The sequence below is a fragment of the Aliihoeflea sp. genome (genome assembly GCF_052435475.1).
GTDB lineage: Bacteria > Pseudomonadota > Alphaproteobacteria > Rhizobiales > Rhizobiaceae > Aliihoeflea.
Genome location: NZ_JBQVMV010000001.1, coordinates 528,384 through 582,679, shown reverse-complemented (window position 1 = coordinate 582,679; position 54,296 = coordinate 528,384). Strand labels below are relative to the sequence as shown.

Below are 54,296 nucleotides of genomic sequence, written 5' to 3'. Positions count from 1 at the left end.
CCACAACGCGCTGATCGCCCCGATCCGCGCCGAGGTCGAGGGCGTCTTCGCCACCTTGAAGCGATGGTTCGGCTGGAACCGCGTGCGCTACCGCGGCCTGGCCAAGAACGAAAGCCACCTTCACCTTGCCGCCACCGCCTACAACATGAAACGCGCCCTCAAGCTCGCCTGAGGCAGCCGGACAACGCTCCCCCCATCGCCAAACCGCGGCCAAATCAATCGCCAGTTCACGCCGCCGCACACCTGCGACCGCATCAACGCAAGCGCGTCGGGAATTTCGCAACGATCCCCCTTGTGGGGAGGGATAAAGGGTGGGGGTCCTCTTCGCCCAAACTATCCCGCCAAAAACGCATCCATATGAAACGCCTGAACCTCTGCCGGATACCGATACGCATCATACGGACAGGCATTGCGAGCCAAGCAGCCTCGCTCGCGGCACGCTACCCCCTCACCCAGAACGTGCCGCCGACACGCCCCAACATCATATCCATCCACATCGAACGCCCCGACCGGACACCCCGTCAAACACGGCTTCTCCCGGCATTCATCGCAAAGATGCCGCGCCTTCGATAACTCCCCCAGCACCAACGCCCGATCAAACAGCAGCGCCCCGCGATAGGCATGCCAAAGCCCGAATTGCGGATGCATGAGAACCCCAAGCGGCGACGGCCGCAGCCCTTCCGCCCGCATTGCCCATTGCTGGAACGGCAAATACGGCCGGTCGCTCGGATAAACCGCCCGCGCGCCGACAGCGTCCGCGACCTCGTCGATGACCACCCGCGACCACGCATCCAGCGGATCGGCGACGCCAACGTTCCGCGCCTGCCACTCTAGGAAATGCGGCCAGTAGTCCGCTCCGCCATGGCCGACGAGCAGAACCGCCTTTGCGGGAGCGTCTTCGCCGCGGTCAAAATCGAATCCGCCACGCAGGATGAGGCCTGAGGACAACAAAAAAGCTGTGATGCGCTCGATCATCGCGCGATCGACGACGGAAAGGTCCGCGCCCTACGCAGGCCCCCTCTGGGCTGCCGGGCATCTCCCCCGCGAGGGAGGAGATTAGTCTCGTCGCCGACAACGCGTGATCTCCCCCCTCGCGGGGGAGATGTCCGGCAGGACAGAGGGGGGCGCTGTCCCGCGACGTGGCCAAATCGGGGCGCAAGAACTACCCCTTCCCGTCCGGCCCTCGTATCGCGGAGCGCCAGACTTCCTTGTGGATGATGTCGGCCACTTTAGCCCGGCCTGAAACGGGCTCCTTTCAAGTGAAGGCGTTGGGCATCGACTCCTTCTTCTTCGCCATGAAGTCGTTCAGCCCGTCCTCGAGGCCCGGGTCGAGATACGGCGCCTCGTAGGTGTCGAGCCAGCGGCGGGCGAGTTCGTTCGCGCGCTGCGGCGCGGTCTTCTCGCCCTCGGCGAGCCATTGTTCGTAGGAATTGTTGTCGGCGATCGACGAGCGGTAAAACGCTGTCTGGAAGTTCGCCTGCGTGTGCGAGCAGCCGAGATAGTGGCTGCCGGGGCCGACTTCGCGGATCGCGTCCATCGCCTGCCCGTTTTCTGACAGGTCGACGCCGGCGGCGAATTTCTGCTGCATGCCAAGCTGGTCGACGTCCATCATGAACTTCTCGTAGCAGGAGGCGAGACCGCCTTCGAGCCAGCCGGCGGCGTGGAGCACGAAGTTGGTGCCGGCCAGCACCGTCGAGTTCAGCGTGTTGGCGCTCTCATAGGCCGCCTGCGCGTCCGGCACCTTGGAGGCGCAGAGCGATCCGCCGGTGCGGAACGGCAGGCCGAGACGGCGCGCGAGCTGCCCCGCGCCGTAGGATACGAGCGTCGGTTCCGGCGTGCCGAAGGTCGGCGCGCCCGACTGCATCGAGATCGACGAGGCGAAGGTGCCGAAGAGCACCGGCGCGCCCGGCCGCACGAGCTGCGTGAAAGACGCGCCCGCCAGCACTTCCGCCAGAACCTGCGTCAGTGTACCGGCCACCGTCACCGGGCTCATCGCGCCCGCCAGGATGAACGGCGTGATGATCGTCGCCTGGTTGGCGCGCGCATAGACCTTCGCCGCGCCCAGCATCGTCTCGTCGAAGACCATCGGCGAGTTGGCGTTGATGAGGTTGATGATGACCGTGTTGTCGTCGACGAACTTCTCACCGAACAGGATTTTCGCCATCGCCACCGTGTCCTCCGCGCGCTCCGGCGCGGTGACCGAGCCCATGAAGGGCTTGTCGGAGAATTTCATATGGCTGAACACCATGTCGAGATGGCGCTTGTTGACCGGCACGTCGACCGGCTCGCACACCGTGCCGCCCGAATGGTGGATCGACGGCGCCATATAGGCGAGCTTCACGAAGTTGCGGAAATCCTCGATCGTGGCATAGCGGCGGTTGCCGTCGAGATCGCGCACGAAGGGCGGGCCGTAGACGGGCGCGAAGACGGTCGCGTCACCGCCGATCTGCACCGAGCGCTCGGGATTGCGCGCGTGCTGGGTGAAGACAGACGGGGCGGTCTTCAAAAGTTCGCGGCAGAGCCCTTTCGGGAAATGCACGCGCTCGCCGCGCACGTCGGCGCCGGCCTGTCTCCAGAGTTCCAGCGCCTCGGCGTCGTCGCGGAACTCGATGCCGACCTCTTCGAGAACCGTGTCGGCGTTCGCCTCGATCAGCGCCAGGCCTTCCTCGTTCAGCACCTCATAGAGCGGGATCTGGCGCTTGATGTAGGTCAGCGTCTTGCCCGGACCGCCGCCCGAGCGGGCCGCGCGCCGTGCTGCCGCACCGCCGCCCGCGCCACGTCCGCGCCGTGCTGCGCCCGCCTCTTCCGCGTGAGCGAGATTTTCGTCCATGTCCAACCCGTCCTTATTGCGTTCGCCGCCGGTCACGGCGTTTTCCCGCCAATCTAGTGGAGGCCGCTTTGCGAACGGGCTTGGCCGCGCCAAACCGTGTCGCAAAATCGACACGGAATCCTGCATGTTTTCGGCCGAGTTGCACGGTCGTTTTCGTTTCCGCCGACGTCGCATTCCGACTATGGGAAATCGCCGCCGTCAGAATATGAATTGGGCACGACAAATCAGCGCGGAATGCGCCTGCCAGAGCCTTTCAGGAGTACCCGATGTCCGACGACGAAATCATCCTGTCCGAACTGTCCGACGACGAACTCGTGCAGCAGATGCACGACGATCTTTATGACGGGCTGAAGGAAGAGATCGAGGAAGGCACGAACATCCTGCTCGAGCGCGGCTGGGAGCCCTACCGGGTCCTGACCGAAGCGCTGGTCGAGGGCATGCGCATCGTGGGCGAGGATTTTCGCGACGGCATCCTGTTCGTGCCCGAAGTGCTCCTGTCCGCAAACGCCATGAAGGCCGGCATGTTCATCCTGCGGCCGCTCCTGGCGGCCACCAACGCGCCGAAGCAGGGCAAGCTGGTCATCGGCACGGTCAAGGGTGACATCCACGACATCGGCAAGAACCTCGTCGGCATGATGATGGAGGGCGCCGGCTTCGACGTGGTCGACCTCGGCATCAACAACCCGGTCGAGAACTATCTGAACGCCATCGAGGAGCATCAGCCGGACATCATCGGCATGTCGGCGCTGCTGACCACCACCATGCCCTACATGAAAGTCGTCATCGACACGATGAAGGAAAAGGGCATCCGCGACGATTTCGTCGTGCTCGTCGGCGGCGCGCCGCTCAACGAGGAGTTCGGCAAGGCCGTCGGAGCCGACGCCTACTGCCGCGACGCGGCGGTCGCGGTCGAGACCGCCAAGGACTTCATGAAGCGCAAGCACAATATCCGCGCTTCGGCCTGACATGAAAAAGGGCGCCGCGAGGCGCCCTTGATCGTTCCGGCTCGCGATCGAGCCCTTATTCTGCCGCGCCGGCGACGTTACGGCCTGCCGACTGCGTCGCATCCACCGTATTCGCCGCGTCCGCACCGACGCCGCGAATGGTGTTAGCACAGCCGCTGGCCATGGCGACGACGGCGAAGACGATGGCGACACGCGAAATTGCCTTGGACATTTGATCTGCTCCCGAGATGATAAGGCATGGAAAATCCAGCTTCCAACCGTGAACGCACCAACAGCCAAAAGGTTCTCGTCATCGCCTGCGGAATGATCGCGCGCGAGATCATCGCGGTTAAGGATGCGTTGCGGCTCGATCATCTGGACCTGACCTGCCTGCCCGCCGAGTTCCACTACCGCCCCGACCGCATCGCCCCCGCGCTCGACATCGCGATCCGAAAGGCCCGCGCCGAAGGCATCGCGAACATCTTCGTCGGCTATGCCGATTGCGGCACCGGCGGAGACATCGACAAGGTCTGTGCGGCGCATGGCGTCACGCGCATCGACGGCCCGCACTGCTTCGCCTTCTACCAGGGCCTGCCCGCCTTCCAAGACGTCGCCGATGGCGACATGACCTCCTTCTACATGACAGATTTCCTCTGCCGGCACTTCGACGCCTTCTTCATGAAGCCGATGGGCCTCGACCGGCATCCCGAACTGATCGAGGATTTCTTCGGCAACTACGAAAAGGTCGTCTATCTGGCGCAAACCGACGATCCGGCGCTCGAAGCCGTCGCGATCCGCGCGGCAAGGCTGCTCGGCCTTGCCTATGAGCGGCGCTTCACCGGCTATGGCGATCTCGTCCCCGCCCTCAAAAAGGCGCATGAGACGGCCAGTCAAGGCGGCTGACAGCCGATTGGACCGCCCATGCTCCGCCGCCCCGCGCTCGCACTTCTCGCGCTCTTCTCCTCCATCACCGCCTCGCTCGCCACTGGCGAGATCGAGAGCCTGATCACCGATGCCGATCGCGAGCGCCTCGGTTCTTTCGAGCGCGCCAAGGAGCAGGCGCTGGGCGAAGCCGAGGGCGCTGACAGTCAGACCGCGCTTGCCGCCCTGCGCAAGGCGGCGAGCGCCGAGGCCCTACCCTTTGCCGATTTCGACCTCACCGGCGACTGGCAGTGCCGCACGCTCAAGGCCGGCGGGCTTGCAAAGCTCGTCGTCTATGGCTGGTTCGACTGCCGCGTGACCGATGACGGGTCGGGCTGGCGCCTTGAAAAGCTGACCGGTTCGCAGCGCACGGTCGGCCGTTTCTTCACCGACAGCGACACGCGCCTCACCTATCTTGGCGGCTTCTTCGTCGCCGGCGACGCGGCTCCCGCATACGGCGCAGGCATCGACAGCGACCAGGTCGGCTACGCCGTGCGAACCGGCCCGGAAAGCTGGCAGATCGAGTTTCCGCTGCCGCGCTATGAATCGACGTTCGACATTCTCGAATTGAGGCGTTAGGGCGCAATCCCCGCGCAACAAATCTGTGGCATTGCTATTGTAGTGCATCCATGGCTGCCCATCTTGGCGGGCGAACGCGAATGATGATCAGGACGACATGACCGACGAACTCGCCCGTCCAGAAATGCTGCCGGTTCCCGTGCCGGCCATGGCTGCCGGCAAGTCGCGCCTGTCGCAGATTTTCCGCCGTCTCGCGGCCGAATCGGAGCATTCGGTGTCGATCGCCGAACTGCGCGATTCGATGGGTGACCGTGGCTTTGCCATGCTGCTCGTCCTTTTCGCCGCGCTCAACCTTCTGCCGCTCCCGCCTGGCTCGACGCTCATCCTCGGCATTCCGCTGATGCTGGTCTCCGCGCAGATGATGCTCGGCTATCCGTCCGCATGGCTGCCGCGCTTCCTCTTGAACAAGTCGATCGGCGCCGATCGTTTCCGCCACGCCGTCACCTACGTCATTCCGCGCCTCGAATGGCTGGAAAGGCTGGTGCGTCCGCGGCATTGGCCGTTCGAGACGGCCGACGCCGACCGCTATCTCGGCCTTGCAACCTTCGTCCTCGCCGTCGCCGTCTTCCTGCCCATTCCGCTGGGCAACTGGCTGCCTGCATTTTCGGTCGCGGTCATCGGTCTGGCGCTGTCGGAGCGCGACGGCGTCTTCCTCGCGATCGGCCTCGGCCTCGGCGCCCTCTCGCTGGCCATCATCGCCGCGGTCGTCGGCGCCGGCGCGTTCCTGGCGAGCGCCATCTTCGGCATCTGAACGGCGTCGCTTTTGAAGGCCCGCGCGTCGTCCGGCAACAAGCAGCGACCATCGCCATGCGGCAATGCTCCAGCAGGTTTACTCACGGAGCCTTCATGGCCGATCTCATCATCGTCTACTGGCGCGACATCCCCGCACAGGTGATCGTGCGCAAGGGGCGGCAGAACGCCAAGCGCGAACTGCCCCTGCGCTTCACCGAGGCGATCGACATGTGCGCCATGCGCACTGGCGCCGGCGAGACGGACGCGTATCTTGCCGAGTGGCGCAAAGCCGACCCGGTGCCGGTGGGAGACGACCTCGAGGCCGAGGCCGACAGGGCGCTGGCTGAATTCGATACCGCCTATGATCGCGAGCGCCTCGTCGCGCTCGTGAAAGCCGGCGGTCACGAGACGAACATGGCGGAGGAGCGCTGAATGACGAAGATTGCCGCATCGATCGAGGTTGCGCCCACGCAAGCCGTCGAATCCCAGGATCTGCCGGGCCTCTTCCCGGAAGGCTCGCGCGTCTACATCACAGATATCGGCAATGATTCGATCGACACGCTGGTCGCCGCTGCAAAGCGCGTGCGCGACCTCGGCTACCGTCCCGTCCCGCATTTCGCCTCGCGCCGCCTGACGACGCGCGCCGCCCTCGAAGAGCGAATCCGCCGCTCGGCGCAGGAAGCCGGCATCACCGACGCGCTGGTCATCGGCGGCGGTCTCGACAAACCGGCCGGAGAGTTCGCCTCGTCGATGGAAGTGCTCGATACCGGCTTCTTCGAAAAGTATGGCATCACCCATCTCGGCGTCGCCGGCCATCCCGAGGGCAGTCCCGATTTCACCGGGGCCCAGGCCATCGAGGCGCTTCGCCAGAAACAGGATTTCGCCAGGCGCTCGGGCATCGACGTTCGCATCGTCACCCAGTTCGGCTTCGATCCGCAGAAATTCATCTCCTGGGCCGAGGGCCTGAAGGCTCAGGGCATCAGCCTGCCCGTCCATCTCGGCGTCGCTGGCCCGGCCAAGATCACGACGCTGATCAAGTTCGCGGCCATGTGCGGCGTCGGCAATTCGATCTCGTTCCTCAAGAAGAACGCGCTGTCGCTCACCGCGCTCGCCACCAGCCATTCGCCGGAAGGCATGGTCGGGCCGATCGAGAAGCACTGGCAGGCAACGCCCGGCAGCGCCATCGCGCAGATCCACGTCTTCCCCTTCGGCGGCCTGAAGAAGAGCGCCGAATGGCTCGTCGAGCGCGGTTCGTGGCCGTCGCACGCTTCGTCGCACGCCGCCCACGCATCCCGCTAATCCTCGCGCCCAAGGACCCGCAAATGACCCGCACGATCGTCGCCTCCGCGACAAGGGAAATCATCATCGGCTTCGATCAGCCCTTCTGCGTGATCGGTGAGCGGATCAATCCGACCGGCCGCAAGAAGCTCGCCGCCGAGATGGTCGCCGGCAATTTCGACACCGTGACGAAGGATGCGCTCGAACAGGTCGCCGCCGGCGCGACGATGCTCGACGTCAATGCCGGCGTCACCGCCGTCGACCCCAACGCCACCGAACCGGCGCTTCTCGTCAAGACGCTGGAGATCGTGCAGAACCTCGTCGACGTGCCGCTGTCGATCGACAGCTCCGTCTCCGCCGCCATCGAGGCCGCGCTCAAGGTCGCCGAGGGCCGCCCGCTCGTCAATTCGGTGACGGGCGAGGAGGAAAAGCTCGAGGCGATCCTGCCGCTGGTCAAGAAATACAACGTCCCCGTCGTCGCCATCTCCAATGACGAGACCGGCATTTCGATGGACCCGGACGTGCGCTTCGCCGTCGCCAAGAAGATCGTCGAGCGCTGCGCCGATTTCGGCATTCCCGCCCACGACGTCGTCGTCGATCCGCTGGTCATGCCGATCGGCGCGCTGGGCGACGCCGGCCGCCAGGTCTTCGCGCTCCTGCGCCGCCTGCGCGAGGAACTGAAGGTCAACACGACCTGCGGCCTTTCCAACATCTCCTTCGGCCTGCCGCACCGCCACGGCATCAATGCCGGCTTCATCCCGATGGTCATCGGCGCAGGCATGACGAGCGCCATCATGAACCCCTGCCGCCCCCAGGAAATGGAAGCCGTCCGCGCCGCCAACGTCCTCAACGGCACCGACCGCGACTGCACCACCTGGATTCGCACCTACAAGGACTACAAGCCGGCCGAAGGCGGCCACGCCGTCGCCGCCCCGGTCCCGGTCAGCGCGCCGGGCGAAGGCAATGGCGGCCGCCGCCGCGGCGGACGCGAAGCGCGGATGGCGCGGGGGTAGGCTTTCGTGCCTGAGAGAGTAGTTCGTTTGAAAGAACTTGATTGAACGCCCCCTCCAACATCAAGGACCCGCTGGTCCTCTTCATGCCCTCCGGCAAGCGCGGGCGGTTTCCCGTTGGGACCACCGTGCTCGACGCCGCGCGCGACCTCGGCGTCTATGTGGAGAGCGTATGCGGCGGGCGCGCCACCTGCGGGCGTTGTCAGGTCGAGGTGCAGGAAGGCCATTTCGCCAAGCACAAGATCTCGTCCTCCGCCGACCACATCTCCCCCTTCGGCGCCAAGGAAGAACGCTACGCCAGGGTCCGCGACCTGAAGGAAGGTCGGCGCCTCTCCTGCTCCGCCACCATCCAGGGCGACCTCGTCATCGACGTGCCGCAGGACGTGCAGATCAACGCGCAGGTCGTCCGCAAGTCGCCGATCGACCGCGTCATCGAGCGCAATCCGGCGGTCCAGCTCTGCTATGTCGAGGTCGACGAGCCCGACATGCACAAGCCGCTCGGCGATCTCGACCGCCTCAAGGTCATGCTCGAAAGGGACTGGGGCTGGCAGGACCTGCTCGTCTCCCAGCACCTCCTGCCGCAGGTCCAGTCGATCCTGCGCAAGGGCAATTGGGGTGTCACCGCCGCCATCCACCGCGATCTCGATTCCTCGCGGCCGACCATCATCGCGCTCTGGCCGGGCCTCAAGAACGAGGCTTATGGCATTGCCTGCGACATCGGCTCGACCACCATCGCCATGCACCTCGTCTCGCTCCTGTCGGGCCGCATCGCCGCGACGTCGGGCACGCAGAACCCACAGATCCGGTTCGGCGAAGACCTGATGAGCCGCGTCTCCTACGTGATGATGAACCCGGACGGGCGCGAGGCGATGACCAAGGCGGTGCGCGGTGCGGTCAACGACCTGATCGACAAGGTCTGCGCGGAAGCCGACGTCCAGCACGACACGCTGCTCGACGCCGTCTTCGTCGGCAATCCGATCATGCACCACCTCTTCCTCGGCATCGACCCGACCGAACTCGGCCAGGCGCCTTTCGCGCTTGCCGTCTCCGGCGCGGTGCACACGTGGTCGAGCGAAATCGGCCTCAAGATCAACCACGGCGCCCGGGTCTACGTCCTGCCCTGCATCGCCGGCCATGTCGGCGCGGACGCCGCGGGAGCGACGCTCTCGGAAGGTCCGCACCGGCAGGACCGGATGATGCTCCTCGTCGATGTCGGCACCAATGCCGAGATCGTGCTCGGCAACCGCCATCGCCTCCTCGCCGCCTCCTCACCCACCGGCCCTGCCTTCGAGGGCGCGGAAATTTCATCCGGCCAGCGCGCCGCACCGGGCGCCATTGAGCGCGTGCGCATCGATCCCGAGACGCTGGAGCCAAAATTCCGCGTCATCGGCGTCGACAAATGGTCGGACGAGCCGGGCTTTTTCGAGGATGCGGAGACCGTCGGCATCACCGGCATCTGCGGCTCGGCGATCATTGAGGTCGTCGCGGAGATGTACCTTGCCGGCATCATCACCGAGGATGGCGTCGTCGACGGATCGCTTGCCGCCAAGTCGCCCCGCATCGAAGCGTCCGGCCGCACCGCGACCTACGTGCTCCACGAAGGCAAGCAGCGCATCACCGTCACGCAGAACGACGTCCGCGCGATCCAGCTCGCGAAATCGGCACTCTATGCCGGCATCAAGCTCCTGATGGAGAAACAGGGCGTCGAGACCGTCGACACGATCTGCTTCGCCGGCGCCTTTGGCTCCTTCATCGACCCGAAATACGCGATGGTCCTGGGCCTGATCCCCGATTGCGACCTGTCCGACGTCAAGGCCGTCGGCAACGCGGCCGGCACCGGCGCGCTGATGGCGCTTCTCAACCGGGACCACCGCCGCGAGATCGAGGACACCGTCCAGCGCATCGACAAGATCGAGACCGCGCTCGAGCCGCATTTCCAGCAGCTCTTCATCGACGCGATGGCGCTGCCGAACAAGGTCGACCCGTTCCCCAAGCTCGCCGCGCAGGTGAAACTGCCCGAACGCAAGGCGACCCCCGCCACCGACGGAGACGCCGCACCTCGCCGCCGCTCACGCGAGGAACGTGCTGCAAGGCGCAACCGCGACTAGAACTTCCCCGTCTCGCGAAAACTCTCGAACGTCGCGCGGATATGGTCCGCCGCCGCCTTCACCGGCGCCGAGGCATCGGGTGCGACGATCATCGCCAGATTGTAGGTCGGCAGCAGTGGCAGTCCCTCTTCCGGCCCGAGCGCGACAATCTCTTCACCGATAAACGATTTCGGCAGCGGCGCGACTGCCAGATCCGACAGGATGGCCGAGCGCTGCCCCGCCGTGTGCGCGCTCATGTAGGCGATGCGGTATTCGCGCCCTGCCCGGCCCAGCGCCTCCAGCGCCGCCGCCCGCCAGACGCACCCCTCCTCCCAGATCGACACCGGCAGCGGCTCGCGCATATGCGCGCAACCGCCCTTGGCGCCGCCCCAGACGATCGGCTCGGTCAAGAGCACCTCCGCCTCGGCCGGGACCGAGCGGCAAACCGTGAACAGCGTGATGTCGAGCCCGCCCTCGTTCATGCGCCGGCGCAGATTGCTCGACTGATCGATGACGACGTCGACGGCGATTGCCGGGTGCGTCTGCGCGAAGCGCTTCAGCACATGCGGCAGCACCCGCTCGCCATAATCGTCGGGCGAACCCAAGCGCACCACACCTGAGATGTCAGGAATGATGAATTTCGACACCGCTTCACGGTTGAGCGCGATCAGGCGGCGCGCATAGCCGATCAGCATTTCGCCATCATTGGTCAGCGTCACGGACCGCGCGTCGCGCGAGAACACCGACCGGCCGAGAATCTCTTCGAGCTTCTTGATCTGCATCGAAACCGCCGAGGGCGTGCGGAACACCGCATTGGCCGCGGCCGTGAAGCTGCCGGTCTCCGCGATGGCCACGAACGTGCGCAGCACGTCCAGATCGAGCAGCGGCATCGGGTGATTGAGCGGGGCGTTCATGATCAACATTCCTGAATGATTGGATCATTTCATTTCGATTGATTGAACAATGGGGCAAGCGCATTGTCAATCCATCGAAGAGCAAGCGAACGAAAGGAGATTGCCATGTTCACGCTCTCCGCCTTCTCGCATCTGGTCGACGGCCTGCGCGCCATCCACCATCGCCAGCGCAGCGACGCGCTGATGAACAACCTGCCGGCGGAGACCCGCCGCGACATCGGCTGGCCCGATCGCTTCGCCTCCGGCACCGATGGCGACCGCTTCTGGGACGGGAGGAATTTCCGATGAGCCGCTCCCTGCTGTCGCGCCTGCGCGACCACATCGCAGCGCGCCGCGCCCGCCGTCGCCGCTTGGATGCCTTCCTGTTCTTCTCGGACCTGCCGCACGAGATGCAGACGGATCTGATGCGCCCGTCGCTGTTCGAGGCGTTCGAGGAAAATGCCCGCGCAGGCTTTCCCGCCTGCCCGCATCTCAGGCTTGGCTAGGCGCGAATGCAACACCTCCGCACGGAACTGAGGGATGTCGTTTTTGCATCGTCGCACTTCGCATTTGCAGCGCAAAAGCCTGTGGCGCATCCCTATATGTGCGGTAACGACGAACGACCCCACTCCATGATGCGAAGGCCGTTGCGCGTGTCATCAAAGATTGGAGACGTGTCATGAAGTTCCTGAACCGGTTTTTCGCCAAGAAGCGCTCGTCGAACATCGCGACAGCGCTCGAGCGCCAGCGGCTTGGCCGCACGATGCCCGGCCAGACCGGCGCGATGAATGCCTCGCGCCTCGGCCATTTCGTCTGATCGCTTTCATCATGTGCCTCACATGATGCCGCGCGGGACTTGAACGTCCCGCGCGGTTTTTTGCGCTGTGCGCCCTTCACGAAACCCTGCCGTCAAATTGCTGTCACCAAGCTGTCGCATTCCATTGACAGCTAAGGGTTTTCCTGTTGAGGCTGGCCGGAAAGCGACATGGAACCCAGCGTCGCGCGGCCTGTGGCGAGGTGTGGAATGAACGCACGAAATACCGTCAAGCGTTCGATCGTCTTCTTCCTGGTTCCCGAATTCACCATGATCGCCTTCGCGACGGCCATCGAGCCGCTGCGCGCCGCAAACCGCATGCTCGGCTACTCAGCCTATCAATGGCGACTGGCCAGCGTCGATGGCAAGCCGGTCAAGGCGTCGAACTCGGTCGAATGCGCGGTCGACACCTCGCTTGAGATTGAACGGCGCAAGATGACCGGCGGTGACCGGCCGTCCATGGTCATCGTCTGCTCGGGCGTCAACGTCGAGACCTATGCCAACAAGACGACTTTCGCCTGGCTTCGGGAGGAGTATAATCGCGGCGTCTCGATCGGCGGGCTGTGCACGGGCGCGCACGTGCTGGCAGCCGCCGGCCTCCTCTCCAACCGCCGCTGCGCGATCCACTGGGAAAACCTCCCCGGTTTTGCCGAAGCCTTCCCGAAGGCCAACGTCTTTGCCGATCTCTTCGAGGTCGACCAGAACATCTACACCTGCGCGGGCGGCACCGCCGCGCTCGACATGATGCTGAAGCTCATCGGCGACGATTTCGACGAGCATCTGGTCAACCGCGTCTGCGAGCAGGTCCTGACCGACCGCGTGCGCAGCCCGACCGACCGCCAGCGCCTGCCGCTGCGCGCCCGCCTCGGCGTCCAGAATTCCAAGGTTCTGACCATCATCGAGTTGATGGAGGCGAACCTCACCGAGCCCCTGTCGCTGATTGAGATCGCCGACCATGTCGGCCTGTCGCGCCGCCAGATCGAGCGCCTGTTCCGTCAGGAAATGGGCCGCTCGCCGGCGCGCTACTACCTAGAAATCCGCCTCGACCGCGCTCGTCATCTCTTGTTGCAATCGGCAATGCCTGTCGTCGAAGTCGCCGTGGCCTGCGGCTTCGTCTCCGCCTCGCATTTCTCCAAATGCTACCGCGAAGTCTACGCACGCTCGCCCCAGCAGGAGCGCGGCGAACGCCGGCAGTTGCTGGTGGCTTGATTGTTGACGCTCGACGCGCGGCATGGCCAGTTTCGGGTTCGGCTGGGTCGAAAGCGATGGATTTCGAGAACCGGAGCGGAGCGTACATTGAGTACGTGAGCACCGGAAGCGCAGGAAGCTGTCGCTTGCAGGCCAGCCGGGCCCGGAAATGGCCGTGCCGCTAAGGGTTCGGCCAGTTCCAGCTTCTATTCATCCACCTCTTCTCGCCGATCAGGCAATCATACGCCTCGTCATTCGCCACCTGCACCACCGGCGCGCGTTCCGCATAGCTCTGCCATGTCGGCGACCACGGTCCCGCAAGCTCCAGCACCAGCTTGCGCCGCACAGCCTCCGGAAACTGGCCCCAATCGTTCACCGGAATGACGAACGAGCCCGGCCCGCCGGTCACGCAGTACGAGTAGTATTCATCGAGATCCGGCACGTCGAAGACCGTGCTCATGCCGCCATTGGTCATCAGCGGCAGGCCGTTGACGATAATGCCCTGCGCCACCAGCCGGTCGCGCGCCTCGGCCACCGGGCTGCCCTGGTTGTTGGGTCCGTCGCCGGAAATGTCGACGACGCGGCGCAGGCCGCGATAGCTGCTCTCGGCGAAGAGGTCGCCGGCAAAGTCCAGCGCGCCTGAAATTGACGTGCGCCGTGCGCTGTTGGTGTTCTGCTGGCCGATCAGGACCGCCACGGCCTCGGCGTCCGCGCGCGATGCGATCACCGTCCAGGGCACGACGAGATAATGCGATTCGTCGCCCGCCCATTCGAACATGGCGAGCGCGATTTTGCCGTAGGCCCCGTCCTCGATCGCCTGGATCACGCTCTCATGCGTCAGCGCCGCGACATAGCCATCGCGCTGGATGCGCAGTTCCTCATAGGACATGGAAAGCGACACGTCGGCGGCCAGAACGAGCTGGACGTCGACGATTTCCTGTTCCGCAAAGGCCCGGTCGGTGGAAGCGATTGCCGTCATCAGCGCGAGTGCGACGCTGCCTGTGATCGAAGGAAGGGATCGAACAGTGACGGTCATGTCACGAGGATACGCACGATCCCACAATCACAAAGTGAAAAGCCCGAACGCGCCGGGCTTCTCCATTCACGATGACGTTACGTCAGAGACGCTTACCCATCCGCGCGCAATGCCGCATTTTCCGCGTCGAACGGGCTTTCGGCAATCACCGTCGCCTTGTGCGGCTTGCCGAGAATCTGGATTTCCAGCTCCGTTCCCTCAGCCGCGAACTCCGGCTTGACCATCGCCAGCGCGATGCTCTTGCCCACGCGCCAGCCATAGCCGCCATGGGTCGCGCGGCCGACGAGCACACCGTCCTTGTGGATCGCCTCGTTGCCGCGCGCGTCGCTGTCCGTCACGCCATGCACTTCGAGTGTCACGAAATTCCAGTTCGCGCCGGTCTCCTTCAGCTTCACCAGCGCGTCGCGGCCGATGAAGTCGCCCTTGTCGGGATGGACGAATCGGTCGAGCCCGCTTTCCCAGGCCGAATATTCGATCGAGAGTTCGCGCGGAATGAGCCGGTAGCTCTTCTCGATCGCCATCGCCGTCATCGCGCGGATGCCGAACGGCTTGATGCCGAATTCGGCGCCCGCTTCCATCAGCGCGTCGAAGATCGCATTCTGCTGCTCGATCGGGTGGTGCAGTTCCCAGCCCAGTTCGCCAACGAAGTTGACCCGCAGCGCATGGGCCGTCGCCGTCCCAACGGCAATCTCCTTGCCCGACAGCCAAGGGAAGTCCGCGTTCTTCAGACTGGTGCGGGTGAGCTTCTTCAGGACATCGCGGCTCTTCGGGCCAGCCAGCACGAGAACGCCGTACATCTGCGTGATCGGCTGAAGGACCACCGAACCATCTGTCGGCGCGAGCTTGGCGAGCACGTCATGGTCATGCGCCTCGTAGGCACCGGCCGAGACGAGGTAGAACCGCCCTGGCTTCCATTCATAGACCGTGAACTCGCTCTTTACGCCGCCGGTCCTCGTCAAGAGATGCGTCAGCGCGATGCGCCCGCGCTTCTTCGGAATGTTGTTGGCGAGGATCGACTCCAGCCATGCGCGAGCGCCGGGGCCGGAGACTTCCATCTTGGCGAAGGCAGACATGTCGAGCACGCCGACATTCTCATGCACGTTCTTCACTTCCGCGCCGACATGGTCGAAATAGTTGGAGCGGCGGAACGACCAGCGCTCGACGATCCGGCCATCGTCCAGCGCGGGTGCATGGTTGTGATTGGTCAAGACGTCCGCGCCGACGCCGAGTTCGGCTGCTGGCACCTCGTAGCCTTCTGGCGCGAACCAGTTGGCGCGCTCCCAGCCATAGACCGACCCGAACACCGCGCCCATCTGCTTCAGCCGCGAATAGACCGGCGTCGTCTTCAAGGGGCGCGCGGCGGCGCGTTCCTCGTCGGGATAGTGCATGGTGAAGACGTTGGCGTAGGCTTCCTCGTTCTTTGCCTTGAGGTAACCCTCGGTCGCGTAAGGCCCGAAGCGGCGCGGGTCGACGCCCATCATGTCGATGGTCGGCTCGCCGTCGACGATCCATTCGGCCAATTGCCAGCCGGCGCCGCCGGCCGCCGTCACGCCGAACGAATGGCCTTCGTTCAGCCAGAAATTCTTCAGGCCCGGCGCAGGCCCGATGATCGGCGAGCCATCCGGCGTATAGGCGATGGCGCCGTTATAGACCTTCTTGATGCCGACTTCGCCGAAGGCCGGCACGCGCGCAATCGCCGTTTCGATATGCGGCATCAGCCGCTCGAGTTCCTCCTGGAAAAGTTCGTATTCCGATTCGTCCGAAGGCCCGTCGACATAGCAGACCGGCGCGCCATGCTCATAAGGCCCGAGCAGCAGCCCGCCATTTTCCTCACGCATGTACCAGGACGAATCGCTCTCGCGCAGCACGCCCATCTCGGGCAGGCCCTGCTTCTTGCGCTCGACGATGGCCGGATGCGGCTCGGTGACGATGTACTGATGCTCGACCGGGATGACAGGCACGTTGAGCCCGACCATTTCGCCGGTCTTGCGCGCGAAATTGCCGGTGGCCGAAACGATGTGCTCCGCTTCGATGTCGCCCTTGTCCGTCTTCACCAGCCACTTGCCGTCGGACGTCTGCTCGATCGCTGTAACGGTCGTGTTGCGATAGATCGTGGCGCCGCGGTCGCGCGCGCCCTTGGCCAGCGCTTGTGTCAAATCGGCCGGCTGGATGTAGCCGTCGTCGGGATGCTGGATGCCGCCCAGAAGACCGTCCGTCTCGCACAGCGGCCAGATCTCCTTGATCTGCTCGGGCGTCAGGATATTCACCGGAATGCCCAGCGTCTCGGCGACGCCGGCGTAATACATGTATTCGTCCCAGCGGTCCTTGGTGCGGGCAAGGCGGATATTGGTCACCTGGGAGAAACCGACATTCATGCCGGTCTCTTCCTGGAGCTCCTGGTAGAACTTCACCGAATAGCGATGAATCTGGCCGACCGAATAGCTCATGTTGAAGAGCGGCAAGAGGCCCGCCGCGTGCCAAGTCGAGCCCGAGGTCAGCTCCTTGCGCTCGATCAGGACGACGTCCGACCAGCCCTTCTTCGCAAGGTGATAGAGCGTCGAGACGCCGACCACGCCTCCACCGATGACGACCGCGCGCGCTTTGTCTTTCATGTCCCCGGATGCTCCCCGAATAAGAGATTGGCAGCGCAGCTTTCGTCGTGCGGACTGCATCGAATTTCGCGGACAATAGGATGGCGCGAAAGCCGGTTTCAGGCCTGTTTGCGACATCGCGGAAACGCCCCGCGACGCAGGCGATTTCGCGTTCGCAAAGGTCGGCATAACGAAAGCCGATGGCGCTTTATTTGCGTTGGCCGGCGGGCGTGATCTATACCGTCCCCCAGTCGCAACGCTTCATTCGAGCGGGGACCCGCATGGCCGAATACTCGTTCCTTTCTCTCCTGAGGAACGCCTTCACCGGAAACGAGGACTGGAAACCGGCCTGGCGCAAGCCGGACCCGCGTCCCTCCTATGACGTCATCGTCATCGGCGGTGGCGGACATGGGTTGTCGACCGCCTACTACCTTGCCAAGGAGCACGGCATCACCAATGTCGCCGTGCTCGAAAAGGGCTATCTCGGCTCCGGCAATGTCGGCCGCAACACCACCATCGTGCGCTCGAACTACCTGCTGCCCGAAAATATCCGCTTCTACGAACACTCGCTGAAGCTGTGGGAAAACCTCTCACACGACTTGAACTACAACGTCATGTTCTCCCAGCGCGGCGTCCTCAACCTCGCCCACACGCCCGCGCAGATGGACGAGCATGCGCGGCGCGGCAACGCGATGCGCCACGAAGGCGGCGATGCCGAACTGCTCGGCCGCGAGGAAGTCGCGCGCATGGTGCCCGGCCTCGACATGTCTTCCTCCGCACGCTTCCCCGTCCTCGGCGGCCTGCTCCAGCCCCGCGCCGGCACCGCCCGCCACGATGCGGTCGCCTGGGGCTATGCCCGCGGCGCCGACCGTCGCGGCGTCGACATCCTTGAGAACTGCGAAGTCACCGGCTTCCTGCGCGAGGGCGAGCGCGTCGTCGGCGTCACCACCACGCGCGGCGAGATCCGCGCCAAGAAGGTCGCCGTCGCCGTCGCCGGCTCGACCGGGCGCGTCATGAAGCTCGCAGGCATCGACAATCTGCCGATCGAAAGCCACGTCCTCCAGGCCTTCGTCTCCGAATCGCTGAAGCCCCTCATCAACCAGGTCGTGACCTTCGGCGGCGGACACCTCTACGTCTCGCAATCCGACAAGGGCGGGCTCGTCTTCGGCGGCGATCTCGACGGCTACAACACCTATGCCCAGCGCGGAAACCTGCCGCTGGTCGAGGAGGTGATGAGCGAACTCCTCGCAATGTTCCCCAACCTTGCCCGCGTGCGCCTCCTGCGATCCTGGGGCGGCGTCATGGACATGTCGATGGACGGTTCGCCGATCATCACCCCTGGGCCCCTGCCCGGCATGTTCCTGAACTGCGGCTGGTGCTATGGCGGCTTCAAGGCGACGCCCGCCTCCGGCTGGTGTTTTGCGCACACCATCGCGCGCGGCGAAGCCCACCCCTTGAACGCCGCCTTCACGCTCGACCGCTTTTCCCGCGGCATCCTGATCGACGAAAAAGGCCAGGGCGCCACGCCCAAATGGCATTGAAAGTGCGCCCATGCTGATCGCCTGCCCCTATTGCGGCCCCCGCGACCTGTCCGAGTTCACCTATCAGGGCGACGCCAACCGCACCCGCCCGAACCCGATGTCGAACGACCAGTCGGCCTGGAACGCCTATGTCTACGAGCGCATCAACACGGCCGGCGACCACCGTGAGTTCTGGCAACATTCCGGCGGCTGCCGCGCGCATCTTGCCGTCGTCCGCTCGACGTTGACGCACGAGATCAAGTCCGTCGCCTTCGCCCGCGAGGCCGTGAAATGAGCCCGCGCCGCGCGCATAATGGCGGCCGCATCGACCGCTCGACGACGCTGCGCTTCATCTTTGACGGCACCGCGATGACCGGTCACGCCGGCGACACGCTCGCTTCGGCGCTTCTGGCCAACGGCATTTCGGTGGTCGGCCGCTCGTTCAAATACCACCGCCCGCGCGGCGTCTTTTCCGCCGGCATCGAAGAGCCGAACGCGCTCGTCACGGTCATCAAAGGCAAGCTGCGCGAACCCAACATTCCGGCAACGCAGATCGAGCTCTATGACGGCCTCGCCGTCGAAAGCCAGAACCGCTTCCCATCGCTCAGCCTCGACATCGGCGCGGCGAACGGCCTTGCCGGCAACCTCTTCGCCGCCGGCTTCTACTACAAGACCTTCATGGGCCCGGTCGTCGGACCGCTGAAGGGCACGCGCTTCTGGATGTTCTGCGAGCATTTCATCCGCCGCGCCGCCGGCCTCGGCCGTGCGGGCCATGAGCCCGACACCGACCGCTACGAGAAGATGTATGGCTTTTGCGACGTGCTCGTCGTCGGCTCCGGACCCGCCGGGCTGACGGCCGCGAGGCGCGCTGCGACCGAAGGCAAGCGCGTCTTCCTCGCCGAGCAGGAGCCCGAATTCGGCGGCTCGTTGCGCTGGAAATCCGCCATCATCGACGGCAGTTCCGCTGCCGACTGGGTCGCCGCCACGCTGGTCGAACTCGCCTCCCTGCCCAACGTCACCCTCCTGCCCCGCACCACCGTCTGGGGCTATTACGACGACAACGCCCTCGCCGCCCTCGAACGCGTCACCGACCACAAGGCACACGCCGCCATCGGCGAGCCGCGCCAGCGCCATTGGACGATCCGTGCCAAGGATGTCGTCCTCGCCACGGGCGCCTTCGAGCGCCCCATCGTGTTCCCCGGCAACGACCGGCCCGGCGTCATGCTCGCCGCCGGCGCCGCGCGCTACGCCACCGAATTCGGCGTCCTGCCGGGCGAGCGCATCGCCATCTTCGCCAACAATGATTCCGCCTACGAATCCGCCCTCGCGCTGAAGGATGCCGGCGCCGAGATCGCCGCCATCGTCGACGTCCGTGCCGGCGTCTCCGTCGCGGCGCGCGAACTCGCCCGCGAGGCCGGTGGGGAATTGCTGCTCGGCTACGCCGTCACCAACACGTCCGGCGCGCGGCGCCTGCGCGAGATCGAGGTCCAGCCCTTTGCGGATGGAAAGGTGAAGGAGGGAGCCACGCGTGCCTTCGCCGTCGATTGCCTCGCCGTTTCCGGCGGCTGGTCACCGGCGATCCACCTCGCCAGCCAGGCCGGCCACGCGCCGCAATGGGACGAGGCTTTGCAAGCCTTCCTGCCACCCGCGCCCACACAGCGCTGGACCGGTGCCGGCGCCTTCACCGGCGCATTCTCGACGGCGTCCGCGATTGGCGGCAACATCGCCGTCAACGAGCCCGAAATCGAATACGAACCTGCCCCGGTCTTCGAAATCCGCCCGACCGGCAAGAAGTCCGGCAAGGCCTTCGTCGACCTCCAACACGACGTTACCGCCTCCGACATTCGCCTCGCACACCGCGAAGGCTTCCAGTCCGTCGAGCACCTGAAGCGCTATACGACGCTCGGCATGGCAACCGACCAGGGCAAATCGTCCAACGTTCCCGGTCTTGCGATCATGGCCGCCGCACGCGGCCTGCCGATCCCGGAAGTCGGCACCACCCGCTTCCGCCCGCCCTTCTCCGCCGTCTCGCTCGGCGCGCTCGCCGCCGACCGGCACCGGCATTTCAAGCCCGAACGGCTGACGCCGATGCACGACTGGCACGTCGCGCGTGGCGCGCGCATGTATGCCGCCGGCCTCTGGTATCGCCCGATGATCTACGGCACCGGCGGCGAGACGGTCGAGCAGGCCTATGTCCGCGAGGCCAAAGCCGTGCGCGCCTCCGTCGGCATCGTCGACGTCTCGACGCTCGGCAAGATTGCCGTCCAGGGCCCCGACGCTGCCGAACTTCTCGACCGCGTCTACACCAACATGTTCTCGACGCTCCCCGTCGACAAGGCCCGCTATGGCCTGATGCTGCGCGAGGAAGGCATCGCCTTCGACGACGGCACGACATGGCGGCTCGGCGAGCACGATTTCCTGATGACGACGACCACGGCCAATGCCGGCAAGGTCATGCAGCATCTGGAATATTATCTCGACTGCGTCTGGCCGGATCTGCGCGTCCACGTCACCTCCGTCACCGACGAATGGGCGGGCGCGGCGGTCGCCGGCCCGAATGCCCGCCGCGTGCTCGAAGCCTGCGTCGACGGCACCGGCGTCGACAATGACGCGCTCCCCTTCATGGGCATCGTCCGAGGCGAGATCGCCGGCGCGCCGGTCATGATCTGCCGCCTCTCCTTCTCGGGCGAACTCGCCTATGAGGTCTATTGCGGCGCCGGCCACGGCCAGCACGTATGGGACGCGCTGATGAATACCGGCCAGGCTTTCGACATCGTCCCCTATGGTCTCGAGGCGCTTGGCACGCTGCGCATCGAAAAAGGCCATGTCACCGGTGCGGAGATCGACGGGCGCACGAGCCCGCGCGATCTTTACCTCGACTGGATGCTGTCGAAGAAGAAGCCCTATATCGGCTCGGCCATGGTCGACCGCGAAGGGCTCGTCGCGTCCGACCGCGTCCGGCTCGTCGGCGTCGTCGCTCTCGACGACCGACCGCTCCAAGGCGGCGCTCACATAGTCGAACGGCTCGGCGAAGAGCCGCGTGGATCGATCGGCCACATCACCGCCTTCTGTTTCTCGCCCGCGCTCGGCAAATACATTGCGCTTGCAATGGTCAAGGGCGGCAAGGCCCGCCATGGCCAGCGTGCCTTCGTGTCGGACCCGGTGCGCAACCGCTACGGCCCTGTCGAGATCGTCAGCCATCACTTCTTCGATCCCGAAGGGAGCCGCATGCATGGTTGAGATCGTCTCCCCGCTCGAACCAGTCTATCGTCGTGGCGCGCACGGCAATCGCGACGGCGGTTCTCGCATCACCCTGTCCGAAACCCAGCCCGGTTCCATCGTCCAGCTCGCCGCATGGCCGGGTCAAGATGACGCCATGCGTGCGGTCGTCAAGACCGTCACCGGCCTTGACGTCGTTGCCGCTCCGGGCGCCGGCGCGGTGGATGAAAGCAGCGCCGCCTTCGCCTTCGCCCCCGGCCGTTGGCTCGTCGTGGATCAGGCCGAAGGCGTCGGCCAAACGTTTCGCGATAAGGTCAGTGCCGATCTCGGCACGGTCTGCGACCTCTCGCACGGCCGCACCGCCATCGCCGTCGAGGGCGAGAAAGCGGAACGCCTCCTGTCGAAATTCTATGCCCTCGATTTCTTCCCGGGCGTATTCCCTGTAGGCGGGGCGAAATCTACCACGCACCACGACGTCTTCACGCTCATCCAGCGCACAGGTACCGACCGTTTCGAACTCTACGTCTACCGCTCCTTCGCCCGCTCGTTCTGGCACCTTCTCTGCGCCAGCGCGGAAGAGTTCGGCTACACGGTCGAGTGATAGGCAGCGCCAGTTGTCAGCGGCGTCTTACGGCCGAGCTTTGCACAAGGTGACCCCCACCCTCACTTCACGAATGAAACGAATTCCTCAAGCGGTGCCCGCTCCGACCGAAGGCTGTTTTCCGGCTTCGTTTCATCCTCGTAACCTAGCGCCATGCCGCAGACGATGATTTCCTCACCGGGAATGTCGAGCACCGGCCGGATCTGCCTGTGATATGGCGCGAACGCGGCCTGCGGGCAGGTGTGCAGGCCCCTGCCCCGCGCCGCGATCATGATCGATTGCAGGAACATGCCGTGGTCGATCCACGAGCCCGTGTTCAGCCGCCTGTCGATGGTGAAGATCATGCCGACCGGCGCGTCGAAGAAGGAGAAGTTGCGATCGTGCTGCGCGCGCATCCGCTCGACCTCGCGCTTGCCGATGCCTAGCAGGCTGTAGAGCGCGAACCCGACAGCGCGCCGGCGCGTCAGATAGGGTTCGAAAAACTGGTCGGGATAATATTTGTATTCGTCCCAGGCGATCTTCTCGGCGCGGATGCCTGAATCGAGGATCGCGTCGGTCACCGCCTGTTTCTTCTGGCCAGTGACGACATAGACTTTCCAGGGCTGCATGTTTGTGCCGGAAGGCGCGCGTGCGGCGATTTCGAGAATATCGCGGACGGTCGCCTCGTCCACCGGCGTCGGCAGAAAGGCGCGCACCGATTTCCGCGAATTGATCGCCTCGTCGACGATTGCGGATTCATCGATGATGGAAGTCTTGGTGTCCGGAGCCAACATCCGAAATTCCTTGCGTTGCAGGGCGCGACTCAACCCGAGGCGCCCGGTTCGCCGGGGCAGCGTGCCCCGCATAGGCCATGCCATGCCAGTGCGCAAATCCTTTGAGCCAGCATCGCGAAAGCTGTTGCCTTTTCCACCGCCCCTTGCACCCTTCCGGCAAAAAGGGGGAAATCGATGAGCGAACTGCCAAGCCAGGCCCGCGTGGTAATCATCGGTGGTGGCGCGGTCGGCGTCTCCGCGCTCTTCCATCTCGCCAAGGCCGGCTGGACCGATTGCGTTCTTCTGGAGAAAAACGAGCTAACTTCCGGCTCGACATGGCATGCCGCCGGCAACGTCCCGACCTTCTCCTCGTCCTGGTCGGTCATGAACATGCAGCGCTATTCGGCGCAGCTCTATCGCGGATTGGCCGACGAGGTCGGCTACCCGATGAACTACCACGTCACCGGTTCGGTCCGTCTCGCCCACACACATGAGCGGATGCAGGAGTTCGCGCGCGTCAAATCCATGGGCCGCCACCAAGGCATGGACATCGACATTCTCGGCCTCGACGATCTCAGATCGCGCTACCCGTTCGTTGAGACCCACGACCTCAAGGGCGCGCTCTACGACCCGAACGATGGCGATATCGACCCCGCGCAATTGACGCAGGCCCTCGCAAAAGGCGCACGCGACCTCGGCGCGAAGATCGTCCGCTTCTGCCCCGTCACCGGCGTCCGCCGCGAAAAAGACCTCTGGAAGATCGCGACGCCGAAGGGCGAGATCGCGTGCGAATTCGTCGTCAACGCCGCCGGCTACCGCGCGGGCGAAGTTGGTCGGATGTTCGGCCGCGACATCCCGATGATGGTGATGAGCCATCAATACATCCTGTTCGAGGAAATCCCCGAACTCGCCGCCTGGACGAAGGAGGTCGGCCACAAGCTGCCGCTCCTGCGCGACGTCGATTCCTCCTATTACCTGCGCCAGGAAAAATCCGGCATGAATCTCGGTCCCTACGAGCGCAATTGCCGCGCGCACTGGGCGAACGCCGCCGATCCGATGCCCGACGATTTCTCCTTCCAGCTCTTCCCCGACGATCTCGACCGCCTCGAATGGCACCTCGAAGACGCCGTCAAGCGTGTGCCCATCCTCGGCACCGCCGGCCTGTCCAAGATCATCAACGGCCCGATCCCCTACACGCCTGATGGCAACCCGCTGATCGGCCCAATGCCGGGCGTGCCGAACGCCTTCGAGGCCTGCGTCTTCACCTTCGGCATCGCGCAGGCGGGCGGGGCCGGCAAGGTTTTGGCCGAATGGGTCACCCAAGGCGCGACCGAATGGGACATGTGGTCCTGCGACCCACGGCGTTTCACGAGCTTCGCCGCCGCGCCCGACTATGCCGTTGCCAAGGGCATGGAGGTCTACGGCCACGAATACGCCATCCACTTCCCGCGCCATGCCTGGCCGGCGGGCCGCCCCGCCAAGCTCTCCCCCATCCACGACCGCATCGCCGCCCTCGGCGCCCAGTTCGGCGCCACCAATGGCTGGGAACGCACCAACTGGTACGCACAGCCCGGCGACGACACGTCTGAAGAAGCAACCCAGACCTTCAACCGCGACGGCCCCTGGCAAAAGCGCATTCGCGAGGAATGCCACGCCGTGCGCGACGCCGCCGGCATCCTCGACCTCCCCGGCTTCTCGCGCTTCCGCCTGCAAGGCGACGGCGCGCGCGACTGGCTGGCCACGCTCGTCACCGGCAATGTCCCAGCACCCGGCCGAATCGGCCTTGCCTATTTCGCAGACGCCAAGGGCCGGCTCGTCACCGAAATGTCGATCATGGCGCTTGGCCACGACTTCTTTTTCCTGATCACCGCCGCCGCAGCCGAACGACACGACTTCGAGTGGTTGTCGAACCATTTGCCGCAAGGCTCCGCCATCTCGCTGCAAAACGTCACCGACGCCTTTTCCTGCCAGATCCTCACCGGCCCCGCGTCACGCGCCATCCTGTCCGAAATCACCGACGCCGACCTGTCGCAACCCTGGCTCACCCATCAATCCGCGCAGATCGCCGGCCACTGGTGCCAGCTCGTCCGCGTCTCCTTCGCCGGCGAACTCGGCTGGGAAATCCACACCAAGACCGACGACACAGCCCCCATCTTCGATGCCGTCTGGGCCGCCGGTCAGAACCACGGCCTCGAGCCCTTCGGCATGTTCGCGCTCGATTCGCTGCGCCTCGAAAAGGGCTATCGCGGCTGGAAGCAGGACCTGTCGACCGACTATTCCGTCCTGCAATCCGGCCTCGAACGCTTCGTCAAATGGGACAAGCCCGACTTTCTCGGCAAAGCTGCGCTGGCCGCCGAAAAACAGCGCGGCATCACCAGGCACTTTGCCCTCCTCACCCTCGACGCCCCCGGCGACTGCGACGCGCCCTACATGTCGACCGTCTGGCGCAATGGCGAAATCGTCGGCGAAACGACCTCCGGCGGCTGGGGCCACCGCGTGGACCAGTCGATCGCCCTTGCCATGCTGCGCTCCGATTGTGCAGAACCGGGCACCACGGTCGAGGTCGAAATCTTCGGCGCGCGCTTTTCCGCCACGGTCCATGGCGACGCGCCCCTCTGGGACCCGGCCAACGCCCGACTCAAAGCCTGAAGGTTCTGCCATGCCCACCCCGTCCACCCGCATTTCCGGCATCATTCCCTCCGGCAAGGATGGCTGGGAGGTGCATTTCGAGGCCTACACGCGCAAGCAGGCCGGCGAGGCGATCACCATGCTGTCGGTCGGCGACCATGATTTCGACACGCCGAGCGAGACGGTCGAGGCGTGCGTGCGCGAGGTTCGCGCCGGCCACCACCACTATACGAACCTGCCCGGCATACCGCGCCTGCGCCGCGCCATGGCCGCCGTCTCGGCCGAATCCACCGGCGTCCCCACGACCGCCGACCAGGTCCTCGCCACCCCCGGCGGCCAGTCCGCGCTCTTCGCCGCCGTCACCGCGACGCTTGATCCCGGCAGCCACGCCATCGTCGTCGCGCCCTATTACGCGACATATCCCGGCACGTTCCGCGCCGTCGGCGCCGGCTTCACCGTCGTCGAAACCCGCGCCGAAGACGGCTTCCAGCCCGACGCCGCCGCCATCGAAAAGGCGATCGAGCCCAACACCCGCGCGATCCTCATCAACTCGCCGAACAACCCGACCGGCGCGATCTACACCCGCGAAAGCCTCGAAAAGCTCGCCGATATCTGCATCCGCCACGATCTCTGGCTGCTCTCCGACGAAGTCTACTGGTCGATCACCGGCGGCCGCGAACACGTCTCGCCGCGCGCCCTGCCCGGTATGAAGGAGCGCACCCTCGTCATCAATTCCATGTCGAAGAGCCATGGCATGACCGGCTGGCGCATCGGCTGGCTCACCGGCCCCGAACCGATGATCTCGCTCCTCATCAACCTCAACCTCGTCACCACCTACGGCCTGCCAGACTTCGTCTCGCGCGCAGCAACGGATGCCCTCGAAAACCGCTACGGCGTCGACGACATCGCCGCCCGCTACGCCGCCCGCCGCACGATTTTCCTCGACGCGCTGGCTGGGGCCAACGACATCGTCGTGCGCGGGTCCGAGGGTGGCATGTACATCATGCTCGACATCTCCGCCGTCGACCCGGATTGCGAAGCCTTCGCCTGGGCGCTGCTCGAAGCGGAAAAGATCGCCGTCATGCCGGGCTCCAGCTTCGGCGACGCCGCCAGCGGCCACATCCGCATCAGCCTCACCCAGCCCGACGACATCCTCCGCGACGCCGCCATCCGCCTGAAACGCTTCGTCGGTGGATACAAGCGGAACGCGGCGTAGTGGAGAGTCGGCTACCCCCACCCCGCACCCCTCCCCATAAGGGGGAGGGAGACCGACACGCAGCGACCCATTCTGCACCGTCGCTCCAGGCGGAACCGCGAAGTGGACGCCCTCCCTCCCCCTTTTGGGGAGGGATAAAGGGTGGGGGTTCCCACGCGCAGTCGTCTCGGATTCCCGTCACGCCCGACCCTCAAGCACCAAAGGTCACCGCATGACCGCCCTCCCCGCCCGCGCCCGCGCCGTCATCATCGGCGGCGGCATTTCCGGATGCTCCGTCGCCTACCATCTGGCAAAGCTCGGCTGGCGCGACATCGTGCTTCTCGAGCGCAAGCAGCTCACCTCCGGCACGACATGGCACGCTGCCGGCCTCGTCGGTCAGCTTCGCGCCTCGCGCAACATGACGCGGCTGGCGAAATATTCCGCGGATCTCTACACCAAACTCGAGGTCGAAACCGGCGTCGCCACCGGCATGCGGCAGGTCGGCTCGATCACCGTCGCCCTCACCGACGAGCGCAAGGAGGAAATCTTCCGCCAAGCCTCGCTCGCCCGTGCCTTCGATGTCGACGTGCGCGAAATTTCGCCTGCCGAGGTCAAGGAGATGTACCCGCATCTCAACATCGACGGCGTCAAGGCCGGCGTTCACCTGCCGCTCGACGGCCAGTCCGACCCCGCCAACATCGCCATGGCACTCGCCAAGGGCGCCCGCCAGAACGGCGCGGCCATCGCCGAGAACGTCAAGGTCACGGCGGTTCACAGCAAGAACGGCCGCGTCTCCGGCGTTTCGTGGGAGCAGAACGGCGAAGCCGGCACGATCGAAACCGACATCGTCGTCAATTGCGCCGGTATGTGGGCGCGCGATCTCGGCGCGGCCTCGGGCGTCACGATTCCGCTCCACGCCTGCGAGCACTTCTATCTCATCACCGAGCCTATCGCGGACCTCGGCCGCCTGCCCGTCCTGCGCGTGCCGGACGAGTGCGCCTATTACAAGGAAGACGCCGGCAAGATGATGCTCGGCGCGTTCGAGTCCAAGGCCAAGGCTTGGCCGCCGATCGGCGAGCGCATCCGCGAAGATTTCTGCTTCGACCAGTTGCAGGAGGATTTCGCCCATTTCGAACCGATCCTCGAAATGGGCGTCAACCGCATGCCGATGCTGGGCTCGGCCGGCATCCACACCTTCTTCAACGGCCCCGAAAGCTTTACGCCCGACGACCGCTACTATCTCGGCGAGGCACCCGAGCTTGCCGGATACTGGGTCGCAGCCGGCTACAATTCCATCGGCATCGTCTCGTCCGGCGGCGCCGGCATGGCGCTCGCCCAGTGGATGAACGATGGCGAGCCGCCGTTCGACCTGTGGGAAGTCGACATCCGCCGCGCCCAGCCCTTCCAAAAGAACCGTGCCTATCTGCGCGAACGCGTCTCCGAAACGCTCGGCCTCCTCTATGCCGACCACTTTCCTTACCGCCAGATGGAAACCTCGCGCGGCATCCGCCGCTCGCCCCTCCACGAACATCTGAAAGCGCGCGGCGCGGTCTTCGGCGAGGTCGCCGGTTTCGAGCGCGCGAACTGGTTCGCCAGGGACGGCCAGGAGCGCGCCTATCGCTATTCCTGGCAGTGGCAGAATTGGTTCGACAACCAGCGCGACGAGCACTTGGCCGTTCGCAACAATGTCGGCCTGTTCGACATGACCTCTTTCGGGAAAATCCGCGTCGAAGGCCGCGATGCCTGCGTCTTCCTCCAAAAGCTCTGCGCCAACGATCTCGACGTCGCCCCCGGCCGCATCGTCTACACGCAGATGCTCAACGCACGCGGCGGCATCGAAAGCGACCTCACCGTTACGCGGCTCTCGCAAACCGCGTTCTTCCTCGTCGTGCCCGGCGCGACGCTCCAGCGCGATCTCGCCTGGCTGCGCCGGCATCTGGCCGACGAATTCGTCGTCATCACCGATGTCACCGCCGCCGAAGCGGTCCTTTGCCTCATGGGCCCGCGCGCGCGGGAAATGATTCAATCCGTGAGCCCCGACGATTTTTCGAACGAAACCAATCCGTTCGGCACGTTTCAGCATGTCGAGATCGGCATGGGCCTCGCCCGCGCCCATCGCGTCACCTATGTCGGCGAACTTGGCTGGGAACTTTACGTCCCGACCGATCAGGCGGCCCATGTCTTCGAGGCCATCGAACAGGCAGGCGCCGATTTCGACCTGAAACTCTGCGGCCTCCACACGCTCGATTCCTGCCGCATCGAAAAGGCGTTTCGCCATTTCGGCCACGACATCACCGACGAGGATCACGTGCTCGAAGCCGGCCTCGGCTTTGCGGTGAAGACGGCCAAGGGCGATTTCATCGGCCGCGATGCCGTGTTGCGCACCAGGGAAGCCGGCCTGTCGCGCCGGCTCGTCCAGTTCAAACTTACCGATCCGCAGCCGCTGCTCTTCCACAACGAGGCGATCGTGCGCGACGGCGAGATCGTCGGCACGATCACATCCGGCAATTACGGTCACCATCTCGGCGGCGCGATCGGCCTTGGGTACGTGCCGTCGAAGGGCGAAACGGCCGACGCCCTGCTGGCCTCGACCTACGAGATCGAGGTGGCGGGCATTCGCCACCCCGCAACCGCCTCACTTAAGCCGATGTACGACCCGGCCTCCGAACGCGTGCGGATGTAGGGGTCAATCGTCGAACAGGAAAATGTCCTGGCCGCACCGATAGACGGGACACTGGTTCGCATCCCGCGTCTGGACCGAGGCGATCACTGGAACGCTCGGATGACTGCAGAACTGGCGCGATGCGACATAGCGATCATAAGTAAACTGGCCGGTCGTCAGCACGACCGCGCCATTGTCGACGATCAGTTGCTGCACCTGCGCACACGACATTGCTCGGCTGTCCGGCCGGCCCTGCGCGCTCGCACAGGCAATCGTCGCCGCCACCAGAATTGCCACCAGCGAGATTCGTTTCACGGCACGGTCCTCCGTCATGTTGCCGATGCGCCTAAAGGAATGCGGCCGCCAGAAAGGCCACGAGCACGACACCGGAAACGATGATCGTCAATCGCCAGCTAAACCCGTTGCTCATTTCCGGTCCAGGCCCATAATCGCGCCCGTCGCCCAGCATGATGCTCGGGGCATCTGCAGGGGTCAGGCGAACCGTCGGTCCGCCATTTTCGTCATTGCTGATTTCGACGACCTTCGACTGGTCGAGGATATCGCGTTCGAAATAGGTCATCTCATCCCTTGCCCGGCTGCAGCCAGCCCGTTGGTAATCGAATTGTGTTGCCTATATGGCCGGATAACGTCTCCGATCGGGCGCGTGTTCCGCGACTTCAACGAAGGGTGAACATCATCTCCACCAGACCGCTGAAAATTCACGACATCCCCTGCCCGCCCGAACGGCTTGCCGTGTTCCTCGATTTCGACGGCACGCTCGCCGACATCGTCGAACATCCCGACGACGTTCAGCTGCCCGCGACCACGGCAGAAGCGCTCGCGAAACTCGCAACCCGCACGTCGGGCGCGATCGCGATCGTGACCGGCAGGCCGATCGCGCAGATCGACGCGCTGGTCGATCCGCTCGTCCTCCCGGTCGCCGGCGTCCACGGCATGGCGCGACGCGGCTTCGATGGACGGCTTCATTCGACCCAGCACGACGCCACGCTGTTCGCCGAGATCCAGACGCGCCTCACGCGCCTTCATCTCGAACTTCCCGGCACGATGATCGAGATCAAGCCCGGCTCAATCGCCTTCCACTATCGGCGTCGTCCCGAACTTGCCCCGACCATGGCCGAGACGGTCCACGACGTTCTCGGTGAACTCGAAGGCTTGGACATCTTGCACGGAAAGATGGTCGTCGAGGTCAAAACCGGTCACGCGCAAAAGGGCGACGCCATCCGCGCCTTCATGTCGGAGGCACCGTTCGCCGGCCGCGTGCCGCTTTTCGCGGGCGACGACGTCACGGACGAGTTCGGTTTCGCGGCGGTTCGCGACCTGGATGGCATCGCGATCAAGATCGGTCCGGGCGAAACGGCCGCCGAGTGGCGTGTCGACGATCCGGACGGCTTCAGGGAATGGCTCGAGCGCCTTGCCGATTCTGCCTAAATTTGCATCGCCATCAGATGTTGCTAAAACCATGCGCAGATTTTCGACGATCGCAATGGATCAAATGGCCACCCAACGGGTTCGGCCGACGAACGAAGCATAGGAGATTTTGACAGTGGGTAGACTGGTGGTCGTCTCGAACCGGGTCGCGGACCTGACGAAATCGACACAGTCGGGTGGACTTGCGGTCGGCCTTGCCGACGCGCTGAAACGGCGCGGCGGGCTTTGGGTGGGCTGGAGTGGGGAAACGTCAACCGATGCGGACGACGCCACGCCGGAACTGACGACGGCCGGAAACGTCGCGATGGCGACGATCCCGCTGACCCCGGACGACTACGCCAATTACTATCTCGGCTTCGCAAACTCCGTCCTCTGGCCGCTCTTCCACTACCGGCTCGACCTCGTCGACTTCCACTCCGAATTTCTCGACAGCTACCGGAAGGTGAACCGCCGCTTCGCCGACTCGCTCCTCCCGCTGCTCAAACCCAACGACACGATCTGGATTCACGACTACCACCTGATCCCGCTCGCCTCGGAGCTGCGCAAGCGCGGCTGCACGCAGCGGATCGGCTTCTTCCTGCACATCCCCTTCCCGCCGCCGGAGGTCCTCGCGGCGGCGCCCGGCCACAAATGGCTCGCCGACAGTTTCCTCGCCTACGATCTCGTCGGCTTCCAGACCCAGACCGACGTCGCCAATCTGGCGCATTATGCCGAAGACCACATGCAGCTTTCGGCGCCGGTCGACGGGCGCATGTCGGGCCCGGCCGGCGATCTGCACCTCGCCTGCTTCCCGATCGGCATCGACACGCAAGCCTTCGCCGAACTCGCCGCCTCGCCCGCCGACGACGTGCAGGTCGACACGATGCGGCGCATGGTGCTCGACCGGAAACAGATCATCGGCGTCGACCGGCTCGACTATTCCAAGGGCCTGCCCGACCGGATGAAGGCGTTCGGCCGCCTGCTCGACCTCTATCCCGAGCACATGAAGAAGGTCACCTTCCTGCAGATCGCGCCGCCGACGCGCGAGGATGTCGACGCCTATGCCGACATCCGCCACGAACTGGAATCGCTGTCCGGCTCCATCAACGGCCGCTTCGCCGACTTCAACTGGACCCCGATCCGATACATCCACCGGTCCGTCGCGCGCGAAAAGCTCGCCGCGCTCTACCGCGTCAGCCGCGCAGGGCTCGTCACGCCGCTGCGCGACGGCATGAACCTCGTTGCCAAGGAATATGTCGCCGCGCAGAACCCGGACGATCCGGGCGTGCTCATCCTGTCGAAATTCGCCGGCGCGGCGGAGGAACTCGCCGAGGCCTTGATCGTCAACCCCTACGACATCGACGCCATGGCCGCCGCCATCGACCGCGCATTGACCATGCCGATCGAGGAGCGCAAGGAGCGCCATTCTGCGCTCTACAAACGCGTTGCCGAGGGCGATGCGCTCGCCTGGCAGAAGGCCTTTCTCGACGCACTGGAAGCCGCGCCGAACGGCATCACCCTCGACGTCGCCTGACGATCACGATTTCTTGTCGGGCAGTTTCTTGCGCTTGGTCTCGGCGAGGTCTTCCAGTTGGCGCTCGCTCATCGAATCCGCCATCTGCTTCGACGCGCCCTTCAGTTCCGACTTCTTCGTATCGCCGCGCTTGGCGGAAAGCGCGGCGCCAGCGGCTTTTTGCTGGGCTTTCGACTTGGCAGGCATGATCTTCGCTCCTCAGATCGTTCAGGCTCCAAAGCTTTCCGGGCGGCCCGATGTTCCTGACGTTCTGATACGTCCTGTGACCTTCCCGCCACGATGTCGATTGGACAGGGCCGGGGCTAACCGATAGGTTGCATCGGCGCGACTGGTCGCGATTTGTTAGGAATTCATTATCAATATCACGAGCTTGGCCTTGGCCTGAGTTGGTGGCGTTGGACGGGCGGATCGCAGGGGGAGCTTCGGTTTTCGCGGTCCGGCAGTCGCAGAGTTCGGGGAGTAGCCGTGTCAGGACAATTCGGGATGCGTCACCGGCTCCTCGTCGCCTCGCTGGCGGTGGCAACGGCGATGTCTCAGGTTTCCAGCGCCTCGGCCTTCTTCGGCCTGTTCGGCTCGAGCGACGCCGACGAAGTCGAAGTCATCGGCGAGCCGCAGAACTACACTGCCGAAGTCACCGTTCTCGACGCCGAAACCGCGCTCGAACGCAAGCTGCGCAATTCCTCGACACTCTGGAACGACCGCGACGAGCCCGCCTCCGGCGCCGGCGGCCTGCTCGCCAAGGCCCGCGGCGACTATCGCCGCCTTCTTGCTGCGCTCTATACCGAGGGCCGCTATGGCGGCACGATCTCGATCCGCATCGACGGGCGGGAAGCCGCCGACATCGCGCCAGACACGCCGCTCGCAAATCCGGCCACCGTCGTCGTCTCCATCGATCCAGGCCCCGAATTCCGCTTCGGCGAAGCCTCCATCATCAACGAGGCCCCGCCCCCGCAAAGCTGGCGCGACGAGGTCGACGATCCGCGCGAAGAAGGCTACGCGCCCGGCGAGGTCGCCCGCTCCTCCGTCATCCTGCGCGCAGAGCGCCTGTCGGTCGAGGCCTGGCGCCAGCAGGGCCACGCAAAGGCAGAGGTCGTCGAGCGCCGCGTCGAGGCGGCGCATGACGCCGACCTCCTCAATGCCCGCATCACCGTCGAGCCCGGCCGCAAGGCGTTCTACGGCCCGATCACGGTCCAGGGCACCGAGCGGATGGACCCCGAATTCGTGGCCTTCATGGCCGGCCTTCCATTGGGCCGCGAATACGACCCCGACGACATCAAGCGCGCCGGCGAGCGTCTCGCCCGCCTCGACGTCTTCCGCGCCTCGCGCTTCCAGGAAGCCGAGACGATCGGCGCGGATGGCCTGCTGCCGATCGACCTCATCGTGCAGGAGCGCGAACTGCGCCGCTTCGGCATCGGCGGCTCCTATTCCACGGTCGACGGGCTCGGCTTCGAAACCTACTGGCTTCACCGCAATCTCTTCGGCCGCGCCGAACGCCTGCGGTTCGATGCGCGCGTCGCCGGCATCGGCAAGTCGCTCGACAGCGAAGGCTTCGACCCGCGCGACTTCACCTACCGTGTCGGCGCCAGCTTCGAGAAGCCCGGCGTCTTCACGCCAGACACCAACTATTTCGCCTCGCTCTTCGGCACGCGCGAGGTGCTCGACACCTACACCCGCACCGGCATCGATGCGACATCGGGCTATTCGCACATCTTCACCGAGGAGCTGGCCGGCCGTTTCGCCGTCAATGCCGGCCATGCCGAGTTCGAGGACGACGCGTTCGGGACGCGCACATTCACCACAGCCGGCCTTCTCGGATCGCTCACCTTCGATTCGCGCGACGACGTTCCGAACCCGACACGCGGCTATTTCGCCGAAGCGATGGTCGAGCCGTTCTACGAGTTCCAGTACGGCAACGCCGCGTTCCGCTCCACGCTCGAAGGGCGCACCTATTACGGCTTTGGCGCGGAAGATCGCTTCGTTCTCGCCGGCCGCGCCAAGTTCGGCACGCTGGTCGGCCCGTCCATCGGCGAAACCCCGCCGGACAAGCTCTTCTTTGCCGGCGGCGGCGGTTCGGTGCGCGGCTATGCGTTCCGCAATATCGGCGTTGAAGGCCCGGGCGGAACGGTCATCGGCGGCAAGTCGCTGATCGAGGGGTCGGTCGAGGCGCGCGCCCAGGTGACCGACACGATCGGGCTCGTCGGCTTTGCCGATGCCGGACTGGTCGGCTCGGACTCGGTTCCCGATTTCGGCGAGGACGTGCGCATCGGCGTCGGCGCCGGCCTGCGCTATTTCACCGGGCTCGGGCCCATACGCCTCGATGTCGCGGTTCCGCTCGATCCGAGGCCGGGCGATCCATCCGTCGCCTTCTATGTTGGGATAGGACAGGCGTTTTGATCCGAATTCTCGTCGCCCTCGCATGTCTGATCTTCTCCGTTCCCGCCAGCGCGCAGGAAACGGAAGCGGAGACGCGCTCGCTCTTCACCAATTTCATCCAGAACCAGCTTTCGACGCCCAATCGCCAGATCCAGATCAGCGGCATCCAGGGCGCGCTGTCGTCGAATGCCCGTATCGGCTCGATCACGGTTGCCGATCGCGAGGGTGTCTGGCTGCGCATCACCAATGCGTCGATCGACTGGAGCCGCTCGGCGCTGCTGCTGCGCCAACGGCTCGAAATCTCCTCGCTTCGCGCCGAGCGGATCGACGTGATCCGCCAGCCCGTTCCCGAGGAAGGCATGCCGGCGCCCGAATCCTCCGGCTTTGCGGTTCCCGAACTGCCCGTCGCCGTCAATCTGGAAAGCCTCGAAATCCCGGTTGCGACCTTCGGTCCGACCGTGTTCGGGCTCGAATCCGAACTGTCGCTCACCGGCCGCCTGCGGCTTGAAGACGGCGCGATCGACACCGCGCTGGACGTCACGCGCCTTGACGGGCCCGGCGGCCAGCTCGGACTTTCCTTCGTCTATTCCAACACGACGGAAGTGGTCGATCTCGACCTGTCGCTCAGCGAGCCCGAGAACGGCATCGTCGCCAACGTCCTGAACATCGAAGGTCGCCCCCCGGTCGCGCTGGCGCTTTCGGGCAATGGCGAACTCGACAATCTCGACGTCCAGCTCGCGCTCGACGCCGACAGCGAGCGCATCCTCACCGGCATCGCCATGCTGCGTGAAGGTCGCGGCGGGCGCGGTTTCTCCACCCGCCTGTCCGGGCCGATCGCACAGCTCATTCCCGCGCAGTTCCGCGACTTCTTTGGCGCCGAGACGTCGCTCGAAGCGCAGGGCTTCATTCGCGACGAAGGCGGGTTCCGCCTCGATGCGCTCGATCTCGAGAGCGCGGCGCTGACGCTCTCGGCCTCCGCCGAGACGACCGCCGACAGCTTCCTGCGCCGGCTTGCCATAGATGCCTCCGTCGAGGACCCGAGCGGCGACGTCGTCGTCCTCCCCGTCCCCGGCGGCGATACGACCGTCCAGCGCGCGGCGCTCACGCTGTCCTATGGCGAGGGTGCGGATGACGACTGGTCCGGTTCGCTCGATATTCGCGGCCTCGACACCGCAGGCTTTGCGGCCGAGACGATGGAACTCGACCTGTCCGGTCTTGCGCAGAACCTCGACCAGCCGAACGACCGGCGCATCACTTTCGACCTGTCCGGTGCGATCGACGGCGTAACGTCCCCCGACGAGGAAATCGCCCAGGCGCTCGGAACGCGCATCGACCTGACTTCGTCCGGCGAGTGGGCCAGTTCGCAGCCGCTCGTCCTGTCGGATACGCAGATCGAGGCCGAGGCGCTGATCCTGCGCCTTGCCGGCACGGTCGCCGAATATGTCTTCGATGGAGATATCGGGGTCGAAACGTCGAGCCTCGCCCCCTTTTCCGGCCTTGCCGGCCGCGACCTTTCGGGCGCGCTGGCGCTTGATGCGCGGGGCAGCGTCGCGCCGATCTCCGGCGGGTTCAACCTGACGCTCGACGGCACGATCGACGAATTGCGCATCGACCAGGAAGCCGCCGACAATCTGATGGGCGGACGCACCACGATTGCAGGACGCATCGAACGCGGGGCGAACGGCCTCGTCACCGAAAACCTGCGCGTCGAGAACGAGCAGTTCGACCTCCTCGCCGACGGCACCTATGCGACGGGCGCGGCCGATTTCGACTTCCGATTCGGCCTCACCGACCTCGCGCTCGTCTCGCCGCAGGCTTCCGGCGCGCTGACCGCCGAAGGCCGCGCGGCCGGCAGCGACGGACTGATCAACCTGACGACGTCCGTCACGGTTCCCTCCGGCCGGCTTGCCGACAAGCAGTTGCGCGACGCCGCCATCGCCTTCGAAGGCACGCTCGAGGAAAGTGACCTCGAAGGCACGCTTGCCGGCAGCGCGTTCCTCGACGGCGTCCGTGTCGACCTTTCCTCCGCCATCGCGCTCGTCGAGGAAGAGCGACGCCTCACCGACCTCGTCTTCACCGCCGGCGGCGCGCGCCTGACGGGCTCCGTCGTCCAGGATTCGGCCGGGCTCCTCAACGGCTCCCTCGACATCGATGCCGCCGACATTTCCACGCTCGCAGCGCTTGCGCTTCAGGAAGCATCCGGCGCCGTTCAGGCGTCCATCGGCCTCGAACCCGTCGAGAACGAACAGCGCGCGACGCTCGAAGGCACGATCGACGACTTCGCGCTCGGCGAAACGCGCATCGAAGCCGCCGAAATCCAGGCCGCGATCGACGATCTCTTCGGCGTCCCGCGCATCGACGGTTCGGTCGATGCGAGTGGCATTTCGGCCGGCGGGGTCGAGGTGACGACGCTTCAGGCCAATGCCAACCGGCAGGGCGAGACCACCGACTTCTCCGCCAATGCACGCCTCGACAATGGCACGACGGCCGCTGCCGAAGGCTCGCTGACGCCCGAGGGCGAAGGCTTCCGCCTCGCCCTGACCCGCATCGATCTTGCGCAGGGCAACCTTGCCGCGCGTCTGCGCCAGCCAGCAAGCCTTTCGGTCATCGGCGAGACCATCACCATCGACGCGCTCGCGCTCGATGTGGGCGGCGGCAGCATCGACGCGACCGGCCGCATCGCCGAGCAGATCGATCTCGACGTGACGATCGCCGCCCTGCCCCTGTCGATCGCCAACACCGTCCGTCCCGATCTCGAACTCGGCGGAACGATCGATGGCACCGCGCGCGTCACCGGGCCGCGCAGCCAGCCGGACGTGGCCTTCGACATTCGCGGCAACGCCTTGCAGGCCGCAGCCCTGCGCGATGCCGGCCTCTCCTCGCTCGGCGTGACCGCGCGCGGCACGACGTCCGGCGAGCGACTCAACATCGACGCGCGCGCAACGAGCCCCGAAGGGCTCGACGCGACCGTTCGCGGCTCCGCACCGCTGCTGGGCGACGGCCAGCTTGCGCTGGACGTGACCCTCGCCGCTTTTCCCCTTGGCATCCTGAACACGGTTGTTCCTGACCAGAATCTCGGCGGCAACCTCTCGGGCACCGCGCGTGCGACCGGCACGACGTCCGACCCACAGGCCGCGTTCAATCTGAGCGCTTCGGGCCTGTCCGCCGCGCCGCTCAATGATGCCGGCATCGGCGCGCTCAACGCCACCGCCGCCGGCAATTTCGCCAATCAGACGGTCACCCTCTCCTCGGTCAACGTCTCCGGCAATCAGGGCCTGTCGCTCTCGGCCAGCGGCACGGTTCCGCTCGAGGGCGCGGGGCTCGCCGTGAACCTCTCGGGCGAAGCGCCGCTCTCGCTGGCCAACCGCTTCCTGATCGATCGCGGCACCCAGCTCGTCGGCACGGTCGGCCTGCAGGGTCAGGTTACCGGCTCGATATCCGATCCGCAGATCCGCGGCACGGTCTCGACGCAAGGGGCGCAGATCGTCGATCCGGAAACCAACATCTCGCTGCGCGGCATCAACGTCTCGGCCAGCATCGACGGCCAGACGATCACCATCCAGTCGGCCAACGCGACGCTCGGTGCCGGCGGTACGATCACTGCGGGCGGCACCGTCTCGCTCGCCGAAGGCCTGCCCGCCAACATCAGCATCGCGCTCAATCAGGCCCGCTACAATGATGGCGACCTGATCGCCGCGACCGTCTCGGGCAACCTCGCCTTCACCGGCCCCCTCGCCGCCGACGCCCGGCTGTCGGGTACAGTCAATATCGAGCGCGCCGAAATCTCCGTCCCCGAGAATCTCGGCGGCGGCGCGGCCGGCATCGACGTCATCCACCGCAACCCGCCGCCCGGCGTCGCCGCGACGCTGCAGCGCGCGCGGGCCAATGACGGGACGCCCGTTCCTACTTCCCGCCCGAGCGTCATCCAGCTCGACGTGACGGTCAACGCGCCGAACCAAATATTCGTGCGCGGCCGCGGCCTCGACGCGGAGCTTGGCGGCAGCGTTCGGGTTCTCGGCCCGGTCACCAACGTCCAGCCAGTCGGCGCTTTCGAGCTGATCCGTGGTCGTCTCGGCATTCTCGGCCAGCGCATCGAATTCGAGGAAGGCACGATCACGCTGGTCGGCGATCTCGATCCGGTGCTGAACTTCGTTGCAAGTTCGGAGAGCGACGGGACGACCGTGTTCATCACCGTCTCCGGCCGCGTCTCCGATCTCGACATCTCCTTCTCCTCCTCCCCGCAACTGCCGGAAGATGAGGTACTTGCGCGGCTGATCTTCAACCGATCCCTGAACGAACTCTCCGCCTTCCAGATTGCGCAGCTTGCCGCTGCGGCAGCGGAGCTTGCCGGCGGCGGGAACTCGTCGCTGCTCGGCAGTCTGCGCAGCGCGACCGGTCTCGACGATCTCGACATCGTCACCGACAGCGAAGGCAACGCCGCGGTCCGCGCCGGGCGGTATATCCAGGACAACATCTATCTGGGCGTCGAAGCGGGTGCCGGCGGCACGGCGCGGGGGACGATCAATCTCGACATCACCGACGAATTGAAGGCGCGTGGGGCGGTCGGGTCGGATGGGGATTCGAGCCTTGGCGTGTTCTTCGAACGCGATTATTAGGCTCCAAGACGCGAAAAAGGCGGCTGAAAGGCCGCCTTTTTGAGCTCAAAGTCCGGGATTTTGAGCGAAAGCCAGCTTGTTTCGAGCGGTTTTCAGCTCATTTCTTGCCCGATTTCTCCTTTTTGGGCGCGCCCGTGATGCTTGATCCGGTTGCGGACACGGGGTCGCTCGCGGGGAACGTGTCCTCCAGACCCTCCTGCAGTTCCTCTTCCTGACGCTTCTTCTCGGCGTCCTTTTCAATGTCGAGATGACGCTTCTTTTCGTTTTCCGGCATGGGAGCCTCCTGTTGGAATTCGTCGCTCCCAAAACGCGCCCGCCCCGGCGGTGGTTGCAGCATTGCTGAAATATCGACGCGTCAGACCACGACGCCGATTTCACCGAGCGGGGCGCTGATGGTGCAGCGCAGGCCATCGGGGCGGAAGTCGAGGCGGACATCGCCGCCCAGTTCTCCGGCAAGGCTGCGGCCGACGAGGCGTGAGCCGAAGCCCTGGCGCGTCGGCTGGACGACCGGCGGGCCGTCCTGCTCGCTCCAGAGAAGCGCGAATCGGCCATCGGCGCGGTCGACGGTCCATTCGATCCGGACCGAGCCTTCGGCGGTCGACAAGGCGCCGTATTTGACCGCGTTGGTGGCGAGTTCGTGCAGCGCCATTGCAAGCGCCAGGGCCGACTTCGTCGAACAGCGGACGTCGGGACCGTTCGAATGGATGCGCGGCGTGTCCTTCTGGACAAAGGGCAGGATCGCCTGCGCCACAATCTCCGCCAACGGTGCCCCCTCCCAGCTTTCGCGGGTCAGGACGTTGTGAGCGTTGGACAATGCGATGAGGCGCGATTCGAACGTCGCGCGCAGGTCGCGGGCGACGTCGTGGCCGCGAAATGTCTGCGAGGCGATCGACTGGACGGTCGCCAGCGTGTTCTTCACGCGGTGGTTCAGTTCGTTGATCAGCAGGCTGCGGCGTTCCTCGGCGCGTTTGCGCTCGGTCAGGTCGAAATTGACCCCCACCATGCGTTCCAGCCGCCCGCTCGCATCGCGCATCGCGATCGCGCGCGAGCCCATCCATCTGATCTCTCCGGTATCGGGCCGCTGGATTCGGAAATCCACCTCGACCATCCGTCCCCCCGGTCCGTCGAGCTCCGCCGCATCGGCAATGCCCATGAAGTCATCGCCGATGGTCAATTCGCGGAAGGACGCAAGCGAAGGCTCAAAACTCTCCGGCGAGACGCCGAACAGCCGGAACTGGGCATCGTCCCAGATCATCGTATCGGTCTGCGCGTTCCACTCCCAGACGCCCATCTGGCCAGCCGAAAGCGCCAGATCCTTGCGCAGCGATATCTCGCGCAATTCCTGTTCGGCCGCCTGACGGGCGGTGTCGTCGCGGATGGTCAGGACGTTGCCGATAGTCTCGCCATTCGGCCCGAAAACCGGCTTGGCGCTGCCGATCGCCAGGATTTCGACGTCGTCGGGACGGCGAATGCGCCAGCGGGCCTCAATGACGCTCTCGCCGTTCAGAACCGCACGCGCCAGCGGCAGTTCGTGCGAGGGATAGGGCTCGCCATTCTCGCGGAAGAGCTGGAACCGCGTGGCATATTCGTCGGGCGAAATGTCGAGATGGGCGACACCGTGGATTTCGGCGGCGGAACGGTTGATGAAGGTGATGCGCCCCTTGGGATCGGTGACGATGACGCCTTCGCTCAACTGGCCGAGAAGCGCCGCCTGTTCGGCGGCGATCAGTTCCGCGCGCCGGCGTGCCTCGGACGTCGCTTCATGCGCCTCACGCTCCTCCGTCCGATCCCGAAGGATCTTGAGGAAGCCGCCACCGCCGCCGCCAACCAGCGGCACGATCGCGCCCGAACCCCAGAAGCGGGTTCCGTCCTTTCGCACGTGCCAGCGCTCGTTGGAGGCACGGCCGGTCGCGCGCGACAGGGCGCGCTCTTTCTGCGGAAGCTCGTTCGCCAGATCCTCCTCGGTGAAGAAGATCGTCGCGTCCATGCCGAGGATTTCGTCCTCAGTGTAGCCCAGAAGGCGCTCGGCGCCGCTGTTCCAGGACAAGACCTGCCCGGAATCGTTGATCAGGATGATCGCGTATTCGACCGCGCTGTCGAGGATGAGCCGCGAGCGCTCGCGGCTGCGCACGAGTTCCTGCTCCGCCTCGCGCGCCTCGGTCACGTCCCGGACGACGGCGAAGAAGCCGGTCACGCTGCCGTCTTCGCCGCGATGCGGGACATATTCCGATTCGATGTGGCGTATGCGCCCATCCGTCTGGGGGATCGTGGTGGCGAAGGAGACCTGACGCCCGGCAAGTGCGGCTTCGGCATGTTCGCGCATGTCGGCAAAGGCGCGTTTGCCGAGCACTTCGGCAATGGTTCTTCCGATCACCTGATCATCGGGCCTGGCGACGCCACGACGATGTGCATCGTTGCGGAAGGTGTAGCGCATCTGCGTGTCGATGAAGGCGACCATCTGCGGCAGTCCGTTCGCCAACTGACGGACTTGGTCGACGAGGCGCAACGAGGCGACGGGGGAGCGCGTTGTCGTTGCCGCTTCCGCGAGCAACGTCACCAGAATGCCGGCGACCGGCACGTTTCCATCGCCGATCGGCGTGGCCGTCGCCGTGAACTGCCGTGGAACCATGCCCGTCACATCGACGATGTCGCGCTCGAAAGTCAGGGTGGCGGCAGAAGCGGTCTCGCGGACGCGCTCGACCAGTTCGCTCAGGGGACGTTCGATTTGCGGATCGAGCGCATCGAGCGTCACGCCGCGATGAGTCGGATAGAGGCTCTGGTCGATGAGCGGCGTCGCCGCGTCATTGTAGACGAGGCGCAGATCCGTGCCCCAGAGAATGAACGCAGGCGCGTTCATCGTCAGGACGATGTCGCTTGCCGCGACGAGCGCGGGGGGCCATTCGGATCGCGCGCCGAGCGCCGTCAGGTTCCAGTCGAAAACGCCTGCGCCCAGCGGACGGTGAATTGCCGTCGCCAAACCCTGCCGCCCTTCGTCAGTCTCGCCCTCTCGCGCCGACACGCATATCCCCTCGATGGCCTTGCGGCTGCCCCAGCCCGTATTTCTTGGTCGTCGGTTTTGACGCTGGTGTCAACGTTCTCCCCGATACCGGTCATTCCGCCGCTTCGCGCGGCAATTCCTTCCTTTCGCCGGGCCGATGCTGGTCGGCAAGCGGCGAAATCTCGGCCATCGGGAAGGCATCGACGGCGACCACGCGTGCGACCGCCTCGCGCGCCTCGACCAGACGGCGGTGCTCATCGGCCGACAGGAGACCCGTCTCGACCGCGCGCTCGACCTCGCGCATGTTTGCATCGCGAAGCTTCTTTTCGATCGGTGCAACGCCGGCAAGCAGATCGAATGCGCGCTCGAGATCCTTCAAGGCGTGATCTTCATGCCCTTCCCCGAGATAGAGATCCGGCGCCAGCCGGTCGCGCTGCGAGCCGGGTTCCATCAGCATTTCCGCGACGCGGGTGCGCGCGGCATCGCTCGGCTCGGGGTTCGGAACGCCGAGCGGAAACGCAATCGCGCGAACGAGCCAGGCCGCCCATCGTGCCGGAAGGTTGGCGAGGACGCCCTTGAAGGCGACGCCCATTCGCTGGCGGCCGCGCATCATGATGAAATCGACGAGCGGCCTGTCGGCCTCCTGGCGCCCTTCATCCTCGAAGCGCTTCAAGACGGCGGCGCCGAGATAGATTTCCGCCAAGATGTCGCCCAGCCGCGCCGACAGCATCTCCTTGCGCTTCAGCGCGCCGCCGAGCGTCAGTAGGGCAAGGTCGGACAGGAGCGCGAAGGCGGCGGCATAGCGGGAAAGCTGGCGCCAGTGACCGGAAAGCGCAGCCTTGCGCGGCGCCGGAGCGACGAGCCCGCCCGTCCAGCCGCGAACGAAGGCCTTGAGCGCGTTCAGCGCCGAATGTCCGGCATGGCTCCAGAACTGGCGGTCGAACTCTTCCAGACCGCGCGCGTCGTCCTCGTCGGACAGGGCCAGAAGCTCCTTCAGCATATAGGGATGCGAACGGATGGCGCCCTGCCCGAAGATCATCAGATTGCGGGTCAGGATGTTGGCGCCCTCGACCGTGATGCCGATGGGCACGGAGCGGTATTGCGGCCCCAGATAGTTCTTCGGACCCTCGATGATGGCCTTGCCGCCATGAATGTCCATCGCATGCTCGATGGAACGGCGCATGCGGTCGGTCGCGTGGAACTTCATGATGGCGGAGATGACGGAAGGCTTGTGATCCTGGTCCAGCGCCGCGACCGTCAGACGCCGCGCGGCGTCGATCTGATAGGCATTCGCGGCGATCTCGGCCATCGGCTCCTGGATGCCTTCGAACTTGCCGATCGGTACGTTGAACTGCGTGCGCACGCGCGCATAGGCGCCGGTGGCGCGGGCGCACATGGCGGCGGATGCGGCAGACTGCGACGGCAGCGAAATGCCGCGACCGGCCGCAAGGGCCGTCATCAGCATCTTCCAGCCCTGACCGACGCGCTCGGGACCACCCAGCACCCATTCGAGCGGGATGAACACGTCCTTGCCGGAGAGCGGTCCGTTCTGGAACCAGGTGAAGAGCGGGACATGGCGATCACCATGGGTGACGCCGGGCGTCGAAGTGGGCAGGAGCGCGACGGTAATCCCCCGCTCAGTGCCGCCGCCAAGATGGTTGTCGGGATCGGAAAGCTTGAAGGCAAGCCCCATCACGGTCGCGACGGGGCCCAGCGTGATGTAGCGCTTCTCGAAATTCAGGCGGATGCCGAGGACGCGCTCGCCTTCGTGCTCGCCATATTCGACAATGCCGGTATCGGTCATCGCGGCGGCATCGGAGCCCGCCTGCGCGGAGGTCAGCCCGAAGCAGGGAATCTCGCGGCCGTCGGCAAGGCGCGGCAGCCAGTAATCGCGCTGCTCGTCAGTGCCGAAGTGCATCAAGAGTTCGCCCGGGCCGAGCGAGTTCGGCACCATGACGGTGACGCCAGCCGTCACGCTTGCCGAAGATATCGTCCTGACGACCTCGGAATGGGCGGTGTTGGAAAAGCCGAGCCCGCCATAGCGCTTCGGAATGATCATTCCGAAGAACTTGTTCTCGCGCAGGAAATCCCAGACGGGCTTCGGCAGGTCGCGGTCTTCCCAGACGAGCTTCCAGTCGTCGACCATGGCGCACAATTGCCGGACCGGCCCTTCCATGAAGGCCTGCTCCTCGGAGGAGAGGCTGGCCGGCTTCATTTCGAGAAGCCGGTCCCAGTCAGGCGTGCCGGAGAAAATCTCGCCGTCCCACCAGACCGTTCCGGCATCGATCGCATCGCGCTCGGTTTCCGAAATGGGCGGCATGACGCCTTTGGCCCAGCCGAAAATGGGCTTCGAAATGCGGTCGCGGCGAAACTCGCGGATCGTCATGGCACTCCCCCGGATCAAGCGATGCGTTGAACCTGATGGAATGCGCGGGCGGGCGGATCGTTCCGGCCGGGCCTCAATGCGTCAGGTGCAAGGCCGCAACCGCGCGGCCGATATCCGAGAACGCCTTTTCCAGAGCGGCCGTGTTGCTGGCCATGTGGAAATTGTCCTTCTTGGTCGCGCAGTTCTCGAACAGGGTCTTAACGGCCGCGTTCGTGGTGTTGTAGAGGACCGTGAAGACCTCCACGCCTTGGGCCTTCATCTGGGTGCACATCGAACCCGTCCAGGTGTTCAGCGTCTTTTCCGCCTCGCCCTGGCTGGTCTTGCCGTCGATGCGGCTGGCGGCATTGTTCATGCCCTTGGCGCCAAGGAAGCCGTAGGAGCCGTAGTCGGACTTGTTGATCGTGTTGCTGGAACCGAAGGACACGTTGGTGCCGTCGGTCATCAGGACCAGGAACTTCGAGACGCTGTCGGTGCCGAAGGGCGCGGCCTGGGTATAAGGCGCCTCGGGCGACAGGACGCGCCAGCCCCAGGCGAGGCCTTCGGAAATATTGGTGCCCGACCCGTTCCAGAACTGCATCGCGTCGATGCCGGTGCGCACCTTGGCCATGTCGTCGGTCAACGGCACGATCGGCGTCGGGCAGGCGCGATTCGGGCCGATGGTCAGGTTGTGGGTGTCCTTGACCGACTTGCCCGGCAGATTGTTGACGACCCCGTCGATCGAATACTTGACCGTGGAACGCTGGATTTCGGTGCGGCCGGCATTCGTGTTGATGTCGAGGCCCTGGGTCTTGTGGTCGAGCCAGGCATTGTTGAAGTTCGCACCGTCATTGCCGCCGATGGTCTGGCGTGTTCTGGGCTCGCTGGGGGCAAAATAGGGCACGAACAGCGTATCGGGCTTCGACGGATCGGGCGGCGTCAGGTCGAAATTGTAGGGAACGGGACGTGCCTCGACACAGCCCTTCCACTCCGTCTTCGACTGGCGGAACAGCTCCCAGTGATGCGGGTATTTCTTCACATTGGCGCACATAGCGCGCATGTCCTTGGCGGCTTGCGTTTCGCCAGTGATCGAGCAGCCGGGCTGGGCATAATGCGCCCATCTCGCGACAATGGCGTTGCGCTGGACGTCGGTCAGGTCGGCGCGGCGCTGGACGGCATTCAAGGTCGGGCGCGCGGCGCGCGTCGTGTCGTCGATGAAGTTCCAGCCATTGTAGACGGCCACGCCGGTCTTATCGATCCAGGCTTCGTCGAAGCCCTCGCCGTTGATGTTGACGGCCGTCACGAAGGGAACCAGACCGACGCGGACGTCCTGGCGCGGGTCGCCCTCGCTTTCGACGGCATCGAGCAATGCCTTGGAGGCCTTCTTCAGGGCGTCGATGCCGCCCTGGCCCATCGAGCCGGTGTTGTCGAGGACCATGGCGATCTCGAGCGTCTTGGTCGAGCGGAACGAGGTGGCGGAGACCGTCACGCCGTCCGTGCCGATCCGGTTCATCAGGAACAGGCGGACCTTGGCATCGACGCGGCCGGTGACCTCGACATAGTTCAGCCCCTCGCGCGTCGACAGGTCGGTGACGGCGGAGCTGATGGTCGAGCCGGTGATCTGGCTCGAGATGAAATCGTCGAACAGGCGCTCGCGTTCGGCATCGGACGCGTTCTCTCGCGAGGCTGCCAGCACGGCGCTGTCGGCAATGTTCTGCAAGCGCGCTTTCGCGTTGATGATGTTGGCGGTGTCGACCGCCAGGCCGACGCCGGCGAGCAGGGCTGGAAGCAGCACTGCTGTCATGATGCCGAAATTGCCGGCTTCGGAACGCCAGAACCTGAACATGGACTTTCCCCGCTTTCGTGCCGCCGACCCTGGCCCAACAAGATTAACGGAGTGGATAGGCGCGCGCGGGCGTTGCGGATTGGGTTAAGGCCGACCTAACGACAATCGCAGAATTGAAGGATCGGTGAATTTCTCCGCGGCGGGGATCGACATCGGCCGCGCGCTGCCACAGTTTCGTCAAGAAGAGCCAACCCGCGCGAAGGACGTGCCGTGACCGCCATCGTCGACTTCCTCAACAACATCTTGTGGAACTACGTGCTGGTCTACGGCCTGCTCGCCGTCGGCATCTACTTCACGGCACGCCTCGGCTTCCTGCAGTTCGTGCATTTCGGCGAGATGTTCCGCGTCATCGCCAAGAGCGAGGAAACCGACAAGCACGGCATCAGCCCGTTCCAGGCGCTGACGATCAGCCTGGCGTCGCGTGTGGGAACCGGCAACATCGCGGGCGTCGCGGTGGCGCTGTCGCTCGGCGGGCCGGGCGCGATCTTCTGGATGTGGATGGTGGCGCTGGTCGGCATGGCGACGGCCTATTCCGAATCGACGCTTGCCCAGCTCTACAAGGTCGAGAATTCAGAGGGCCAGTATCGCGGCGGGCCGGCGTTCTACATCGCGCGCGGCCTGCGCGCGCCATGGGCGGGCGGGCTGTTCTCGATCTTCCTGATCATCTCCTTCGGCCTCGTCTTCAATGCGGTTCAGGCCAACTCGATCGCCGATGCGGTCGAAGGCGCGTTCGGCGTTCCGAAACTATGGGTCGGGCTGGTCGTCGCGGTCCTGGCAGGCATCGTCATCTTCGGCGGCATTCGCCAGATCGCACGCGTCGCGCAGGTCGTGGTGCCGGTGATGGCCGGGCTCTATCTGCTGATGGCCGCAATCGTGCTGGCGATGAACATATCGGAAGTGCCAGGCGTCGTCGGCATGATCTTCGCGCACGCCTTCGGATTGCAGGAAGCGGGCGCGGGCGTTGCGGGCGGCATCATGGCGGCGATGCTCAACGGGGTGAAGCGCGGGCTCTTCTCCAACGAGGCCGGCATGGGCTCGGCACCAAATATCGCTGCAGTGGCGACTCCGCAGCCCCACCACCCCTCCTCCCAGGGCTTCGTCCAGGCGCTCGGCGTCTTCATCGACACGCTGGTCATCTGCACGGCAACCGCGATCATGATCCTGCTTTCCGACGTCTACCAGATCGGCGGCGACATCGAGGGCGCGACGCTGACCCAGAACGCGCTGCAGGAGCAGTTCGGCGTCTTCGGGCTCTACTTCATTGCCATCGCGATCTTCTTCTTCGCCTTCACGTCGATCATCGGCAACTATTCCTATGCCGAAAATGCGATGACCTTTCTCAGGGCGGACAATACCGTCGCGCTCGGTGTCCTGCGCTTCGCGCTGCTCGGCATGGTTGTCTGGGGCGCGTATGAAAGCGTCGCGACGGTGTTCAACGCGGCGGATGCTTCGATGGGCCTGATGGCGACGATCAATTTGATCGCCATCGTGCTTCTGTCGGGAACGGTCGTGAAACTGACGCGGGACTATTTCGCGCAGCGAAAAGCCGGAAAATCGCCCCGCTTCGAGGCGCGCGACTATCCCGAACTTCAGGGAAAAATCGACAAGAACATCTGGTCCTAGCGCGGGGGGCGACGTCCTACGACGCCGAAGCGGCGGCGCTTTGCTCGTCGAAGAAATCGATGACGGCCTGCGAGAACACGTCGTTGCGATCTCCGGCGACCATGTGGCCGGCGCCGCCGATGTCGACATAGCGCGCATTCTTCGCCTGGCCGACGAACGCACGCGCGGCCGCCTCGTCCACGAGCTCGGACTGCATGCCCCGGACGAGGAGGATCGGCAGATCGAGTTCAGGCAGCCGGCCGAGAACGTCCCCCAGCAGGGTGCGCGCATCGGCATCGATGCTGGCGGGGCCACGCATGAAGGCGGGGTCCCAGTGCCAGCGGAAACGGCCGTCCTCGCCGAGGCGCAGATTCTTGGCGAGACCTTCGAGCGTGCGGGGCCGCTTGCGGTTCGGCAGGTAGGCGGCAATCATGTCGGCGGCTTCGTCCAGCGAACCGAAGCCCTCGTCCATGCGCGATCCCATGAAGCCGATGATGCGGGCGACACCGGCGGGGTTCATCTGCGGCACGATATCGACCAGCACCAACGCGTCCATCAAATGCCCATCACGGCATTCGGCGAGCAGCGATGCAAGCCCGCCCAAAGACGCGCCGACGATCGACGGCGTCAGGCCAAAACGCTGCTTAACCGCCGCGCAAAGCGCGGTTACGTCCTCGGCATAGTGGGCGAAACTGTAGTTTCCGCTGGCAACCCAGTCGCTATCGCCATGGCCGCGAATGTCGATCGTGATCGCGCGCATGCCCTTGCCGGCAAGGCGCATGGCCGTCTTCTGCCACGCGTGCCGCGTCTGCCCGCCGCCATGCAACAGGATAACGGGCTGGCCGCCGCCGTCCCAGATCGAACCGGCAAGGCGATTGTCCTCGGCGCCGCGAAAGGCGATGGCGGCTTCGTCGATCAAAGCGGATGCTCCTTCAGGAAGTCCAGCGCCCGCGCCTTGAAGGTGCGGTCGCCGACGGACAGCATGTGGTCGCGGCCGACGATGTCGAAAGCCTGCGCGTCGGGCATGAGATCGGCCAGACCCTGCGCGTCGCCGGCGATGTCGTCGGTGGTGCCGACGGCAATGAGGGTCGGCTGCGCGATGCGGCTGACATCCTGCGGCGACAGTTCCTGACGCGAGGTCTCGATGCAGGCGGCGAGCGCGGCACGGTCGCTTTTCGTCTGGTCGGCGAAGGCGCGGAACATGCGCCCGCGCGGGTGGGTGACATCGTCGAGCGACGGCGCGCGCAGCGCATCGGCGATCGGGTCCCAATCCCCGACACCCTCGACCATGCCGATGCCGAGCCCGCCAAAGATGAGCGTCGCGACGCGACCCGGATGTTCGAGCGCCAGAAAGGCCGAGACGCGTGCGCCCATCGAATAACCGAAGACGTGGGCGCGCGGAATGCCGAGATGGTCGAGCAGTGCTGCGGCATCCGAGGCCATCGCGGTCGGCGTGTAGTCGGTCGTGGCGTAGCTCTTCGACGTCTCGCCATGACCGCGATGGTCGAAAGCGATGACGCGGTAGCCTTCGCGCGTCAGCGTCTGGACCCAACCGGGCTGCACCCAGTTGATGCGCAAGGTGGACGCGAAGCCGTGGACCAGCAGGATCGGATCGGCATCGCGATCGCCTTCGTCGATGAAGGCGATGTCGAAACCGTCATGATGGAAATGCTGCGTGGGACGCGGAAGGTTCAATTGCCTGCGACCTCGTCGATCGCCGGATGATTGAGGCGGGTTCCAGCGGTCAGTCCGACCCGTTCCGACGTACCCTGGTTCAGTTCGAGAACGAAGCGGCTCGGGCCGTCCGGTGCGATCGAAGCCGTGGAGAAGGGTTCGCCCGGCAGAATGTCGATGACGCGTCCGTCCTCGCCAATGAACACGAGGTCGAGCGGCGACGGCGTGTTCTGCATCCAGAAGCTGACGGGCTGCGTCTCACCGAAGACGAAGAGCATCCCACGATCTTCGGGGAGGTCAGTGCGGAACATCAGGCCCCGCGCACGGCGTTCGGCCGTATCGGCAATCTCGATGTCGAAGGAAACCGTCTCGCCATCCGCCTCGAAGGTGAGAGGCGCAGCGTCGACGGGCAGCTCCATCGGAGCGCCCTGCACCGCCTCCTGGGCGAGCGCGACGGGCGGCGAAGCGAATGGTGCGACGACGAAGGAAAACGACAGGGCAAGGGCGGCGATGCGTGCGTTCACGGATGATCCTTTGCGATGATGGATGCGCACCGAGGCTGGAACGCCGTCAATGCGCGACCGGCAAAGTCCCGATATCGGGGTGAACTTCGGCAGCCATAAGGCCTTTGTCGCCGCGCCCGAAACGGACGAGGACGACCTGGCCGGGACGCAGCTCGGTTATGCCGTAGCGGCGAAGGGTTTCCATGTGGATGAAAATGTCCTCTGTGCCCTCCCCGCGTGTCAGGAAGCCGAAGCCCTTGGTCCGGTTGAACCATTTGACCAGCGCGCGCTCCAGCCCGCTTTCCGCGACGACCGCGACATGGGTGCGGTCTGCTGGTTGGTCGGATGGATGGATAGCGGTCGACGCGTCCATCGACAGAATGCGAAAGGCCTGAAGCCCGCGCTCGCCGCGGCGAACCATGCATGTGACGCGCGCGCCTTCAAATGCCGTCGGATAGCCGTCCCGGCGCAGGCAGGTGACATGGATCAGGATATCGCCCAGCGAGGAGTCATCGGCATGAATGAAGCCGTAACCCTTGGCGACGTCGAACCATTTGATCGCGCCGGAAGCCTCGATCAGGTCCGATCTTTCACCGTCGCTGTCAGCCGGGTTCGCCTTCGTAGCCAGACTCCCTGCCCCTGAGGCAATTTCCCCCATGCCCGACCCCTTCCAAGACACGCCACACCTGATTCTTGGCGTCTAAGATAACATCGGGCGTTCGGGTCGGTGCAAGGCCCGATTGTGGCTTTTTCGCCGCAAGGACGGCGAAATACTGGCACGACACTTGGAACGGCATATGGCACGGCGGTTGCCACCGCGCGAGCGGGACCATATCTATCGCGTCGACGGAAAACCGGCCGCACATCTGAAAAGGATAGCAAAATGCGCTACTTGCACACGATGGTCCGCGTCAAGGACATCGACGAATCGCTCGACTTCTACTGCAACAAGCTGGGAATGCAGGAAGTTCGCCGGATCGAAAGCGAACAGGGGCGTTTCACGCTCATCTTTCTTGCCGCAACGGAAGATGTGGAAGCCGGCAAGTCGAAGAAGGCGCCGCTACTGGAACTGACCTATAATTGGGACCCCGAAAACTATCAAGGCGGCCGGAATTTCGGCCATCTCGCCTTCGAGGTCGACGATATCTACGAGACCTGCCAGAGGCTGGCAGACATGGGCGTCGTCATCAACCGCCCGCCGCGCGACGGCAACATGGCTTTCGTCAGATCGCCCGACGGGATTTCGGTCGAGCTGCTGCAGAAGGGGCCAGCGAAGGAAAAGGCAGAGCCCTGGGCTTCGATGGAGAATACGGGGAGCTGGTAGGGATCTGGCGGCAGTCGGGGCGGTTGCGGTCTGGTTTTCTTGAAGGGGACCCCCACCCTGTATCCCTTCCCACAAGGGTGAGGGAGTCGCCGGCGTTGGGTTTTTCCCGTCGATGCGGCAACTGGCTTGAAGGTTGGGCACGACGTGTACGCCCTCCCTCCCCCTTGTGGGGAGGGATAAAGGGTGGGGGTCAATTCGGAAAAACCAGCGTTGCCCGTTCGGCTGACGGCCTACTCGGCCATCGTCGCCTTTGCCGTATCGATCAGGCCGTTCGCGATGCCCATGCGTTCGGCTGCTCGTTCGCGCAGGTGCGGCGCAAGGCGGTCGGGGTGGTTTTCGAAGGCGAAGCGTCGGCGGGCGCGATCGAGGTCGGCGACTGTGTGCAGGCTGCCGATGCCGAGTTCGAGCGCGATGTCGTGCGGGTCGGTCGATAGTTCGGGCATCAGCGTATCGAGCGCCTCGAGGATTTCCGGCGCGAGGGTCGGCTCCAGATAGGCCTGCCGGGCCGATGGCTCGAACAGCGGCGCGTTCGAGGCCTGGATGCGCTCGATCTGGTCGAGAAGATCGCCCTGGAGCGATGGCGCGGGGCCGACATCGAGACGTTCCGCCTGCTCGTGCGAAATCAGATCGTCGAGCAGATCGCCGAAGCTCTTGGCGCGTGCGCCGGACATCGAGGCCTCCCAGCCATTCATTGTTCTCGCTTAGGTAACAGGCATTTCCTAAGAAAGGTTCCCATCGTGCAGGAGTGAAACGCATGGGAGCCGTGCAGATATTGCACTGCACAACCGCCCTGCCCGATGCCATCTTCCGTATGGGAGGATCGAAACTTCGGAGACGATCCATGGGCATTTTCACTGAATTCTTCGCCAAGCCGCGACCGTTGCGCGCCAACCGCCAGTCGCGCGGCATGCTGATCCTCAATGCGATGGACAGCGCGGAACTGTCGGACCTCGGCATCAAGCCGGCCGATTTTCCGCACATCGCCCGCGACATGGCGTCCAAGCGCCGATTCTAGACATTGCCGCCAATGAATGGCTGACTTGGCGATCATGAAGGGACATGATTCGCGAGGTCAGCCCATGCGCAAGCTCGTCTCGATCGGCGTGCCTGCTCTTCTCCTGAGCACTTCCGCCTTCAGCCAGACGGCGTTCGTCGACGATCGCTCGGCGCCCGATGCCGTCATCCGCTCGCTCTACAATGCGATCGACCGCGAGGAATTCGCGCGCGCCTATTCCTATTTCGCCAATCCGCCGGCCGACAGCGTCGAGGCCTATGCGGACGGTTTCGCCGATGCCGAGACGAGCGAGCTCCTGCTCGGCGCGGCGGCGGAGGAAGGGGCGGCGGGCAGCGTCTACTACCGCCAGCCGCTCGTGTTACGTTCCGTCGCCGAGGACGGAACCGAGACGGTCTATGCCGGGTGCTACACGCTGCAGGCGCCGAACCCGGCGAATTTTGCCGAAGGCTACACGCCGATGGCGATCGAGGATGGCGACCTGCAGGAGACGGAAGTCGAATTCGGACCGGAGGCCTTGCCGCAGGACTGCGCCGGCGAGGAACTGCCGCCGACCGACGCGGCGCTGCTCGAGGCGGAACGGGTTTTTGCGGCGAGCTTTGCCGAACGTTGCGGCGGCGGGGCGACGGAGGGCGTCGGCGCCGAGGAACTCGAGCCGCAAAGTTTCGAGATCGGCTATCGCTACATGCACGAGACGTCGGACGATCCGCTGCGCACGGCGCGGCTTTTCCAGTTTTTCTGCAATGGCGGAGCTTACAATATCAGCCAGGTCTACCTGATGAGCGATGGCGAGGGCCCGGTGGAGCCGGTGTCGTTCGCGGTTCCCGAACTCGACATCCGCTATGAGAACGACGATCTGGAGGGTGCGGTCGATGAGATGACGCAGCTTGGCATGATCACCCGCGTCGAACTGGTCAATTCGAGTTACGACCCCGACACGCAGGCCATCGTCTCGTCGGAGAAGTGGCGGGGCGTCGGCGACGCTTCGGCTTCGGGGCGCTGGATCTTCCGCTATGGCGCATTCTCGCTGGTCTCATACGAGGTCGATGCGACCTATGATGGCGAGATCAATCCCGAGCAGATTATCGGCTACGGCGAGGCGCCATAGGCGTTTATCGGCGTTCGCTCATCCAGTTGATGATCTCGCGCCAGTCGGTCATGCGGATCGGCGTGCCGTGGCTGCCGCTCTCGAAGCGGACGAAGCGAGCGGGATAGCCGGACGCAGAGCGGATCGCGCGGAAGAATGCTTCCTGGCGCTCGACCGGGAAGACGCGGTCGCGGCTGCCGTGGCCGAGATAGACGGGCACGCGGGCGCGGAAGGCGGGGCTTTTGAGGAAGTTTTCGTCCCAGTGCGAGCCGAGGAGGAGCAGGCCGCCGAGGCGGGGTGCGAGATCGGCATCCTGCGCAAGTTGCCAGCAGATCGCGCCGCCGGCGGAGCCGCAGGCGACGAAGACTGACGCCTGCGGTGAGGCGTTGGCGTAGGTTTTCAGGAGCGCCGCCACCTGCCCTGCGCCGGTCGCGCCGAAATCGGCGAAGTCGGGCGA

At 65.0% G+C, this 54,296-nt stretch carries 48 protein-coding genes (1 of these 48 only partly in view); 28 read left to right on the top strand and 20 right to left on the bottom strand.

Features of this window, described 5'->3' with window-relative positions; genetic code table 11:
- Positions 1–10: 10 nt before the first annotated feature.
- On the top strand, positions 11–172 hold the full coding sequence (locus ACT6QU_RS02960) for a transposase (RefSeq protein ID WP_444836860.1): 162 nt from the start codon (positions 11–13) through the stop codon (positions 170–172).
- A 161-nt stretch (positions 173–333) separates the two neighbouring features.
- Here the strand turns inward: ACT6QU_RS02960 and ACT6QU_RS02955 are convergent, their stop codons facing one another.
- Both ACT6QU_RS02955 and ACT6QU_RS02950 read right to left on the bottom strand, forming a co-directional pair.
- The gene (locus tag ACT6QU_RS02955) at positions 334–975 is read right to left on the bottom strand and encodes a hypothetical protein (RefSeq protein ID WP_444565571.1); all 642 of its coding nucleotides are present in this window, start codon (positions 973–975) and stop codon (positions 334–336) included.
- Positions 976–1,255: 280 nt separating this feature from the next.
- Positions 1,256–2,830 carry a trimethylamine methyltransferase family protein gene (locus tag ACT6QU_RS02950; RefSeq protein ID WP_444836517.1) on the bottom strand — a complete coding sequence of 525 codons (1,575 nt, stop codon included), beginning with the start codon at positions 2,828–2,830 and terminating at the stop codon, positions 1,256–1,258.
- Between the two features lie 266 nt (positions 2,831–3,096).
- Between ACT6QU_RS02950 and ACT6QU_RS02945 the strand changes: the two genes are divergently transcribed.
- Positions 3,097–3,795 (top strand): corrinoid protein, encoded by a 699-nt coding sequence (locus tag ACT6QU_RS02945; RefSeq protein WP_024585849.1) that lies wholly within the window; start codon positions 3,097–3,099, stop codon positions 3,793–3,795.
- A gap of 55 nt (positions 3,796–3,850) precedes the next feature.
- Here ACT6QU_RS02945 and ACT6QU_RS02940 read toward each other — a convergent pair whose 3' ends face one another.
- A complete protein-coding gene (locus ACT6QU_RS02940; RefSeq protein ID WP_024585850.1) occupies positions 3,851–4,006 on the bottom strand; it encodes a hypothetical protein in 156 nt (51 codons plus the stop codon).
- 26 nt (positions 4,007–4,032) lie between these two features.
- Here ACT6QU_RS02940 and ACT6QU_RS02935 point away from each other — a divergent pair, with 26 nt between their 5' ends.
- From ACT6QU_RS02935 to ACT6QU_RS02905, 7 genes are all read left to right on the top strand, one after another.
- Positions 4,033–4,677 carry a DUF1638 domain-containing protein gene (locus ACT6QU_RS02935; protein WP_444565569.1) on the top strand — a complete coding sequence of 215 codons (645 nt, stop codon included), beginning with the start codon at positions 4,033–4,035 and terminating at the stop codon, positions 4,675–4,677.
- Between the two features lie 18 nt (positions 4,678–4,695).
- Positions 4,696–5,274 carry a DUF4893 domain-containing protein gene (locus ACT6QU_RS02930; RefSeq protein WP_444565568.1) on the top strand — a complete coding sequence of 193 codons (579 nt, stop codon included), beginning with the start codon at positions 4,696–4,698 and terminating at the stop codon, positions 5,272–5,274.
- 97 nt (positions 5,275–5,371) lie between these two features.
- Complete coding sequence (locus ACT6QU_RS02925) at positions 5,372–6,025, top strand: exopolysaccharide biosynthesis protein (RefSeq protein WP_444565567.1); 654 nt, start codon at positions 5,372–5,374, stop codon at positions 6,023–6,025.
- Positions 6,026–6,120: 95 nt separating this feature from the next.
- Positions 6,121–6,438, top strand: a complete 318-nt coding sequence (locus ACT6QU_RS02920) for a virulence factor (RefSeq protein WP_444565566.1) — start codon at positions 6,121–6,123, stop codon at positions 6,436–6,438.
- On the top strand, positions 6,439–7,305 hold the full coding sequence (locus ACT6QU_RS02915) for a methylenetetrahydrofolate reductase (RefSeq protein WP_444565565.1): 867 nt from the start codon (positions 6,439–6,441) through the stop codon (positions 7,303–7,305).
- Between the two features lie 23 nt (positions 7,306–7,328).
- Positions 7,329–8,297, top strand: a complete 969-nt coding sequence (locus ACT6QU_RS02910; protein WP_444565564.1) for a methyltetrahydrofolate cobalamin methyltransferase — start codon at positions 7,329–7,331, stop codon at positions 8,295–8,297.
- An 83-nt stretch (positions 8,298–8,380) separates the two neighbouring features.
- Positions 8,381–10,402: an ASKHA domain-containing protein gene (locus tag ACT6QU_RS02905; RefSeq protein ID WP_444565573.1), complete on the top strand. Its 2,022-nt coding sequence runs from the start codon at positions 8,381–8,383 to the stop codon at positions 10,400–10,402.
- Here the strand turns inward: ACT6QU_RS02905 and ACT6QU_RS02900 are convergent.
- Positions 10,399–11,295: a LysR family transcriptional regulator gene (locus tag ACT6QU_RS02900; protein WP_444565563.1), complete on the bottom strand. Its 897-nt coding sequence runs from the start codon at positions 11,293–11,295 to the stop codon at positions 10,399–10,401. The two genes, ACT6QU_RS02905 and ACT6QU_RS02900, sit on opposite strands and share 4 nt — an antisense overlap.
- A 105-nt stretch (positions 11,296–11,400) precedes the next feature.
- On the opposite strand from ACT6QU_RS02900, the gene ACT6QU_RS02895 reads away from it, so the two are divergent.
- The 4 genes from ACT6QU_RS02895 to ACT6QU_RS02880 all read left to right on the top strand — a co-directional run bounded on the left by ACT6QU_RS02895 (position 11,401) and on the right by ACT6QU_RS02880 (position 13,297).
- A complete protein-coding gene (locus ACT6QU_RS02895) occupies positions 11,401–11,583 on the top strand; it encodes a hypothetical protein (RefSeq protein WP_444565562.1) in 183 nt (60 codons plus the stop codon).
- Positions 11,580–11,780, top strand: coding sequence for a hypothetical protein (locus ACT6QU_RS02890; RefSeq protein WP_444565561.1), 201 nt, complete (start codon positions 11,580–11,582; stop codon positions 11,778–11,780). Before ACT6QU_RS02895 ends, ACT6QU_RS02890 begins: the two co-directional genes overlap by 4 nt.
- Positions 11,781–11,953: 173 nt before the next feature.
- Positions 11,954–12,091: a hypothetical protein gene (locus ACT6QU_RS02885; RefSeq protein ID WP_173401389.1), complete on the top strand. Its 138-nt coding sequence runs from the start codon at positions 11,954–11,956 to the stop codon at positions 12,089–12,091.
- A gap of 207 nt (positions 12,092–12,298) precedes the next feature.
- Entirely contained in the window at positions 12,299–13,297 is a 999-nt protein-coding gene (locus ACT6QU_RS02880; protein WP_444565560.1) for a GlxA family transcriptional regulator, read from the top strand.
- Positions 13,298–13,457: 160 nt separating this feature from the next.
- Here the strand turns inward: ACT6QU_RS02880 and ACT6QU_RS02875 are convergent, their stop codons facing one another.
- The gene (locus ACT6QU_RS02875; RefSeq protein ID WP_444565559.1) at positions 13,458–14,255 is read right to left on the bottom strand and encodes a DUF1194 domain-containing protein; all 798 of its coding nucleotides are present in this window, start codon (positions 14,253–14,255) and stop codon (positions 13,458–13,460) included.
- 149 nt (positions 14,256–14,404) lie between these two features.
- Complete coding sequence (locus ACT6QU_RS02870; protein WP_444565558.1) at positions 14,405–16,924, bottom strand: GcvT family protein; 2,520 nt, start codon at positions 16,922–16,924, stop codon at positions 14,405–14,407.
- A 260-nt stretch (positions 16,925–17,184) separates the two neighbouring features.
- Between ACT6QU_RS02870 and ACT6QU_RS02865 the strand changes: the two genes are divergently transcribed.
- Genes ACT6QU_RS02865 through soxG form a run of 4 tightly spaced genes read left to right on the top strand, consistent with a single transcriptional unit; the run spans position 17,185 to position 22,243 of the window.
- Positions 17,185–18,444 (top strand): sarcosine oxidase subunit beta family protein, encoded by a 1,260-nt coding sequence (locus ACT6QU_RS02865; protein ID WP_444565572.1) that lies wholly within the window; start codon positions 17,185–17,187, stop codon positions 18,442–18,444.
- A gap of 10 nt (positions 18,445–18,454) precedes the next feature.
- Positions 18,455–18,718 carry a sarcosine oxidase subunit delta gene (locus ACT6QU_RS02860; RefSeq protein ID WP_444565557.1) on the top strand — a complete coding sequence of 88 codons (264 nt, stop codon included), beginning with the start codon at positions 18,455–18,457 and terminating at the stop codon, positions 18,716–18,718.
- Positions 18,715–21,663: a sarcosine oxidase subunit alpha family protein gene (locus ACT6QU_RS02855; RefSeq protein ID WP_444565556.1), complete on the top strand. Its 2,949-nt coding sequence runs from the start codon at positions 18,715–18,717 to the stop codon at positions 21,661–21,663. Before ACT6QU_RS02860 ends, ACT6QU_RS02855 begins: the two co-directional genes overlap by 4 nt.
- A complete protein-coding gene (gene soxG / locus ACT6QU_RS02850; protein WP_444565555.1) occupies positions 21,656–22,243 on the top strand; it encodes a sarcosine oxidase subunit gamma family protein in 588 nt (195 codons plus the stop codon). Before ACT6QU_RS02855 ends, soxG begins: the two co-directional genes overlap by 8 nt.
- 62 nt (positions 22,244–22,305) lie before the next feature.
- Here soxG and ACT6QU_RS02845 read toward each other — a convergent pair whose 3' ends face one another.
- Positions 22,306–23,016 (bottom strand): nitroreductase, encoded by a 711-nt coding sequence (locus ACT6QU_RS02845; protein WP_444565554.1) that lies wholly within the window; start codon positions 23,014–23,016, stop codon positions 22,306–22,308.
- Between the two features lie 174 nt (positions 23,017–23,190).
- Here ACT6QU_RS02845 and ACT6QU_RS02840 point away from each other — a divergent pair, with 174 nt between their 5' ends.
- The 3 genes from ACT6QU_RS02840 to ACT6QU_RS02830 all read left to right on the top strand — a co-directional run bounded on the left by ACT6QU_RS02840 (position 23,191) and on the right by ACT6QU_RS02830 (position 29,501).
- Positions 23,191–25,644 (top strand): GcvT family protein, encoded by a 2,454-nt coding sequence (locus ACT6QU_RS02840; RefSeq protein WP_444565553.1) that lies wholly within the window; start codon positions 23,191–23,193, stop codon positions 25,642–25,644.
- 10 nt (positions 25,645–25,654) lie between these two features.
- Positions 25,655–26,839 (top strand): pyridoxal phosphate-dependent aminotransferase, encoded by a 1,185-nt coding sequence (locus ACT6QU_RS02835; protein ID WP_444565552.1) that lies wholly within the window; start codon positions 25,655–25,657, stop codon positions 26,837–26,839.
- A gap of 211 nt (positions 26,840–27,050) precedes the next feature.
- Positions 27,051–29,501, top strand: a complete 2,451-nt coding sequence (locus tag ACT6QU_RS02830; RefSeq protein WP_444565551.1) for a GcvT family protein — start codon at positions 27,051–27,053, stop codon at positions 29,499–29,501.
- 3 nt (positions 29,502–29,504) lie between these two features.
- Here the strand turns inward: ACT6QU_RS02830 and ACT6QU_RS02825 are convergent, their stop codons facing one another.
- Together ACT6QU_RS02825 and ACT6QU_RS02820 are read right to left on the bottom strand one after the other, a co-directional pair.
- Complete coding sequence (locus tag ACT6QU_RS02825) at positions 29,505–29,795, bottom strand: hypothetical protein (protein ID WP_444565550.1); 291 nt, start codon at positions 29,793–29,795, stop codon at positions 29,505–29,507.
- A 31-nt stretch (positions 29,796–29,826) separates the two neighbouring features.
- Positions 29,827–30,060: a hypothetical protein gene (locus tag ACT6QU_RS02820; protein WP_444565549.1), complete on the bottom strand. Its 234-nt coding sequence runs from the start codon at positions 30,058–30,060 to the stop codon at positions 29,827–29,829.
- A gap of 107 nt (positions 30,061–30,167) precedes the next feature.
- Between ACT6QU_RS02820 and otsB the strand changes: the two genes are divergently transcribed.
- A complete protein-coding gene (gene otsB, locus ACT6QU_RS02815) occupies positions 30,168–30,929 on the top strand; it encodes a trehalose-phosphatase (RefSeq protein ID WP_444565548.1) in 762 nt (253 codons plus the stop codon).
- Between the two features lie 115 nt (positions 30,930–31,044).
- Complete coding sequence (otsA, locus tag ACT6QU_RS02810) at positions 31,045–32,442, top strand: alpha,alpha-trehalose-phosphate synthase (UDP-forming) (RefSeq protein WP_444565547.1); 1,398 nt, start codon at positions 31,045–31,047, stop codon at positions 32,440–32,442.
- A gap of 3 nt (positions 32,443–32,445) precedes the next feature.
- Here otsA and ACT6QU_RS02805 read toward each other — a convergent pair whose 3' ends face one another.
- Positions 32,446–32,628 carry a DUF3008 family protein gene (locus tag ACT6QU_RS02805; protein ID WP_024585879.1) on the bottom strand — a complete coding sequence of 61 codons (183 nt, stop codon included), beginning with the start codon at positions 32,626–32,628 and terminating at the stop codon, positions 32,446–32,448.
- Between the two features lie 297 nt (positions 32,629–32,925).
- On the opposite strand from ACT6QU_RS02805, the gene ACT6QU_RS02800 reads away from it, so the two are divergent.
- Both ACT6QU_RS02800 and ACT6QU_RS02795 read left to right on the top strand, forming a co-directional pair.
- Complete coding sequence (locus ACT6QU_RS02800) at positions 32,926–34,836, top strand: autotransporter assembly complex protein TamA (protein ID WP_444565546.1); 1,911 nt, start codon at positions 32,926–32,928, stop codon at positions 34,834–34,836.
- The gene (locus tag ACT6QU_RS02795) at positions 34,833–39,431 is read left to right on the top strand and encodes a translocation/assembly module TamB domain-containing protein (RefSeq protein WP_444565545.1); all 4,599 of its coding nucleotides are present in this window, start codon (positions 34,833–34,835) and stop codon (positions 39,429–39,431) included. Before ACT6QU_RS02800 ends, ACT6QU_RS02795 begins: the two co-directional genes overlap by 4 nt.
- Positions 39,432–39,528: 97 nt before the next feature.
- Here the strand turns inward: ACT6QU_RS02795 and ACT6QU_RS02790 are convergent, their stop codons facing one another.
- From ACT6QU_RS02790 to ACT6QU_RS02775, 4 genes are all read right to left on the bottom strand, one after another.
- On the bottom strand, positions 39,529–39,705 hold the full coding sequence (locus ACT6QU_RS02790; RefSeq protein WP_444565796.1) for a hypothetical protein: 177 nt from the start codon (positions 39,703–39,705) through the stop codon (positions 39,529–39,531).
- An 81-nt stretch (positions 39,706–39,786) separates the two neighbouring features.
- Complete coding sequence (locus ACT6QU_RS02785; RefSeq protein WP_444836518.1) at positions 39,787–42,450, bottom strand: PAS domain-containing sensor histidine kinase; 2,664 nt, start codon at positions 42,448–42,450, stop codon at positions 39,787–39,789.
- Between the two features lie 91 nt (positions 42,451–42,541).
- Entirely contained in the window at positions 42,542–44,815 is a 2,274-nt protein-coding gene (locus ACT6QU_RS02780) for an acyl-CoA dehydrogenase (RefSeq protein ID WP_444565794.1), read from the bottom strand.
- Between the two features lie 73 nt (positions 44,816–44,888).
- Complete coding sequence (locus tag ACT6QU_RS02775) at positions 44,889–46,637, bottom strand: pilus assembly protein (protein ID WP_444565793.1); 1,749 nt, start codon at positions 46,635–46,637, stop codon at positions 44,889–44,891.
- A gap of 210 nt (positions 46,638–46,847) precedes the next feature.
- On the opposite strand from ACT6QU_RS02775, the gene ACT6QU_RS02770 reads away from it, so the two are divergent.
- Complete coding sequence (locus tag ACT6QU_RS02770; RefSeq protein ID WP_444565792.1) at positions 46,848–48,260, top strand: alanine/glycine:cation symporter family protein; 1,413 nt, start codon at positions 46,848–46,850, stop codon at positions 48,258–48,260.
- Between the two features lie 16 nt (positions 48,261–48,276).
- Here ACT6QU_RS02770 and ACT6QU_RS02765 read toward each other — a convergent pair whose 3' ends face one another.
- From ACT6QU_RS02765 to ACT6QU_RS02750, 4 genes are read right to left on the bottom strand one after another with little or no spacing between them, the layout of a single operon-like run.
- Positions 48,277–49,158, bottom strand: a complete 882-nt coding sequence (locus tag ACT6QU_RS02765; RefSeq protein ID WP_444565791.1) for an alpha/beta fold hydrolase — start codon at positions 49,156–49,158, stop codon at positions 48,277–48,279.
- Positions 49,155–49,934 carry an alpha/beta fold hydrolase gene (locus ACT6QU_RS02760; protein WP_444565790.1) on the bottom strand — a complete coding sequence of 260 codons (780 nt, stop codon included), beginning with the start codon at positions 49,932–49,934 and terminating at the stop codon, positions 49,155–49,157. The genes ACT6QU_RS02765 and ACT6QU_RS02760 overlap by 4 nt, the downstream gene beginning before the upstream one ends.
- Positions 49,931–50,437 (bottom strand): DUF192 domain-containing protein, encoded by a 507-nt coding sequence (locus ACT6QU_RS02755; RefSeq protein ID WP_444565789.1) that lies wholly within the window; start codon positions 50,435–50,437, stop codon positions 49,931–49,933. Before ACT6QU_RS02755 ends, ACT6QU_RS02760 begins: the two co-directional genes overlap by 4 nt.
- Positions 50,438–50,483: 46 nt before the next feature.
- Positions 50,484–51,074 (bottom strand): cold-shock protein, encoded by a 591-nt coding sequence (locus ACT6QU_RS02750; protein WP_444565788.1) that lies wholly within the window; start codon positions 51,072–51,074, stop codon positions 50,484–50,486.
- Between the two features lie 225 nt (positions 51,075–51,299).
- Here ACT6QU_RS02750 and gloA point away from each other — a divergent pair, with 225 nt between their 5' ends.
- Positions 51,300–51,740 carry a lactoylglutathione lyase gene (gloA, locus tag ACT6QU_RS02745; protein WP_444565787.1) on the top strand — a complete coding sequence of 147 codons (441 nt, stop codon included), beginning with the start codon at positions 51,300–51,302 and terminating at the stop codon, positions 51,738–51,740.
- Positions 51,741–51,970: 230 nt separating this feature from the next.
- Here gloA and ACT6QU_RS02740 read toward each other — a convergent pair whose 3' ends face one another.
- On the bottom strand, positions 51,971–52,411 hold the full coding sequence (locus ACT6QU_RS02740) for a hypothetical protein (protein ID WP_444565786.1): 441 nt from the start codon (positions 52,409–52,411) through the stop codon (positions 51,971–51,973).
- Positions 52,412–52,581: 170 nt separating this feature from the next.
- On the opposite strand from ACT6QU_RS02740, the gene ACT6QU_RS02735 reads away from it, so the two are divergent.
- Positions 52,582–52,755, top strand: a complete 174-nt coding sequence (locus tag ACT6QU_RS02735) for a hypothetical protein (protein ID WP_444565785.1) — start codon at positions 52,582–52,584, stop codon at positions 52,753–52,755.
- Between the two features lie 64 nt (positions 52,756–52,819).
- Positions 52,820–53,860: a DUF1176 domain-containing protein gene (locus ACT6QU_RS02730; protein ID WP_444565784.1), complete on the top strand. Its 1,041-nt coding sequence runs from the start codon at positions 52,820–52,822 to the stop codon at positions 53,858–53,860.
- A gap of 4 nt (positions 53,861–53,864) precedes the next feature.
- Here ACT6QU_RS02730 and ACT6QU_RS02725 read toward each other — a convergent pair whose 3' ends face one another.
- On the bottom strand, positions 53,865–54,296 hold the 3' portion of the coding sequence (locus ACT6QU_RS02725) for an alpha/beta hydrolase (protein ID WP_444565783.1). Its footprint extends 435 nt past the window's final position; the window shows 432 of its 867 coding nt (coding positions 436–867); the start codon falls outside the window, past its right edge; it ends in the stop codon at positions 53,865–53,867.

What these genes read in the sequence shown, in the direction of transcription:
- ACT6QU_RS02920 (WP_444565566.1), top strand. Translation starts at nt 6,121, where the DNA reads ATGGCCGATCTCATCATCGTCTACTGGCGCGACATCCCCGCACAGGTG.
- ACT6QU_RS02860 (WP_444565557.1), top strand. Translation starts at nt 18,455, where the DNA reads ATGCTGATCGCCTGCCCCTATTGCGGCCCCCGCGACCTGTCCGAGTTC.
- ACT6QU_RS02950 (WP_444836517.1), bottom strand. Translation starts at nt 2,830, where the DNA reads ATGGACGAAAATCTCGCTCACGCGGAAGAGGCGGGCGCAGCACGGCGC.
- ACT6QU_RS02820 (WP_444565549.1), bottom strand. Translation starts at nt 30,060, where the DNA reads ATGACCTATTTCGAACGCGATATCCTCGACCAGTCGAAGGTCGTCGAA.
- ACT6QU_RS02830 (WP_444565551.1), top strand. Translation starts at nt 27,051, where the DNA reads ATGACCGCCCTCCCCGCCCGCGCCCGCGCCGTCATCATCGGCGGCGGC.
- ACT6QU_RS02855 (WP_444565556.1), top strand. Translation starts at nt 18,715, where the DNA reads ATGAGCCCGCGCCGCGCGCATAATGGCGGCCGCATCGACCGCTCGACG.
- ACT6QU_RS02870 (WP_444565558.1), bottom strand. Translation starts at nt 16,924, where the DNA reads ATGAAAGACAAAGCGCGCGCGGTCGTCATCGGTGGAGGCGTGGTCGGC.
- ACT6QU_RS02750 (WP_444565788.1), bottom strand. Translation starts at nt 51,074, where the DNA reads ATGGGGGAAATTGCCTCAGGGGCAGGGAGTCTGGCTACGAAGGCGAAC.
- ACT6QU_RS02900 (WP_444565563.1), bottom strand. Translation starts at nt 11,295, where the DNA reads ATGAACGCCCCGCTCAATCACCCGATGCCGCTGCTCGATCTGGACGTG.
- ACT6QU_RS02885 (WP_173401389.1), top strand. Translation starts at nt 11,954, where the DNA reads ATGAAGTTCCTGAACCGGTTTTTCGCCAAGAAGCGCTCGTCGAACATC.
- ACT6QU_RS02955 (WP_444565571.1), bottom strand. Translation starts at nt 975, where the DNA reads ATGATCGAGCGCATCACAGCTTTTTTGTTGTCCTCAGGCCTCATCCTG.
- ACT6QU_RS02890 (WP_444565561.1), top strand. Translation starts at nt 11,580, where the DNA reads ATGAGCCGCTCCCTGCTGTCGCGCCTGCGCGACCACATCGCAGCGCGC.
- ACT6QU_RS02845 (WP_444565554.1), bottom strand. Translation starts at nt 23,016, where the DNA reads ATGTTGGCTCCGGACACCAAGACTTCCATCATCGATGAATCCGCAATC.
- ACT6QU_RS02945 (WP_024585849.1), top strand. Translation starts at nt 3,097, where the DNA reads ATGTCCGACGACGAAATCATCCTGTCCGAACTGTCCGACGACGAACTC.
- ACT6QU_RS02930 (WP_444565568.1), top strand. Translation starts at nt 4,696, where the DNA reads ATGCTCCGCCGCCCCGCGCTCGCACTTCTCGCGCTCTTCTCCTCCATC.
- ACT6QU_RS02880 (WP_444565560.1), top strand. Translation starts at nt 12,299, where the DNA reads ATGAACGCACGAAATACCGTCAAGCGTTCGATCGTCTTCTTCCTGGTT.
- ACT6QU_RS02735 (WP_444565785.1), top strand. Translation starts at nt 52,582, where the DNA reads ATGGGCATTTTCACTGAATTCTTCGCCAAGCCGCGACCGTTGCGCGCC.
- ACT6QU_RS02740 (WP_444565786.1), bottom strand. Translation starts at nt 52,411, where the DNA reads ATGTCCGGCGCACGCGCCAAGAGCTTCGGCGATCTGCTCGACGATCTG.
- gloA (WP_444565787.1), top strand. Translation starts at nt 51,300, where the DNA reads ATGCGCTACTTGCACACGATGGTCCGCGTCAAGGACATCGACGAATCG.
- ACT6QU_RS02805 (WP_024585879.1), bottom strand. Translation starts at nt 32,628, where the DNA reads ATGCCTGCCAAGTCGAAAGCCCAGCAAAAAGCCGCTGGCGCCGCGCTT.
- ACT6QU_RS02910 (WP_444565564.1), top strand. Translation starts at nt 7,329, where the DNA reads ATGACCCGCACGATCGTCGCCTCCGCGACAAGGGAAATCATCATCGGC.
- ACT6QU_RS02940 (WP_024585850.1), bottom strand. Translation starts at nt 4,006, where the DNA reads ATGTCCAAGGCAATTTCGCGTGTCGCCATCGTCTTCGCCGTCGTCGCC.
- ACT6QU_RS02935 (WP_444565569.1), top strand. Translation starts at nt 4,033, where the DNA reads ATGGAAAATCCAGCTTCCAACCGTGAACGCACCAACAGCCAAAAGGTT.
- ACT6QU_RS02780 (WP_444565794.1), bottom strand. Translation starts at nt 44,815, where the DNA reads ATGACGATCCGCGAGTTTCGCCGCGACCGCATTTCGAAGCCCATTTTC.
- ACT6QU_RS02875 (WP_444565559.1), bottom strand. Translation starts at nt 14,255, where the DNA reads ATGACGGCAATCGCTTCCACCGACCGGGCCTTTGCGGAACAGGAAATC.
- ACT6QU_RS02840 (WP_444565553.1), top strand. Translation starts at nt 23,191, where the DNA reads ATGAGCGAACTGCCAAGCCAGGCCCGCGTGGTAATCATCGGTGGTGGC.
- ACT6QU_RS02865 (WP_444565572.1), top strand. Translation starts at nt 17,185, where the DNA reads ATGGCCGAATACTCGTTCCTTTCTCTCCTGAGGAACGCCTTCACCGGA.
- ACT6QU_RS02730 (WP_444565784.1), top strand. Translation starts at nt 52,820, where the DNA reads ATGCGCAAGCTCGTCTCGATCGGCGTGCCTGCTCTTCTCCTGAGCACT.
- ACT6QU_RS02905 (WP_444565573.1), top strand. Translation starts at nt 8,381, where the DNA reads ATGCCCTCCGGCAAGCGCGGGCGGTTTCCCGTTGGGACCACCGTGCTC.
- ACT6QU_RS02775 (WP_444565793.1), bottom strand. Translation starts at nt 46,637, where the DNA reads ATGTTCAGGTTCTGGCGTTCCGAAGCCGGCAATTTCGGCATCATGACA.
- ACT6QU_RS02835 (WP_444565552.1), top strand. Translation starts at nt 25,655, where the DNA reads ATGCCCACCCCGTCCACCCGCATTTCCGGCATCATTCCCTCCGGCAAG.
- ACT6QU_RS02800 (WP_444565546.1), top strand. Translation starts at nt 32,926, where the DNA reads ATGCGTCACCGGCTCCTCGTCGCCTCGCTGGCGGTGGCAACGGCGATG.
- ACT6QU_RS02915 (WP_444565565.1), top strand. Translation starts at nt 6,439, where the DNA reads ATGACGAAGATTGCCGCATCGATCGAGGTTGCGCCCACGCAAGCCGTC.
- ACT6QU_RS02895 (WP_444565562.1), top strand. Translation starts at nt 11,401, where the DNA reads ATGTTCACGCTCTCCGCCTTCTCGCATCTGGTCGACGGCCTGCGCGCC.
- ACT6QU_RS02925 (WP_444565567.1), top strand. Translation starts at nt 5,372, where the DNA reads ATGACCGACGAACTCGCCCGTCCAGAAATGCTGCCGGTTCCCGTGCCG.
- ACT6QU_RS02790 (WP_444565796.1), bottom strand. Translation starts at nt 39,705, where the DNA reads ATGCCGGAAAACGAAAAGAAGCGTCATCTCGACATTGAAAAGGACGCC.
- soxG (WP_444565555.1), top strand. Translation starts at nt 21,656, where the DNA reads ATGGTTGAGATCGTCTCCCCGCTCGAACCAGTCTATCGTCGTGGCGCG.